The organism is Streptomyces sp. NPDC059832, assembly GCF_042731715.1.
Lineage (GTDB): Bacteria > Actinomycetota > Actinomycetes > Streptomycetales > Streptomycetaceae > Streptomyces.
The window spans coordinates 1-57671 of sequence record NZ_JBHWIY010000031.1 but is presented as its reverse complement, the minus strand read 5'-3'; the positions used below and the strand labels follow the sequence as shown (position 1 = coordinate 57671).

At 69.3% G+C, this 57671-nt stretch carries 41 protein-coding genes and 1 pseudogene (1 of these 42 running past the window's edge); 15 read left to right on the top strand and 27 right to left on the bottom strand.

What is annotated here, in order from left to right:
* The 3 genes from ACFV8T_RS35875 to ACFV8T_RS35865 form a co-directional block, all read right to left on the bottom strand.
* Window positions 1-484 carry the beginning of an ABC transporter permease gene (locus tag ACFV8T_RS35875; RefSeq protein ID WP_385335749.1) on the bottom strand. Its footprint begins 491 nt before the window's first position, so the window shows 484 of its 975 coding nt (coding positions 1-484); the start codon lies at window positions 482-484; its stop codon lies beyond the left edge, outside the window.
* The gene (locus ACFV8T_RS35870; RefSeq protein ID WP_266414747.1) at window positions 477-1400 is read right to left on the bottom strand and encodes an ABC transporter permease; all 924 of its coding nucleotides are present in this window, start codon (window positions 1398-1400) and stop codon (window positions 477-479) included. Before ACFV8T_RS35870 ends, ACFV8T_RS35875 begins: the two co-directional genes overlap by 8 nt.
* 120 nt (window positions 1401-1520) lie before the next feature.
* The gene (locus ACFV8T_RS35865) at window positions 1521-3152 is read right to left on the bottom strand and encodes an ABC transporter substrate-binding protein (RefSeq protein WP_385335747.1); all 1632 of its coding nucleotides are present in this window, start codon (window positions 3150-3152) and stop codon (window positions 1521-1523) included.
* A gap of 471 nt (window positions 3153-3623) precedes the next feature.
* Between ACFV8T_RS35865 and ACFV8T_RS35860 the strand changes: the two genes are divergently transcribed.
* The 5 genes from ACFV8T_RS35860 (at window position 3624) to ACFV8T_RS35840 (ending at window position 9725) form a co-directional block, all read left to right on the top strand.
* Entirely contained in the window at window positions 3624-4652 is a 1029-nt protein-coding gene (locus tag ACFV8T_RS35860) for an ABC transporter permease (RefSeq protein WP_385335745.1), read from the top strand.
* 74 nt (window positions 4653-4726) lie between these two features.
* On the top strand, window positions 4727-6508 hold the full coding sequence (locus ACFV8T_RS35855) for an ABC transporter substrate-binding protein (RefSeq protein ID WP_385335743.1): 1782 nt from the start codon (window positions 4727-4729) through the stop codon (window positions 6506-6508).
* A gap of 87 nt (window positions 6509-6595) precedes the next feature.
* Window positions 6596-7576, top strand: a complete 981-nt coding sequence (locus ACFV8T_RS35850; protein WP_351201826.1) for an ABC transporter permease — start codon at window positions 6596-6598, stop codon at window positions 7574-7576.
* Between the two features lie 71 nt (window positions 7577-7647).
* Window positions 7648-8613, top strand: coding sequence for an ABC transporter ATP-binding protein (locus ACFV8T_RS35845; RefSeq protein WP_266425444.1), 966 nt, complete (start codon window positions 7648-7650; stop codon window positions 8611-8613).
* 26 nt (window positions 8614-8639) lie between these two features.
* Window positions 8640-9725, top strand: coding sequence for an ABC transporter ATP-binding protein (locus ACFV8T_RS35840; RefSeq protein WP_385335741.1), 1086 nt, complete (start codon window positions 8640-8642; stop codon window positions 9723-9725).
* Between the two features lie 192 nt (window positions 9726-9917).
* On the opposite strand, the gene ACFV8T_RS35835 is transcribed toward ACFV8T_RS35840, so the two are convergent.
* The 10 genes from ACFV8T_RS35835 to ACFV8T_RS35790 all read right to left on the bottom strand — a co-directional run bounded on the left by ACFV8T_RS35835 (window position 9918) and on the right by ACFV8T_RS35790 (window position 23174).
* Window positions 9918-11069, bottom strand: a complete 1152-nt coding sequence (locus tag ACFV8T_RS35835) for an ABC transporter ATP-binding protein (RefSeq protein ID WP_385335739.1) — start codon at window positions 11067-11069, stop codon at window positions 9918-9920.
* Entirely contained in the window at window positions 11062-12120 is a 1059-nt protein-coding gene (locus ACFV8T_RS35830) for an ABC transporter ATP-binding protein (protein WP_266414759.1), read from the bottom strand. Before ACFV8T_RS35830 ends, ACFV8T_RS35835 begins: the two co-directional genes overlap by 8 nt.
* Before the next feature lie 14 nt (window positions 12121-12134).
* Window positions 12135-13085 carry an ABC transporter permease gene (locus ACFV8T_RS35825; protein WP_385335736.1) on the bottom strand — a complete coding sequence of 317 codons (951 nt, stop codon included), beginning with the start codon at window positions 13083-13085 and terminating at the stop codon, window positions 12135-12137.
* Entirely contained in the window at window positions 13078-14004 is a 927-nt protein-coding gene (locus tag ACFV8T_RS35820; protein WP_385335734.1) for an ABC transporter permease, read from the bottom strand. The genes ACFV8T_RS35825 and ACFV8T_RS35820 overlap by 8 nt, the downstream gene beginning before the upstream one ends.
* Before the next feature lie 149 nt (window positions 14005-14153).
* Window positions 14154-15797 (bottom strand): ABC transporter substrate-binding protein, encoded by a 1644-nt coding sequence (locus ACFV8T_RS35815; RefSeq protein WP_385335732.1) that lies wholly within the window; start codon window positions 15795-15797, stop codon window positions 14154-14156.
* Between the two features lie 534 nt (window positions 15798-16331).
* On the bottom strand, window positions 16332-18203 hold the full coding sequence (gene typA, locus ACFV8T_RS35810; RefSeq protein ID WP_266414767.1) for a translational GTPase TypA: 1872 nt from the start codon (window positions 18201-18203) through the stop codon (window positions 16332-16334).
* A 307-nt stretch (window positions 18204-18510) separates the two neighbouring features.
* Window positions 18511-19035: a hypothetical protein gene (locus ACFV8T_RS35805; RefSeq protein ID WP_385335730.1), complete on the bottom strand. Its 525-nt coding sequence runs from the start codon at window positions 19033-19035 to the stop codon at window positions 18511-18513.
* 281 nt (window positions 19036-19316) lie between these two features.
* The gene (locus ACFV8T_RS35800) at window positions 19317-21743 is read right to left on the bottom strand and encodes an ABC transporter substrate-binding protein (protein WP_385335728.1); all 2427 of its coding nucleotides are present in this window, start codon (window positions 21741-21743) and stop codon (window positions 19317-19319) included.
* A 241-nt stretch (window positions 21744-21984) separates the two neighbouring features.
* Window positions 21985-22539 (bottom strand): isochorismatase family protein, encoded by a 555-nt coding sequence (locus ACFV8T_RS35795; RefSeq protein WP_385335726.1) that lies wholly within the window; start codon window positions 22537-22539, stop codon window positions 21985-21987.
* Between the two features lie 167 nt (window positions 22540-22706).
* Window positions 22707-23174 (bottom strand): MarR family winged helix-turn-helix transcriptional regulator, encoded by a 468-nt coding sequence (locus ACFV8T_RS35790; protein WP_385335724.1) that lies wholly within the window; start codon window positions 23172-23174, stop codon window positions 22707-22709.
* A 171-nt stretch (window positions 23175-23345) separates the two neighbouring features.
* Here ACFV8T_RS35790 and ACFV8T_RS35785 point away from each other — a divergent pair, with 171 nt between their 5' ends.
* Window positions 23346-24401 carry a LacI family DNA-binding transcriptional regulator gene (locus ACFV8T_RS35785; RefSeq protein ID WP_385335722.1) on the top strand — a complete coding sequence of 352 codons (1056 nt, stop codon included), beginning with the start codon at window positions 23346-23348 and terminating at the stop codon, window positions 24399-24401.
* Window positions 24402-24491: 90 nt separating this feature from the next.
* On the opposite strand, the gene ACFV8T_RS35780 is transcribed toward ACFV8T_RS35785, so the two are convergent.
* Window positions 24492-25481, bottom strand: a complete 990-nt coding sequence (locus tag ACFV8T_RS35780; RefSeq protein ID WP_385335720.1) for an acetylxylan esterase — start codon at window positions 25479-25481, stop codon at window positions 24492-24494.
* Window positions 25482-25735: 254 nt separating this feature from the next.
* Between ACFV8T_RS35780 and ACFV8T_RS35775 the strand changes: the two genes are divergently transcribed.
* From ACFV8T_RS35775 to ACFV8T_RS35755, 5 genes are all read left to right on the top strand, one after another.
* Entirely contained in the window at window positions 25736-26986 is a 1251-nt protein-coding gene (locus ACFV8T_RS35775) for a sugar ABC transporter substrate-binding protein (RefSeq protein ID WP_385335718.1), read from the top strand.
* A 5-nt stretch (window positions 26987-26991) separates the two neighbouring features.
* A complete protein-coding gene (locus ACFV8T_RS35770; protein WP_385335716.1) occupies window positions 26992-27984 on the top strand; it encodes a carbohydrate ABC transporter permease in 993 nt (330 codons plus the stop codon).
* Window positions 27981-28889, top strand: coding sequence for a carbohydrate ABC transporter permease (locus ACFV8T_RS35765; protein ID WP_385335714.1), 909 nt, complete (start codon window positions 27981-27983; stop codon window positions 28887-28889). Before ACFV8T_RS35770 ends, ACFV8T_RS35765 begins: the two co-directional genes overlap by 4 nt.
* Before the next feature lie 88 nt (window positions 28890-28977).
* The gene (locus ACFV8T_RS35760; RefSeq protein ID WP_266414784.1) at window positions 28978-30180 is read left to right on the top strand and encodes a glycoside hydrolase family 1 protein; all 1203 of its coding nucleotides are present in this window, start codon (window positions 28978-28980) and stop codon (window positions 30178-30180) included.
* Between the two features lie 283 nt (window positions 30181-30463).
* Entirely contained in the window at window positions 30464-31936 is a 1473-nt protein-coding gene (locus ACFV8T_RS35755; RefSeq protein WP_385335712.1) for a glucoamylase family protein, read from the top strand.
* A 75-nt stretch (window positions 31937-32011) separates the two neighbouring features.
* On the opposite strand, the gene ACFV8T_RS35750 is transcribed toward ACFV8T_RS35755, so the two are convergent.
* Complete coding sequence (locus ACFV8T_RS35750) at window positions 32012-33046, bottom strand: hypothetical protein (RefSeq protein ID WP_385335710.1); 1035 nt, start codon at window positions 33044-33046, stop codon at window positions 32012-32014.
* 161 nt (window positions 33047-33207) lie between these two features.
* On the opposite strand from ACFV8T_RS35750, the gene ACFV8T_RS35745 reads away from it, so the two are divergent.
* On the top strand, window positions 33208-35316 hold the full coding sequence (locus ACFV8T_RS35745) for a TPM domain-containing protein (RefSeq protein WP_385335803.1): 2109 nt from the start codon (window positions 33208-33210) through the stop codon (window positions 35314-35316).
* 76 nt (window positions 35317-35392) lie between these two features.
* Entirely contained in the window at window positions 35393-36106 is a 714-nt protein-coding gene (locus ACFV8T_RS35740; RefSeq protein WP_385335708.1) for a PspA/IM30 family protein, read from the top strand.
* Window positions 36107-36140: 34 nt separating this feature from the next.
* Here the strand turns inward: ACFV8T_RS35740 and ACFV8T_RS35735 are convergent, their stop codons facing one another.
* The 6 genes from ACFV8T_RS35735 to ACFV8T_RS35710 all read right to left on the bottom strand — a co-directional run bounded on the left by ACFV8T_RS35735 (window position 36141) and on the right by ACFV8T_RS35710 (window position 43938).
* Complete coding sequence (locus tag ACFV8T_RS35735) at window positions 36141-38669, bottom strand: SpoIIE family protein phosphatase (RefSeq protein WP_385335801.1); 2529 nt, start codon at window positions 38667-38669, stop codon at window positions 36141-36143.
* A gap of 193 nt (window positions 38670-38862) precedes the next feature.
* Window positions 38863-39291, bottom strand: a complete 429-nt coding sequence (locus ACFV8T_RS35730; protein WP_385335706.1) for an ATP-binding protein — start codon at window positions 39289-39291, stop codon at window positions 38863-38865.
* 524 nt (window positions 39292-39815) lie between these two features.
* Window positions 39816-40220: an NUDIX domain-containing protein gene (locus ACFV8T_RS35725; RefSeq protein WP_385335799.1), complete on the bottom strand. Its 405-nt coding sequence runs from the start codon at window positions 40218-40220 to the stop codon at window positions 39816-39818.
* 196 nt (window positions 40221-40416) lie between these two features.
* Window positions 40417-40617, bottom strand: a complete 201-nt coding sequence (locus ACFV8T_RS35720) for an SPOR domain-containing protein (protein ID WP_385335704.1) — start codon at window positions 40615-40617, stop codon at window positions 40417-40419.
* A 646-nt stretch (window positions 40618-41263) separates the two neighbouring features.
* Window positions 41264-42016 (bottom strand): GntR family transcriptional regulator, encoded by a 753-nt coding sequence (locus ACFV8T_RS35715; RefSeq protein WP_385335702.1) that lies wholly within the window; start codon window positions 42014-42016, stop codon window positions 41264-41266.
* Between the two features lie 338 nt (window positions 42017-42354).
* The gene (locus ACFV8T_RS35710) at window positions 42355-43938 is read right to left on the bottom strand and encodes a S8 family peptidase (protein WP_385335700.1); all 1584 of its coding nucleotides are present in this window, start codon (window positions 43936-43938) and stop codon (window positions 42355-42357) included.
* Window positions 43939-44168: 230 nt separating this feature from the next.
* Between ACFV8T_RS35710 and ACFV8T_RS35705 the strand changes: the two genes are divergently transcribed.
* A complete protein-coding gene (locus ACFV8T_RS35705) occupies window positions 44169-45266 on the top strand; it encodes a threonine synthase (RefSeq protein ID WP_385335698.1) in 1098 nt (365 codons plus the stop codon).
* 104 nt (window positions 45267-45370) lie between these two features.
* Window positions 45371-48043: a glycosyl hydrolase family 65 protein gene (locus ACFV8T_RS35700; RefSeq protein ID WP_385335696.1), complete on the top strand. Its 2673-nt coding sequence runs from the start codon at window positions 45371-45373 to the stop codon at window positions 48041-48043.
* A gap of 106 nt (window positions 48044-48149) precedes the next feature.
* On the opposite strand, the gene ACFV8T_RS35695 is transcribed toward ACFV8T_RS35700, so the two are convergent.
* From ACFV8T_RS35695 to ACFV8T_RS35670, 6 genes and pseudogenes are all read right to left on the bottom strand, one after another.
* Entirely contained in the window at window positions 48150-48650 is a 501-nt protein-coding gene (locus tag ACFV8T_RS35695) for a levansucrase (RefSeq protein WP_385335694.1), read from the bottom strand.
* Between the two features lie 96 nt (window positions 48651-48746).
* Window positions 48747-49595 carry a peptidoglycan recognition protein gene (locus tag ACFV8T_RS35690; protein ID WP_385335693.1) on the bottom strand — a complete coding sequence of 283 codons (849 nt, stop codon included), beginning with the start codon at window positions 49593-49595 and terminating at the stop codon, window positions 48747-48749.
* 239 nt (window positions 49596-49834) lie between these two features.
* Window positions 49835-50440 carry a hypothetical protein gene (locus tag ACFV8T_RS35685; protein ID WP_385335691.1) on the bottom strand — a complete coding sequence of 202 codons (606 nt, stop codon included), beginning with the start codon at window positions 50438-50440 and terminating at the stop codon, window positions 49835-49837.
* Between the two features lie 152 nt (window positions 50441-50592).
* Window positions 50593-50778, bottom strand: a pseudogene (locus ACFV8T_RS35680) (DNA mismatch repair protein MutT); the annotation flags it as partial.
* 937 nt (window positions 50779-51715) lie between these two features.
* Window positions 51716-57052 carry a caspase family protein gene (locus tag ACFV8T_RS35675; RefSeq protein WP_385335689.1) on the bottom strand — a complete coding sequence of 1779 codons (5337 nt, stop codon included), beginning with the start codon at window positions 57050-57052 and terminating at the stop codon, window positions 51716-51718.
* A complete protein-coding gene (locus tag ACFV8T_RS35670; RefSeq protein WP_385335687.1) occupies window positions 57049-57411 on the bottom strand; it encodes a hypothetical protein in 363 nt (120 codons plus the stop codon). Before ACFV8T_RS35670 ends, ACFV8T_RS35675 begins: the two co-directional genes overlap by 4 nt.
* Between the last annotated feature and the right edge of the window lie 260 nt (window positions 57412-57671).

Sequence of the window (57671 nt, the reverse complement as noted above, 5' to 3'; positions counted from 1 at the left end):
TGATGCGGGAGAGGATCGAGTCCCACCAGCCGCCGAAGAACCCGGCGAGTCCGCCGAGCACGCCACCGAGCAGGGTGACGCCGAGGGTGGCGCAGACGCCGACGGTCACCGAGTTCCTGGCTCCGTAGACGGTACGGGTGTAGACGTCGCAGCCCTGTCCGTCGAAGCCGAAGGGGTGTCCGGGCTGGGAGCCCTCCTGGGCCTTGCCCAGGTTGCAGTCGAGGGGGTCCTGGTCGGCGATCAGCGACGGCCAGATCGAGATGATCACCAGGAAGAGGATGATCAGGGCGGAGATGATGAAGACCGGGTTGCGGCGCAGGTCCCGCCAGGCGTCGGACCACAGACTGCGCGGCTTCTCGGCGGGGCCGGTGCCCTCGGGGCCGCCCGGTGTCCTTTCGAGGGTGGTGCCCTCCTCCAGGGCGAGATCCATCACGCCTCCTGCTCCGGCCGACGAGATCGCCTCGTCCGGTGTCTGCTCAGGCATAGCGGATCCTCGGGTCGAGAACGGCGTACAGCAGGTCGACGATCAGGTTCGCCGCCAGGAAGACGAGGACGAGGATGGTGACGAAGCCGACGACGGTCTGGGAGTTCTGGCGCAGGATGCCCTGGTAGAGCTGGTAGCCGACGCCGTGGATGTTGAAGATCCGCTCCGTGACGATCGCCCCGCCCATCAGGGCGCCCACGTCCGTACCGATGAAGGTGACGACCGGGATCAGTGAGTTGCGCAGCAGGTGCCGGATGACGACGCGGCGCCTGGGCAGGCCCTTGGCGACGGCGGTGCGGACGTAGTCGGCGCGGGCGTTCTCGGCGATCGAGGTCCGGGTGAGCCGGGTGACGTACGCCAGGGAGACCGAGGCGAGGACGAGCCCGGGTACCAGCAGCTCGTTGAAGGGGGCCTCCGGTGAGACGGAGGGTTTGATGAGGCCCCACTCGACTCCGAGGAGGAGCTGGAGCAGGAGGCCGGTGACGAAGGTCGGGATGGAGATGACGACCAGGGTCAGGATGAGCACGGTGGTGTCGACGGGGCGGCCGCGGCGCAGACCGGTGACGACACCGAGGCTGATGCCGATGACGACCTCGAAGACGATCGCGACGACGGTGAGCCGGATCGTGATGGGGAAGGCGGTGGCCATCAGCTCGGTGACCTTCTGCCCGTTGAACGCGGTGCCGAAGTCGCCGGTGAAGACATTGCCCATGTAGGTGAGGTATTGCTGCCAGACGGGCTTGTCGAGGCCGAATTCCGAGCGGAGTTGGGCTGCGGTCGCCGGGTCGCACTGGCGTTCGCCGCAGAGACCCGCGATGGGGTCGCCCATCACATTCACCATGAGGAAGATCAACAGCGTGGTGCCGAAGAAGACCGGGATCATCTGCAGCAGCCGCCGGATCACATAACGTCCCATGAAGGGCTCCGGGGGTCGCGGGGGTCAGAGGCTCGGGGCTGGGGAGTGACGCGTCGGGGGACGGGGAAGCCGGGTGGCCGGTGCGCTCCTGCCTTGCACCGGCCACCCGGCCTCAGTGGGTCACTTGACCTTGATCTGCTCGTACACCGGGACGCTGAACTGGTTCAGCGACACGTCGGTGATCCGGTCCGAGTAGCCGGCGCTGCCGTTCTGGTACCAGAGCGGGATGACGGGCATCTGCGCGACCAGGACCTTCTCCGCGTCCTGGAAGGTCGAGACGGCCTTGGCCTTGTCTGACTCGGCGTTGGCCTTGTCGACGAGCCCGTCGAACTGCTTGTTGCTCCACTTGCCGTCGTTGGACGAGGCGTCGGTGTAGTACACGGGCTGGAGGAAGTTCTGGATGAGCGGGTAGTCCATCTGCCAGCCGGCCCGCCAGGCGCCGGTCAGCTTCTGCTGGGAGACCTGGCTGCGGAAGTCGGCGAAGGTGCCGACCGGGGCGCCGACGCACGCCTTGTTGTTGCCCATCGCCTTGTTGATGCTGTTGCAGACGGCGTCGACCCACTCCTTGTGGGAGCCGGTGTCGCCGTTGTACGAGATCTTGAGCTGGCCGCCGGGGATGCCGCCGCCCTCCTGGATCAGCTTCTTGGCATTCGCCGCGTTGTACTCGCAGGGCGCGCCGCACAGCCCCTTCTTGAAGCCGCCCTCCGCGCCGAGGACCGGGGAGGTCCAGTCGGAGGCGGGGGTGCGGGTCTTCTGGAAGATCTGGTCGGTGATCTGCTGGCGGTTGATCGCCATCGACAGGCCCTGGCGGACCTTGATGCCGCCGGGGGTGTCCCACTTCTTGTCGTAGAAGGGGAAGGCGAGGGTCTGGATGATGCCGGCCGGGGTGTTGATGTACCGGTCGCCGAGGTCCGCCTTGACGTTCTTCAGCTGCGAGGCGGGCACGTCGTCGACGAGGTCGAGGTTGCCGGCCGTCAGGTCCGTGTAGGCGGTGTTGTTGTCGGTGTAGACCTTGAGGTCGATGCCGCCGTTCTGCGCCTTGTCGTCCCCGGGGTACTTGTCCCACTTGCGCAGGTTCATCGACGAGCCCTTGGTGTACTTGTCGACGGTGTACGGCCCGTTGCCGATCGGCTTGGACACCCAGGCGGCGTGGTCGGTGAAGAAGGCCTTGGGCAGCGGGGCGAAGGCCGGGTAGCCGAGGGTGTCCGGCCAGAGGGAGAACTTCTGCGACAGCTTGACCTTGAACGTCTTGTCGTCGACGACCTTGAGGCCGGAGAGCGTGGCGGCCCTGGCGCTGCCGGTATCGGGGTGGACCTTGCTGTAGCCGTCGATGTAGCCGAAGAAGTAGGCGTTCTTCTGATTGTTCTTCAGCTGGGCCCCGTAGTTCCAGGCGTCCACGAACGACTTCGCGGTGATCTTCTCGCCGTTGCTGAAGGTCCAGCCGTCCTTCACGGTGACCGTGAAGTTCTGGTTGTCCTTGGACTCGATCTTCTCGGCGAGCATGTTGGTGGCCGCGCCGGTCCTCGGGTCGTACCTCTTGAGCCCCCGGAAGATCATGTCGAGGACCTTGCCGCCCTGCACCTCATTGGTGTTCGCGGGTTCGAGCGGGTTCTGCGGGTCACCCCAGGAAGAGCTCACGATCCCGTTCGCTCCACCGCCACCACCGCTGCTGCCCCCGCCGCCGCATGCCGTCGCCGCCAGGGCGACGACCACCGCACATGCGGCCCACTTGGCCTGTGTGGCTCCGCGCATGGAGTGCCTCCTCGTAGTGCTCCGTCTCACTTAAGGTCAAATATCACCGCACAAGGGATGTAACGCACATTTACTCCACCCATTCGGGCGCGCCCGAGCCGATTCGAGTGGCACTTCACGGCCGGAGAAGTTCCGGGCGTGGACCCGACAGGCACCGGAGCGATAACGGCCGCGCATCGAATACGCATCGACCGCGAGCCGACCCGATCGGATGTACGTATTCCGAGACACTGGCGCCCGTATATCGGACTCATTGCCGGACTTCACCCATTAAGTCGCGAACACTCCTTCGAAAAAGCCAAACGGAAGCAAAGCCACGCCCTTACAAAGGTCATGTGTTGGTCAAATTTCCAAAGAGCGCGCCAAGGGCGTCGGACATTCATTGACCCTGCATGAATTGCGTTGAAAAAGTCCGGGTAGCCCGTAGGTGTTGCCCTGCGGAGTCCTTCGACCCTCCGGGCCAGGAGCACCATGACGATTCCAACGCCGCAAGCCGCCACCCCCGTTGAGGTGGAGGACGCGAAGCCGCAGTCCCCAGCGGGCCCGTCCGCGTCCAAGGGCGACAACGGCCGCTCACCGGGCAAGATGGCCTGGCTGCGCTTCAAGCGCGACCGTACGGGCGTGATTTCGGCCTATGTGGTCATATTCTTCTTCGCGATCGGCATCTGCGCGCCGCTGATCGCGAAGCTGTACGGCAAGGACCCGTACACGACGTACGGGCAGAACGAATCCGGCCTGCTGGACGACTTCGGTTCGCCCATGCTGCCCAACGGCGGTATCAGCGGCGACTTCTGGTTCGGCGTCGAGCCGTCACTCGGCCGGGACGTCTTCACCTTCCTGCTCTACGGCATCCGCAACTCCCTGCTCATCGCCGCGGCAACCACCCTGCTGGTGACGGTGATCGGCATCGCCGTCGGCATCACCGCGGGCTATCTGGGCGGCAAGACCGACTACCTCGTGGGCCGGGTCATCGACATCCTGCTGGCCTTCCCCTCCACGCTCTTCTTCATCGCCTTCTGGCCGGTGATGCTCTCGATCCTGGTCGCTCCGGACGAGAACACCCCGATCTGGCTGACCGTCGTCAGCCTCATCTCGGTCATGACCGCCTTCGGCTGGGCCTCCATCGCACGACTGCTGCGCGGCGAGGTACTCGCCCTGCGCGAACGCGAGTTCGTCGAGGCGGCGAAGGTGACCGGTGCCTCCCCGGCGCGGATCATCTTCAAGGAACTGCTGCCCAACCTCTGGACGCCGATCCTCATCCAGGCCACGCTCGCGCTGCCCGCCTACGTCACGGCGGAAGCGGGCCTCGCCTTCCTCGGCGTCGGTCTCACCGACCCGACACCCGACTGGGGCGTGATGATCCAGCGCGGATCAGAGGTCTACCAGAGCGACATCACGTTCATGCTCTTCCCCGGCGCCGCGATGGTGATCTTCGTCATCGCCTTCAACCTGCTGGGCGACTCGGTGCGTGACGCACTGGACCCGAAGACCAAGCGCTGAACCGCACTTCCTCCGGCCGGGCGACGGGGCCCACCGGATCGAACGTTTCTCTCCATCGACCAGAGCAGGAAGCCATGTCCCTTTCCCGCAGAAACTTCGTCATCGCCACGTCGGTCGCCGCCGGCGGTTCGATGGTCCTCTCCGCGTGCAGCAGCGGCAGCTCGACCAAGAAGGGCGGCGGCGCCGGACACGGCGGTGCCGACAAGTACACCGGCTCGGTCGTCGTCGGCACGAAGGCCGACTCCACCGGTCCGGCCGCCGAGGTCCCGGGCGCGAAGAAGGGCGGCACGATCCGCGGCATCGCCCCGGACGACTTCTCGCACCTGGACCCGCAGCGCATCTACTTCTCGTGGAACTCCGCGATAGGTGACCTCTTCATCCGCAGCCTGACCGGTTACAAGATCGCGTCGGACGGCTCGATGAAGCTGGTCGGCGACCTCGCCACCGACGCGGGCACCATGTCCGACGGCGGCAAGACCTGGACCTTCACCCTGAAGGACGGTCTGAAGTGGGAGGACGGCAAGGAGCTCACCATCGATGACGTGCGCCACGGCATCGAGCGCGGCTTCGCCAGCTTCACCACCGAGGGCGCCGGCTACGCCCAGACCGCGCTGACCGGCACGGCCGACTTCCGCTCGAAGTACAAGGGCCCGTTCGGCGGCAAGCACCTCGACTCGGTCGTGACCGACGCCAAGGCGAAGACGATCACCTTCAAGCTGGCCGAGGCCCGCCCGGACCTCAACTTCACCCTGGCGATGACCTCCTACGGCGCCGTCCCGGTCAAGGGCGACACCAAGGAGAAGTACGACAAGGACCCGGTCTCGTGCGGTCCGTACCGCATCAAGGCCCATGCCATCGACAAGTCGATGACGCTGGTGCGCAACCCGCACTGGGACCCCAACACGGACTCGATCCGCAACGCGTACCCGGACAGCTTCGTCTACGAGTTCGGCCCCGAGTCGCTCCAGGCCGCCGACCGTCTGATCGCCGACGACGGCGACGACAAGTACGCGGTCATGGCGTACAGCGGTGTCCCGGCCGAGCGCATCCAGAAGGTCCTCACCGACCCCGAGCTGAAGAAGCGGACCTTCAACGGCCTGCTGACCGGCATCTACTACTACGCGATCAACACCAAGCGGATCACCGACCTGAAGGTCCGTCAGGCCATCATCCACGCCTGGCCGCTGGAGCAGATCCGCAAGATCTACGGTGGTCCCTCGGCCGGTGACTACGCGACGTCCATCCTGAGCCCCGACATCGTCGGCTACGCCAAGGACGACGTCTACGGCAAGCTGAAGAAGCCGCAGGGCGACCCGGAGGCGGCGAAGAAGCTGCTGAAGGAGGCCGGCAAGGAGGGCCAGAAGGTCGTCTACGCCTTCCCCGCGGGCAACAACTACAACAAGACCAAGGTCGTCATCGAGAACGCCCTCAAGGCGGCCGGTTTCACCCCGGTCATCAAGCCGCTGGACTCCACCAGCTACTACGACCAGATCCAGCAGATCGACAACCAGTTCGACGTGATGTGGTTCGGCTGGTCCCCGGACTGGCCGACCGGATACACGCTGATGCAGCCGCTGTTCGACGGCGGCACCATCGCCAACGGCGCCAACAACATCTCGCAGCTGAACGTCGACTGGGTCAACGAGGCGATCAAGAAGAACGTCACCATCGCCGACCCGACGGAGGCCGGCAAGGCCTGGGCCGCGCTGGACAAGCGGATCATGACGGAGGAGGCGCCGATCATCCCCGAGACGTTCCAGCGCCGTTTCTACCTCTACGGCGAGAAGGTCGGCGGCGCCATGTTCCACCCGCTGTGGTCCTCGGCCGTCTTCTACAAGCTGTTCGTGAAGGCCTGACGCCCACACTCCTGAGGCGGGGCGCCCGTGCGGCGCCCCGCCCGCTCCACTCCCCCTCGTCGGCGTCTGCCAGGGAAATCCATCGCCATGTTCCGCTTCCTCATCCGCCGGGCAATCGGCGCACTGGTCATCCTGCTGATCATCAGTGCCATCACTTTCGTCCTCTTCTACGTCGCGCCCCGCGACCCAGCGCGTGTGGCCTGCGGCAAGGTGTGCACACCCGAGACGCTGGCGCTGGTCAAACGCAACCTCGGCATATCCGACCCGCTGCCCGTGCAGTACTGGCACTGGCTGCAGGCCGTGTTCGTCGGCCGGGACTACAGCTCCTTCGGACACTGCCCCGCGCCGTGCCTGGGCTACTCCTTCCACAACCGTGAGCCGGTCCTCGGCACCATCCTGGACCGCTTCCCGACCACGCTCTCCCTCTCCCTCGGCAGCGCGGTCGTCTTCGTGATCTTCGGTGTGGGCACCGGCATGCTCGCCGCGGTCAAGCAGGGCAAGGCGCTGGACAAGGTCGCGTCCTCGGCGTCGCTGATCGGCTCCTCGATGCAGATCTACATCGTCGGCGTGGTCGCCATGTACTACCTCGCGGACCAGTGGCACATCCTGAGCCGCCCCAAGGACGTTCCCTTCACCGAGAGCCCGTCCGCCTGGTTCTCCGGGCTGCTGCTGCCCTGGCTGGTGCTGGCGCTGATCTTCACCGCCAACTACACCCGTATGGCGCGCTCCCAGCTCGTCGAGACGCTGAGCGAGGACTACGTGCGCACCGCACGCGCCAAGGGCCTCTCCCGGCGCACGGTGTTCTTCAGATTCGCCTGGCGCGGGGCCATGGGCCCGATCGTCACCATCTTCGGCCTCGACCTCGGTGTGCTGTTCGGCGGCGCGATCATCACCGAGAAGACCTTCGGTCTGCACGGCATCGGCGCGCTCTCCGTCAAGGCGGTCGGCGACAACGACCTGCCCCTGCTGCTCGGAGTCGTCCTGGTCGCGGCAGGAGCGATCGTCGTCTTCAACATCATCGTCGACGCCGTCTACGCCCTCATCGATCCACGCGTCCGCCTCGCCTAGGGAGAGATCCAGTGAGCACCCCCTTCCTCTCCGTACGCGATCTGCGCGTGCACTTCTCCACCGAAGACGGCATGGTCAAGGCCGTCGACGGGCTGTCCTTCGACGTCGAGAAGGGCAAGACGCTCGGCATCGTCGGCGAGTCCGGTTCCGGCAAGTCCGTCACCAACCTGACCATCCTCGGCCTGCACCACCCCGACCACACCGAGATCGAGGGCGAGATCCTCCTCGACGGACAGGATCTGCTGGCCGCGTCGGAGCGGGAGCTGGAGCGGCTGCGCGGCAACAAGATGGCGATGATCTTCCAGGACGCCCTGGCCTCGCTGTCGCCGTACCACACCATCGGCAAGCAGATCGGCGAGACATACCGCAAGCACACCGGCGCCTCCAAGCGGGAGTCCAGGGCGCGGGCCGTCGAGATGCTCACCAAGGTGGGCATCCCGCAGCCGGATCTGCGGGTGGACGACTATCCGCACCAGTTCTCCGGCGGTATGCGCCAGCGCGCGATGATCGCCATGGCACTGGTCTGCGACCCCGAGCTGCTGATCGCGGACGAGCCGACCACCGCGCTGGACGTCACCGTGCAGGCCCAGATCATGGACCTGCTCAAGGAGCTCCAGCAGGAGACCGGCACCTCGATCATCTTCATCACCCACGACCTCGGCGTCATCGCCGACATCGCGGACGACGTGCTGGTGATGTACGGCGGGCGCTGCGTGGAGCGCGGTACGAAGAAGGAAGTGCTGAGGAAGCCCCAGCACCCGTACACCTGGGGCCTGCTGGGTTCGATGCCGAGCCTCGAAGGGCCGGTCGACGTACCGCTGTCGCCGATTCCCGGCTCCCCGCCGAGCCTTCTCAACCCGCCGACCGGCTGCCGCTTCCACCCCCGGTGCACGTTCACCGAGCAGGTCGGCGGCAAGCGCTGCGCGACGGACCAGCCGCCGCTGGAGCTCACCGCCGGGCGCGGCGCCGCCTGCCATCTCACCACGGAGCAGCGCGCCGAGTTCTTCGCAGACTTCGCCGGCACCCGGCCCAACTGACGTACAAGAGACGGGACTTCCCCACCATGAGCAGCAAAGATCCCCTCCTGGACGTCTCCGGACTCACCAAGCACTTCCCGATCAAGGGCGGCTTCCCGATCCGGCGGACGGTCGGCGCGGTGCAGGCCGTCGACGGGCTGGACTTCAGCGTCGCCGAGGGCGAGAGCCTGGGCCTGGTCGGCGAGTCCGGCTGCGGCAAGTCGACCACGGGCCGGCTGATCACCCGGCTCCTGGAGCCGACGGCCGGCACGATCTCGTACCGCGGGCAGGACATCACCCACGCCTCGCGCAAGCAGCTGGCGCCGGTCCGCTCCGAGATCCAGATGATCTTCCAGGACCCGTACGCCTCGCTGAACCCGCGGCAGACCGTCGGCAAGATCATCACCGCGCCGATGGAGATCAACGACATCAACCCCGCCGGCGGCCGTGAGGCGCGGGTGCGGGAGCTGCTGGAGACCGTCGGGCTCAACCCGGAGCACTACAACCGCTTCCCGCACGAGTTCTCCGGCGGTCAGCGCCAGCGCATCGGGGTGGCCCGCGCGCTCGCCCTGGAGCCGAAGCTGATCGTGGCCGACGAGCCGGTCTCGGCGCTGGACGTGTCGATCCAGGCCCAGGTGGTGAACCTGCTGCAGAAGCTGCAGAAGGAACTCGGCATCGCGTTCCTGTTCATCGCCCACGACCTGGCCATCGTGCGCCACTTCTCGCAGCGCGTCGCGGTCATGTACCTCGGCAGGATCGTGGAGATCGCCGACCGCGAGGACCTGTACGGCAACCCGCGTCACCCGTACACCCGGGCGCTGCTCTCGGCCGTGCCCGAGGCGACCGCCGACGAGACGCCGGCCCGCGAGCGCATCCTGCTCACCGGCGACGTCCCCTCCCCGGTCAACCCGCCGTCGGGCTGCCGCTTCCGTACCCGTTGCTGGAAGGCGACGGACAAGTGCGCGAGCGAGGCCCCGCCGCTGGTACGGGTGGAGGGCAGCCGGGAAGGCCATCTGACGGCCTGCCACTACCCCGAGGACGCGCAGTCCGTCGCGGCCGTCCCGAAGGCCCGTACGGCCCCGTCCGGGCCGAAGCTCGACAAGACCACCGAAGACCCCACGGCCGGGGCCTGACACCCCAGCCCCGGCCCCCGGGGCGCCTCGCGGACAGGGACCCGATCGGTTCCCGGACGCGGGGCTCCCCGGTCCCGAGGAACCGAGCACGTGAGCCCATTGACCCGAGCCACCTGCGAGCCCGGTTCCGGGAAAAGGAAGAAGCGCCCGGAACCGATCGGTTCCGGGCGCTTCCGCGTCGTTCGGGCCGTACTACGAAGCCGCGCCGACGATGTCCTTCTCCTCGGCGAAGTGGCAGGCCGACTCGTGTGCCGCGGGGGTGTCCGAGCCCTTGAAGCGCTCGGGGACGGCCAGCAGCGGCAGCTCCGTGGAGCACTTGTCCTGGGCCTTCCAGCACCGCGTACGGAAGCGGCAGCCCGACGGCGGGTTCGCCGGCGACGGGACGTCACCGGTGAGGATGATCCGCTCGCCGCGCTCACGGGCCTCGGGGTCCGGGACCGGGACCGCCGACAGCAGCGCCTGGGTGTAGGGGTGCGTCGGGTGGTCGTAGATCTCCGTGTCCGTACCGATCTCGGCCATCTTGCCGAGGTACATCACGCCGACCCGGTCGGAGATGTGCCGGACGATCGACAGGTCGTGCGCGATGAAGACGTAGGAGAGGTTGAACTCGTCCTGGAGCTTCTCCATCAGGTTGATGACCTGCGCCTGCACCGACACGTCGAGCGCGGAGACCGGCTCGTCGCAGATGATGATCTCCGGGTTGAGCGCGAGGCCGCGGGCGATGCCGATGCGCTGGCGCTGACCGCCGGAGAACTGGTGCGGATAGCGGTTGATGTACTCCGGGTTGAGGCCGACGACGTCCAGCAGCTCCTGGACCTTGGCCCGCCGGTCGCCCTTCGGGGCCACCTCGGGGTGGATGTCGAAGGGCTCGCCGATGATGTCGCCGACGGTCATGCGCGGGTTCAGCGAGGTGTAGGGGTCCTGGAACACCATCTGGATGTTCCGGCGGACCGCCTTCAGCGCGCGGCCGGACAGCCGGGTGATGTCCTGGCCCTTGTAGAAGACCTCGCCGGACGTGGCCGTCTCCAGCGCCATCAGCAGCCGCGCGACCGTGGACTTGCCACAGCCGGACTCGCCGACGATGCCGAGCGTCTCGCCCTGGTAGAGGTCGAAGGAGACCCCGTCCACGGCCTTGACCGCGCCGACCTGGCGCTTGAACAGGATGCCCTGGCTCAGCGGGAAGTGCTTGACCAGATTGCGCACCTGGAGGATCGGTTCACCGCGCTCCACCGGGGCCTCGATCGCGGCGACCGCGGACGACTCGTCCGTGGCGTCGACGGTCACGACCTCGGTGACGTTCGGGGTGGCGTCCATGGAACCGTCCGTCTTGTCGAGCTCAGCCATGGATCGTCTCCTTCCAGAAGTGGCACGCGCTGCCGCGGCCGGGCAGCTCGCTGCCGTCCTGCTCGGACACCGGGACCAGAGCCGGAATGTCCGTGCGGCAGATGTCCTCGGCCTTGGGGCACCTCGGGTTGAAGGCGCAGCCGGACGGAATCTTGAGCAGGTTGGGCGGCAGACCCTTGATCGCGTAGAGCTCCTGACCCTTCTGGTCGAGGCGCGGGATCGAGTCGAGCAGACCGCGGGTGTACGGGTGCGCGGGCCGCTTGTACAGCTCGTGCACCGGCGCCGTCTCGACGATCCGGCCCGCGTACATGACCGCGATCTTGTCCGCGACGTCGGCGACGACGCCGAGGTCGTGGGTGATCAGGATCAGACCCATGTTGAACTCGGTCTGGAGCTCCTTGAGCAGGTCCATGACCTGGGCCTGGACCGTCACGTCGAGCGCGGTGGTCGGCTCGTCCGCGATGATCAGGTCCGGCTCCAGCGCCAGTGCCATGGCGATCATGATGCGCTGGCGCATACCGCCGGAGAACTGGTGCGGATAGTCGCCGACCCGCTGCTTGGCGGCGGGGATCTTGACCCGCTCCATCAGCTCGATGGCCTTGAGCTTGGCCTGCTTCTTGGAGAGTCCCTGGTGGACACGGAACATCTCGCCGAGCTGGTAGCCGACCGAGAGCACGGGGTTGAGCGAGGAGAGCGCGTCCTGGAAGATCATCGCGATCTTCTGGCCACGGATCTTCCGCCGCTCCTCGTAGCTCATGGTGAGCATGTCCTGGCCGCGGTACAGGATCTGGCCCTGCGGGATCTTGCCGGGCGGCATGTCGAGAATGCCCATGATCGCCTGAGCGGTCACGGACTTGCCGGAACCGGACTCGCCGAGCACGGCCAGGGTCTCGCCCGAGTCCACGCTGTAGTTCACACCGTTGACGGCCTTGGCGACACCGTCACGCGTGTGGAACTCCACGTGCAGGTCGCGCACTTCGAGGAGCGGTGCGTCGTCCGACCCCCCGGCGCGGGGCGCCGGGATGTCTGCTGTCTTGTCCTTGATGGTCACGTCGTACGCCCTCCTCAGCGCAGCTTCGGGTCGAGGGCGTCGCGTACCGCGTCGCCGAGCATGATGAACGCGAAGACCGTGAGGCTGAGCATTCCTGCCGGGAACAGCAGCGCATGCGGGTTGTCCCGGATGTCCTGGCTGCCCTGGGCGATGTCGATGCCCCACGAGATCGTCGGTTCCCCGAGCCCGAGTCCGAGGAACGAGAGCGTCGCCTCGGCCGAGATGTACCCACCGAGCGCGATGGTGGCCACGACGATGGTCGGGGCGAGCGCGTTCGGCAGGACGTGCCGGAAGAGGATCCGCGGGGTGCCGGCGCCGAGCGCGCGCGCCGCCGTCACGTAGTCCGCCTGCTTGGCGGTGATCACGGAAGCCCGCATCACACGGCAGATCGAGGTCCAGCCGAGGAAGGCCAGGGCCAGGATCACCACGTACACCTTCCGGTCGGTGAAGGAGTTCAGGACGACCATCGCACCGAGCAGGAAGGGGATACCGAAGAAGATGTCGGTGACCCGGGAGATGACCGAGTCCAGCCAGCCCCCGAAGTATCCGGCCAGCATGCCCAGCAGCCCGCCGACCAGGGTGACCGCGGCGGTGACGCCGACGCCGACCATGATCGAGGCGCGGGTGCCGTAGACGACACGCGCGTAGATCGAGCGGCCCTGGCCGTCGTAACCGAACCAGTCGGCCTGGAAGAAGTGCCCCAGCTCCGGCTTGGTCAGGAAGTGGTTGGTCAGATCGCCGTCGCGCGGGTCGGCGCCGGTGAACAGCCCCGGGAAGGCGGCTATGACCAGCAGGATCAGCAGCAGGATCGAGGAGATCCAGAACATCGGGCGGTGGCGCAGGTCGAACCAGGCGTCACCCCAGAGGCTGCGCGGCTTGCCCTGCTCCTTGTGGCCGTCGGCGGCCGAGGGAGCGGCGGTGGCGTCCACCACCGCTTCGGTCTGGGTCTGGGTCACGTCAGGCATACCGGATCCTCGGGTCCAGGACCGCGTACAGCAGGTCGACGAGCAGGTTGATCACAAGGATGACGAGGACGAAGACCGTGACGACGCCGACGATCGTCGAACCCTCGCGCTGCTGCAGCGCCTTGAAGAGCAGGTTTCCGACACCCTGGACATTGAAGATGCCCTCGGTCACGACCGCGCCGCCGATGAAGCCGCCGACGTCCGTACCGAGGAAGGTGACGACCGGGATCAGCGAGTTGCGCAGCAGGTGGACACCGATGATGCGGCGTCGCGGCAGGCCCTTGGCCATGGCGGTGCGCATGTAGTCGGCGCGCAGGTTCTCCGCGAAGGTCGTGCGCGTCAGCCGTGCCACGTACGCCATGGAGAGCATGGCGAGCACGAAGCCGGGTAGGAACAACTGCGCGTAGTCCGTGGAGTCCTGGACGTTCGGGGCCACCCAGCCGAGCTGGTCCGCGAGGACGAAGCGGGCGAGGTAACCGAGCACGAACACCGGGATCGAGATGACGATCAGGGTGAAGATCAGCACGCCGGTGTCGGCGGCCTTGCCGGCCCTCAGGCCCGCCCAGGCGCCGAGCCCGATGCCGACGATGATCTCGATGAGCATCGCCACACCGGTCAGCCGCAGGGTCACCGGGAAGGACTCGGACATCTCGTCGATGACTTCGCGACCACCGAAGGTCTTGCCGAAGTCGCCCTGGAAGAGATTGCCCATGTAGTCGATGTACTGCTTCCACAGGGGCTGGTCGAGCCCGAACTCATGGCGGAGCGACGCGACCTGTGCGGGGTCTGCCGCCTTGTCTCCCCACATCGCCCGGATTGGGTCACCGGGAAGGATGTGGACCATGAGGAAAATAATCAGAGTGGTCCCGATGAATACCGGGATCATCTGGAGCAGTCGCCTTGCGACGTAACGCCCCATCATGCCTCCATGCCGTGAGGGGTCGGCGATGGCCTTCTCAGAGTGGTCTCCGCCGCGGGGTGTGGGGGGAGAGCCCCGGGGCATCGCCTACGGGCCGGTTCCGCCGCTCCCGAAGAGGAGCGGCGAAACCGGCCTTCGGATCCCGATGCTTACTTCTTGGCCTTGACCTGGACGTCGGTGAAGATCGGGTCACCGTCCTGGCCGTAGACGATCTTGCCGAACACGTTCGTCGACTGACCGGAGTTGACCTTGTAGAACCACAGCGGAATGGCGGGCATGTCGTTCTTCAGGAGCTGCTCGGCGTCCTGGTACATCTTGACGGTCTCGTCGAGCGTCTTGGCCTTGTCGGCCTTCGCCGCGAGAGCGTCGAACTCCTTGTTGGAGTAGCCCGAGGTGTTGCCCGCTGCGGTGGTGCCGTACAGGTCGCGCATGAAGTTCGAGTTGACCGGGTAGTCGAGCACCCAGCCACCGCGGTACATGGACTTGACCTGCTTGTTGTCACGCGCGTTCAGGTCGGCCTGGAAGTCCGGCTTGGAGTCACCGGTGCACTCGACGCCGGTGGCCTTGCGGATGCTGTTGCAGACCGCGTCGACCCACGGCTTGTGCGACTGGTCGGCGTTGAACTGGATCGAGATCTTCTTGCCCGGGACGCCGCCACCGTCCTCGATGAGCTTCTTCGCCTTGGCCGGGTCGTACTTCACGACGTCACCGAGGGCGCCGGGCTTGTAGCCGATCACGCCGCGGGCGACGAACGAGTCGGCCGGGGTACGGGTGCCGTGCAGCACGGTCTTGGTGATCGTGTCACGGTCGATGGCCATCGACAGACCCTGGATGACCCTGGGGTCGATGTTCTTGAACTGCTTGGTGTAGAACGCCGGGACGATCGACTGCACCGCGGAGTACTCGGCGTCGATGGCACGGTCGCCGAGGTCCTGCTTGTAGCTCGTGAGCGACGTCGTCGGGATCTGCTCGATCCAGTCGAGGTTGTTCGAGCGCAGGTCCGAGTAGGCGGCGTCGGCGGTGGTGTAGTTCTTGAAGTCGATGCCACCGTTCTTGGCCTTGTTCGGGCCCTGGTAACCGTCGAACTTCCGAACCTTGATCAGCTTCTTGTGGTCCCACGAGACGAACTTGTAGGGACCGTTGCCGATCGGCTTCTGGCCGGCGGCGGCCGGGTCCTTGAAGAAGGACTCGGGCAGCGGCGCCCAGACGTCGTAACCCAGCTTGTACGCGAAGTACGAGACCGGGCCGGTCAGGCTGATCGTGAAGGTGTTGTCGTCGACGATCTTCAGACCGGACATCTTGTCGGCCTTCGGCGCACCCTTGGCCGGGTGGACGTCCTCGTAGCCCTTGATGTCCTGGAACCAGCTGGAGTTGGTCTGGTTGTTCTTGACGTTGGCCGACCAGTTCCAGGAGTCCACGAAGGACTTGGAGGTGACCGTGGTGCCGTCGTGGAACTTCCAGCCCGGCTTGAGCTTGACGGTCCACACGGACGAGTCCGCGTTGGGCGTCACGGACTCGGCGTTCACGTACGTCAGCTTGCCGGTGCCGGGCTCGTAGTCGACCAGGCCGGAGAAGATGGTGCGCAGGACACGGCTGCCCTGGCTCTCCTTGGCGTTCGCCGGCTGGAGCGGGTTCTGCGGCTCGCCGAGCTGGGCGGTCAGGATCCCGTTCGGGTCCGCCTTGCCCGAGTTCATGTCCTTGCCGCTGTCGCTGTCGTTACCACCACAAGCGGTCGCGGCCAGGGCGATGATGGCCGCTCCCGCGACCCACTTGGCGCTCTTGGCACCACGCATGGGTTTCCTCCTCATGAGTCCACTTTTGACTACAAGAAGGGCACTGGAGTGATACACCGACACCCCTGACGGTGATCGTTTCAGTGCCCCTAGTGTGCTCGTGAGTCGGCACTCCCCACAGTGCGTGACCCATTGACCCGAGCTCAATGGAGCCAACTATTAAGTACGACCGGGCTGTAAACCACACTTAAGGGGTCTCGTTTTGACAACATCGAGAAACCCCGATTGCCCGAAATCCGGACAAAGTGATCCCAGACAGACACGCTCGAAACGGACCGTTAACGCAGCTTTCGGAGAGCGACGATCGATATGCGGACGGATCGCCGATGAAATCCACTGGACAGGGGCCAGATCGGCCTGCTTGACAGCGCACCGCCGATTCTGCGTGATTGCTGATGCAACACCGAATGCAACACCACGCGCCCGGACGGCCCCGCGGTCCATCGCACGACGGGGCCCGGCCTCCCGTCAACTGACGGAAGGCCGGGCCCCGTTGTGTCGTTCATCCGGGCACGCGCGGCGCCCGGTGCCGGATCAGCGCTTGGCGCGCGACGCGGCGCGGCCGCGCTCCTTCTGGTCGAGGACGACCTTGCGGATACGGACCGTCTCCGGGGTCACCTCGATGCACTCGTCCTCGCGGCAGAACTCCAGGGACTGCTCCAGGGAGAGCTTGCGGGCCGGCACCACGTTCTCCGTGGTGTCGGCGGAAGCCGCACGCATGTTGGTGAGCTTCTTCTCCTTGGTGATGTTCACGTCCATGTCGTCGGCGCGGGAGTTCTCGCCGACGATCATGCCCTCGTAGACCTCGGTGCCGGCCTCGGTGAAGATGACACCGCGCTCCTGGAGGTTGACCATGGCGAACGGCGTCACGGAACCCGAACGGTCCGCGACCAGCGAGCCGTTGTGACGGGTGCGGAGCTCGCCGAACCACGGCTCGTGGCCCTCGAAGATGGAGTGCGCGATGCCCGTGCCGCGGGTCTGCGTCAGGAACTCCGTACGGAAGCCGATGAGGCCGCGGGACGGGACGATCCACTCCATGCGGACCCAGCCCGAACCGTGGTTCGTCATCGTCTCCATGCGGCCCTTGCGGGTCGCCATCAGCTGGGTGATCGCGCCGAGGTGCTCCTCGGGGGAGTCGATCGTCATGCGCTCGATCGGCTCGTGCGTCTTGCCGTCGACCTGCTTGGTGACGACCTCCGGCTTGCCGACCGTGAGCTCGAAGCCCTCACGGCGCATCTGCTCGACGAGGATGGCCAGCGCGAGCTCACCGCGGCCCTGGACCTCCCAGGCGTCGGGGCGCTCGGTGTCCAGGACGCGGAGCGAGACGTTACCGATCAGCTCGCGGTCGAGGCGGTCCTTCACCTGGCGGGCGGTGACCTTGTGGCCCTTGCCGCCCTTGCCGACCAGCGGCGAGGTGTTCGTACCGATGGTCATCGAGATGGCCGGCTCGTCGACCGTGATCAGCGGCAGCGCGATCGGGTTCTCGGGGTCGGCCAGGGTCTCGCCGATCATGATGTCCGGGATACCGGCGATGGCGCAGATGTCACCGGGGCCCGCCTTCTCGGCGGCCTTGCGGGTGAGCGCCTCGGTCATCAGCAGCTCGGTGATGCGGACGTTGGACATCGTGCCGTCGCGCTTGATCCAGGTGACGGTCTGGCCCTTGCGCAGCTCGCCCTGCTCGACGCGGCAGAGCGCGATACGGCCGAGGAAGTTGTCGGCGTCCAGGTTGGTGACGTGGGCCTGGAGCGGGGCCTCCTCGTCGTACTCCGGGGCCGGGACGTGCGCCAGGATCGTGGAGAAGAACGGCTCCAGGTTGTCGCTGTCGGCCGGGACGGTGCCGTCCTCCGGCTTGGTCAGCGAGGCGACGCCGTCACGGGCACAGGCGTAGACGATCGGGAACTCGATCTGGTCCTCGTCCGCGTCCAGGTCCAGGAACAGGTCGTACGTCTCGTCGACGACCTCGGCGATCCGGGAGTCGGGACGGTCGGTCTTGTTGATGCAGAGGATGACCGGCATCTTCGCGGAGAGCGCCTTGCGCAGCACGAAGCGGGTCTGCGGGAGCGGGCCCTCGGAGGCATCGACCAGGAGCACGACCGCGTCCACCATCGACAGACCGCGCTCGACCTCACCGCCGAAGTCGGCGTGGCCGGGGGTGTCGATGATGTTGATCGTGATCGGGTCCCCGCCGTCCTTGGGGTGATACTTCACCGCCGTGTTCTTGGCGAGGATCGTGATGCCCTTCTCACGCTCCAGGTCGTTCGAGTCCATCATGCGTTCGTCGAGGTTCTCGGCGGCGTGCGCGGCGAAGGCGCCCGCCTGCCTGAGCATGGCGTCGACCAGCGTGGTCTTGCCGTGGTCGACGTGGGCGACGATGGCTACGTTACGGATGTCGTGGCGCGTGGGCATGGGTGGCTTGCGCTTCTCTCGGATCGTGGGATCAGGCGTCTAAGTCGGTCTCAAGTCCTCGTACGCCCGCCGGGCGGACGCGCCACGGCTAGTCCAATGGTACGGGGCTGGCGCCGCCGCGGCTTCCCGGGCGAGTTTTACCGGCCGCAGGACAGGCGCGCGGCCTCGCGGGCAGCCGCCGACGCGTGCTTGCCCGGCGGCTCTTCGCAGCGCAGGATCCCGGCGACCGGAGTGGTGGCGGTCACCACGTGCCCGACGGCCGGCTGCCGCTTCCCGCGCCCGCAGGAGTACCGGAAATCGGTCTCGATCAGCTGGAACGAGCTGTACGACACATAGTGGCCGACGGGGCCGCTGAACTCGCCGGCACCGCTGTCGAGGGGCGCGTACTCCCCCGGCTCGTCCAGTCCGACGCGTCCGGCTCCCCCTCGTCCGCCAGGCCGACGTGGACGGCGAGCGCGCCGAGCACGTCGGCCGGGCCCGGCACCGGCCCCTCCGTCTTCAGGGAGGCCAGGTCGGTGCGCAGCCGGATCATCGGCCGGGAGGATCTGACGGTTCCCGTGGTGGTGACGTGCTGGGGCTCCGTGACGCCGTTGAGTACGGGGAGGCGCTGGGTGTCGAACCAGGTGCAGGTGCCGCCCCGGCAGGTCTGCGCCGCCGTGGCGAGGGCGCTGTCCGCGCCGGTCCGCCCGGCCTTCGTGGCGGCCGCCGGCGGCTTCCCGCCGCTGTCCTCGGTGCCGCTTCCGCCGCCGGGCACCGAGGTGCAGCCGCTCGTGCCGGCGAGGAGTGCCGTGACGAGTACGGCTGCGGTGGCGAAAGCCCGTGTCCGCTTCATGTTTCCGCCCCCGTGGTCGATTCTTCCGGCGGATTTCACCGGTGGTCGGGACCACGGTCCCCCGGGCGGCAGAGGCGGACACGGGACTTGAGCGACTTCGGAGGTGGGGCTCCGAAGCGGAGTCTCCGAGGTCCGGAGCCAGGGCTCCGGAGCGGGGGTCTCAGAGGTGGGGGGATCGAGCGGCCTCCCGGGTCAACGGGTTGAAGCGACCTTGCCCGCCGGGCACACCGGCGGGCAAGGGATTTGAGCCAGTTCTGAGCTTCTGGCCCTGTTCTGACCTGCTACTTCTTCTTTTTGGCCGGGGCTCCGGCGGCCTGCGGCTTCTTGAAACCGATGTCCTGGTAGTGAGGTGCCCCGAAGCCGAAGGCGCCGACGTTCACCAGTTTCCGGCTCGCTGCCACGAGCTGCGGACGCTGGTAGAGCGGAATCGACCCCGCGGCGGCCCAGATCCGGGCGTCGGCCTGCTTCATCAGATCCCGGGCGGTGCCCTCGTCCAGCTCGGAGACCGCCTGGTCGAAGAGCTGGTCGATGTGGTCCGTGCCGACGCGGGTGTAGTTCTGCTCGACCAGCAGCGAGCCGTCGGTGGCGGGCACCGGCTTCGCGAAGATCGGGCGGTCGTCGGTGGCGGGGTAGGCGGTCGCGGGCCAGGAGTACAGGGCCAGGTCGTAGTCGCCGGAAGCGACGTGGTCCTGGAAGTAGCTCTCGTCGGAGACCTTGGTGATCTCCGTACGGATGCCGACCGATTCGAGCATCGCCGAGATCTTGTCCCCGACGCTGCGCAGCGGCTCCGACCCGGGACCGGACGGCAGGACGAAGCGCAGGGTCAGCGGCTTGCCGTCCTTGCCGAGCGGACCGTGGCGCGTGTCGGCCGCCCGTGCGGGGGCCGCGGTGCCCGCGGGGGCGTACGCACCGGCGGCGCCGCCCGGCCGCTTGTCCTGGGCGGTGACCCTGGCGGGGATGTCCTCGGAGGTGCCGGACTCGGAGAGGTGTCCGGCCTGGCGCAGCAGGACGGAGCTGTGGAACGCCGCGGCGGGGGCGGGGGCGAGTACGTGGGTAACGCCGCCCGTCGGGTCGCCGTCGCCGGGCTTGTCGTCGTCGCCGACGATGTACAGGCCGTCGTCGTCGGCGGCGTGCTCGCGCCGGTCCGCGCCGTCACCGGTCTTGCCGTCCGTGTTGCCCGCCTTCCCGGCGGCCGGGGCCGTCCCCTTCTTCTCCGGGTCCTTCCCGCTCTTCTTCTCCGCGTCCTTCCCGGCGGCCGGGGCCGTCCCCTTCTTCTCCGCGTCCTTCCCGCCCTCCTTTCCGGCCTCGCTGCCCGCCTTGGTGCCGTCCGACTTGCTGACCGCGCCCTCCGGCGTCCAGCCCGCGTCGGCCAGCAGCGCCTGCGCCTCCTCGGTGTCCTGGCCGCCGAGCGCGTCGCTGCTGTCCTTGTACGCGGGCTGCCCGGCCAGGGCCAGGTGGCTGCCGAGCGGCTGCGCGGGCAGGCCGAGCGGCTTGAGCACGGTGTCGACGAGCTCCTGGCGGTTCAGGGCGCGGGCGACCGCCCGGCGCACCCGGTCGTCGGCGAGCGGTCCGGACTCGCCGTTCAGCGCGAGCTGGGTGTAGGCGGGCTCCAGCGACTTGCGCACCACGTAGGCGCTCAGCCCGCCCTGCTCGGTGGCGTACGCCTCGGCGGCGGCCCGGCTCTTCGCCCTGGCCGCCTGCGCGGCGGCCGCTTCCTCGGCGTTCGAGCCGTGTGCCACGGCCCAGGAGCGCAGGGCGGCGGCCGGACCGGTCGCGGCGCCGGGTCCATGGGTGAGCTGCTGCCCGTTCGCGCCCTTGTCGCGGGCCGCCTGCACGATCCGGTGCGCCGCCGCGGCGTCGACGTCGGCCACGTCGACCTTGCCCGCGGCCAGGGCCTCGGTCCGGTCCTTCGGCGCGACGGCCCTGAAGACCAGCGCGTCGAGCTTGACCGGGTTGCCCCACCAGCGCGGGTTGCGGACCAGGGTGACCTCGCCCGCCCGCTTGTCCACCCCGCGCAGCCGGAACGGCCCCGAGGTCGCCTTGAGGGTGGTCCGGGACCCGTCGTTGAAGGCGTCCGGGGAGCCGGTCACCTCCTTCGGGTACAGCGGGGAGAACAGTGAGCGCCAGTCCGCGTACGGCTTGGCGAAGGTGACCCGTACCTCCAGGTCGTCGGCACCGCGCTCGATCTTCTCGATGCGGTCGTAGCCGGCGTTGCGGGCGGTCCAGAACGCCGAGTCCTTGCCGCTCAGCGCCCGCCACTGGGCGACGAAGTCGGGCGCCCCGATCTCCCGGCCGTCGCTCCACACCGCCTGCTGGTTGAGCCGGTAGAGCACCACCTGCCTGGGCTCGCGCTCGACCACCTTCGCGGACTCCAGATAGTCCGGGTTCAGCTGCGGCCTGCCGTTGGCGTCCAGCGGGAAGAGCGTCGGCAGCAGGGCGCCGGTGATCCGGGTGGTGGAGCTGTCGGCGTCCGCCTGGAAGGCGTTGAGGGTGGCGGGCACGGCGTCGATCGCCCAGTCGACCGTGCCGCCCGCGGCGACCAGGTTCCGGCCGGTGACCGCGATGTCCTGAGGGGCGATCCCGGCGGACGTGGAGCCGTCGCCGGAGCTGCAGCCCGCCAGCACGGGGAGCGTCAGCACACCCGTCGTGAGGAGCGCGAGGGAGCGGCGCTTTCGGGCCGTCTCCCGCGGGACGCCGACGTGGGACATGGCTGATACCTCCGGGGCCGGCCCGACCCACCCGTCAGAGGGTGTGCCAGATTGTGCGTTTTTGGTGGCATTTGCAGTTGATCACACTGGTTTCGTCCATCCACTGAAGACGCCCTCGCGCGAGCGGCGGCGCAGACACGGCGCGACGGCCCCGAACCTCACCCGTGCGGCGCAGCGGCCCCGGCTGCCGCGCCGCACGGATGAGGACGACCGGCCAGGAGGATCGGGCCGGCCGGGAGGATCAGCCGAGCAGCGCGACGATCGCCTCCGTCGTGTCCGTCTCGCCCAGGCGCGGGAAGATCCTTTCGACGCTGTTGCGGTGGGCGTCGGCGTCCATGTCGGTGATCGCGTCCGTGACGACCGTGACGTTGTAGCCGTGCTCGTATGCCGAGCGGGCCGTGGACTCCACGCCGATGCTGGTCGCGACGCCGGTGAGGACCACCTGGGTGACGCCGGCGCGACGCAGCCGGAGGTCGAGGCCGGTGCCGTGGAAGGCACCCCAGGTGCGCTTGGTCACCACGATGTCGCCCTCGCGCGGGCCGAGCTCGGGCACGATGTCGGCCCAGTCGGCGGGCAGCTGCCCACCGGCACCCGCCGGCGCCTCGTTGCGGCCGGGGGCGCCGTCGACCACATGGACCAGGACGACCGGGAGGCCCTTGGCGCGGAAGGCGTCGGCGAGGGTGACGGAGTTGGCGACGACGTCGGCGGTGGGGTGGGCGGTGTCCAGGGAGACGATGCCCTTCTGGAGATCGATGACGACCAGGGCGGTCTTCGGGTCGAGGATGGTGGCGGTCATGGTGGTGCTCCTGTGTGGCGTGGGCGAACGGTTCGGATGTGGGTACGTACGGGTACGCGTGCGGGGCGATGCGGGTACGGGCGCGCGGGGTGCGGTGGGGTGACGGCCGGTGCCGGTCCGGCGGACGGCCGCCCGTCACATCCCGGTCCGGCGGCGGAGCGGTGCCGTCACTTCCCGGTCAGCCGGTCCATCAGCTCGATGGCCTCGGCCATGGTGCGGCGATCGGCGCCGTCGAGCTCGGCCGCGATGGCCGAGGCGAGCCAGTCGTGCTTGGCGGCCCGGACCTCGGCGAGCGTCGCGGTCCCGGACTCCGTGAGCGACATCACCGACTTCCGGCCGTCGGCCGGATCGGGCGCCCGCTCGACGAGCCCCTGGCTCTCCAGCGCGCCGAGGGTCAGCCGCATGGACTGCGGACGCACATACTCCGCACGGGCCAGCGCGGCCGTGGTGGCCGGGCCCTCACGGTCCAGCCTGGCGAGCACCGAGCGCTGCGTCGGCGTGAGCAGACCGCCCGACGACGTGCTGCGCAGCCGCCGCAGCAACCGGCCGACCACGGCGGCGAGCTGCGTCGCCAGCTGCTCGGCGGACGGCTCGGCGCGACGGCCGGCGGGTGTGGTTCCAGTCGGTTCCGGCATGCCCTCAAGGTAAAAGATGTGCAGGACACCTTGCAAGGTTGCCTGTCTTTCTTCGGGGCGGTCTTGCCCGTCACGCGGCCCGCGATCTAGGGTGAATGCGCTTTCAGAAGAGGGTCGGTACATGCAACAGCAGGTGCTTCGGTACGGAAGAAGAAGCGGACGGTCGGTCGAGTGAGCGCCCCAACGGTGTACGACGTCGCCGAGCGGTCGGGCGTCTCCATTGCCACGGTTTCGCGGGTCTACCGCACCCCCGATTCGGTACGCGCCCAGACCCGCGAGCGGGTCCTCGAAGCCGCCCGCCAGCTCGGTTACGTACCCAGCGGGAACGCCCGCGGCCTGGCCAGCCGGACCACCGGCGTGCTCGGGCTCTGCTTCCCCGACTACGCCGATCCCGACGCCGAGGCCGACGCGGAGGCGGACAGCGACGCCGACGACGCGGTGATGCTCTACTCCGACCAGATCATCCGCGGCATGGAGCGGGCGGCGCGGCGGCACGGTTACGCGCTGCTGATCGCCGCCTCGCTGGAGGGCGGGCCCGAGAGCCTCGTCGCGAAGGTCGCGGGCCGGGTCGACGGTTTCGCGGTGCTGGCACAGACCGTGCCGACCGAGGACCTCGAAGTGATATCGCGCCGGCTTCCGGTGGTGATGCTCGCCGGCCCCCGCGAGATCGACCATCTCGACCACATCGTCGTCGCGAACGCGGACGGCGAGCGCGAACTGGCCCGCCATCTGATCGAGGACCACGGGCTGCGCAGGCTCGCCTTCGTCGGCGGCGAGGTCGAGTCGCCGGACGCCGAGGCGCGGTTCCTGGGCTTCCGGCAGGCCTGCCGCGACGCCGGGCTCCCGGTGCCGGACGCGCCCGATCTGCGGGCCGAGATGATGACGCAGGCCGAGGGCGCGCGGGCCGCGGAGGCACTGCTCGACCGGCCCGGCGAGCGGCCGGAGGGGGTGCTCTTCGCCAACGACCAGATGGCGGTGGGCGCGCTGCGCGCCCTGGAGCGGCGCGGGGTGCGGGTGCCCGAGGACATCGCGGTGACCGGCTTCGACGGGATTCCGCTGAGCCGGATCGTCCGGCCGCCGCTGACGACCGTGCGCCAGCCGATCCGTCAGCTCGGCGAGCAGGCGGTGGAGCTGCTGGTGCAGCGGCTGGGCAACAGCGGCAGCGAGCCGGTGTCGCTCATGCTCCCGGTGTCCCTGATCCGCCGCGCCAGCTGCGGCTGCGGCTGACGGGAACGGGCGCCCCGCCCCGATCCGGACGAAAGGCCCCGGGGCCGGCCTCGGGGCCGCCGGACACCCGGCACCCCCGTACGTCCCGCGTCACCGCCCCCGTCGCGCCGCGAAGAATCGCTGCCGGGCCGCCCGGAGCTCCGCCACCTCCGCCGCCGTGCCCTCGTACTCGAAGTGGCCCGCGCTCAGCACCAGCAGCTCGTGCTCACCGGCCAGCGCGTTGTGCACGGCGAACTGTCCCGGCGGCGGCACCGAGGGGTCGAAGAGCGCCGCGGCCACCAGCGTGGGCGTCCGCAGCCGCGTCGCGGCCGTGGCCGCGTCGAAGTACGGCAGCACCTCGGTGACCTCGGGGTGGTCCCGGCGGTGGCCCCGCACCGACTCCCCGCTGCCGATGCACGGCAGGCCGAGCCGCAGCGGATGGTTGCCGAAGGTGGGCACCGTCAGCTGCGCGGCCCCGAAGCGGTCGTCCCAGGGCAGCGCCAGCGCGCCGAGCCCACCGCCGAAGCTCTCCCCGAGATACCCGAGCCCCGGGCCGCCCTCCTCCGGCGCCAGTTCCGGCACCAGCTCGCACAGCGCCGACGCCGCGCACCACAGGTCCGCCACGCAGTCGCCGATGACATAGGTGTCGCGCGACTCGATGCCGTGCAGCACATGCGCGGCGGACACGTCCGGGATGCCCGGGTGCAGTCCGCGCGAGCCCATGCCCCGTACGCAGGGCAGGATCGCCGCGGCCCGGGGCAGCGGCAGCGGCACGTCGGGGCCCGGCTCGTCCCGACCGCCGTAGCCGTGCCCGATGACGAATCCGTACTCCGCCGACCCCTCGGCGGGCAGCGCCAGCCAGCCGCCGAGCCGCACCCCGCCCACCGAGGTGAAGGTCACGCCGTGGATCCGTACCCCGTCGCGCTCCTCCTCCAGCGGCCCGAGCTCCGGCTCCGTGGCGACCTTGCGGGCCTCCTCGTACCGGGCCTGCCAGAAGGCGTCGAAATCGTCCGGAGCGGCGGGGGCGGGGACGCCCAGCAGGTCCTGGAGCGTGTATCCGTAAGCCGGATCGAAGGGGAAATCGTGTTCGAGTGAAGCCATGGACACGACCGTATCCGCCCCGTCCGCGACGGTACAGGCCTGTTGATCAACGTGGAGCCGGCAGCGAAATCGGTCACATCATCCCCAATTTCGCAAACGACACACTTACCGTGCCAAGTTGAACATTCAGATGTCCAGCACGTTGCACGAGTGTGACCTAGCACCCTCTTGCGGATTCCTGAATCTCTGCCGCAGAGTGATGTATGCGCTTACAGGCAGCGCATACATCCGGATTGCTCAAGGAGGAGCCCTCCATGTCCCGCACCGCCAGAAACGCCTCGATCGGTATCGCAGTCACGGCTGCGCTCACTCTCGGTCTCACCGCGTGCGGCAGCTCCGGTGGCGACGATGTCGCCGCGGACAAGAAGCAGACGCTCACCGTCTGGGCCATGGGGGCCGAGGGCGAGAAGCTCGCGGATGTGGCCAAGGTGTACGAGAAGGCCAACCCGAACATCACCGTCAAGGTGACCCCGGTCGGCTGGGACGTCGCCCACCAGAAGCTGGTCTCCGCGGCCGCCGCCGGCACCCTGCCGGACGTGGCGCAGATGGGCGGCAGCTACATGGGCGAGTTCGCCGAGCTCGGTGTGCTGGAGCCGGTCGACACCAAGACCTTCGACGAGAAGGACTACTTCCAGTCCGGCTGGAAGCAGGGCGAGGTCGACGGCCAGGCGTACGGCGTGCCGTGGTACGTCGACACCCGCGTCCTGTACTACCGCACCGACCTGGCAGAGAAGGCCGGCATCACCAAGGCTCCGACCAACTGGAAGGAGATGCAGGACCTCGCCACGGCCTACCAGAAGAAGGCCGGAACCAAGTGGGGTCTGTCCATCCAGCCCAGCGGCCTGGACACGGTGCAGAACTTCTACTCCTTCCTGTACTCGGCCGGCGGCGAGATCGTCAACGACAAGGGCGAGGCCGTCATCGACAGCCCCGAGGCCGTCAAGGCGCTCAAGGAGTACGGCTCGTACTTCGACAAGGGGCTCTCCAACAAGTCCGTGCAGCCCGGCTACGACGTGGTCAAGGACTTCGGCAACGGCCGCGTCCCGATGTTCTTCGGCGGCCCGTGGCACGTCACCCTGCTGAACGAGGGCCAGCCGCAGCTCAAGGGCAAGTGGGCGGTGGCCAACGTGCCCGCCGACAAGTCCTCCGTCTCCATGGCCGGCGGCTCCTCCCTGGTGATCTCCAAGGACAGCGAGCACAAGGCCGCCGCCACCGAGTTCATCAAGTACCTGACGGACACCAAGGGCCAGGCCGACTGGTACAAGCGCACCAAGGACCTGCCGGCCAACACCTCCGCCTGGACCTCCGGCGCCCTCGCCGACGACGCCGACCTCCAGGTGTTCAAGAAGCAGATGGACACCGCCAAGGCCTCGCCGTCGCTGTCCAACTGGACGGAGATCACCGACAAGGTCGACCAGGCCATCGCCAAGGTCACCCAGGGCAAGGCGTCCGCCGAGGACGCGCTCAAGACCGCCCAGTCCCAAATCGAAGGCCTCGTGAAGTAGGAGTCATGCGCACCATGACCTCAAAGGCCGCTCAGACGGCCAAGGTGCAGGCCGGGCCGGGGACCTCCGGGTCCCCGGCCACCGGGCCCGCGGGTCGCCGGGGTGGCAAGAAGGCCTCGATGGGCGTGCAGAACGTGGCCGGCTGGCTGTTCTCCACTCCCTTCCTCGTCCTCTTCCTCGTCTTCATGGCGTTCCCGATCATCGCGACGCTGGTGATGAGCTTCACCGACTTCGGGCTGCGCAATGTCACGCACCCGCTGGACGCGAACTTCATCGGCTTCGAGAACTACGTCAATCTGTTCAGCGACGACAAGTTCCTCAAGTCGCTGTTCAACACCGCGTACTTCGTGGTGATCGGCGTCCCGCTGACGATCTTCCTCGGGCTGCTCGTCGCCGTACTGCTGAACAACGGCATCGACCGGGCCCGGACCTTCTTCCGCGTCGGCTTCTACACCCCGGTGGTCACGACCATCGTCGCGGTCGCCGTGGTCTGGCGGTTCGTGCTCGACCCGAGCGACGGGCTCGTCGCGGGGCTCTTCTCCGAAGTGGGCCTCACCTCGCCCGACTTCCTGGGCTCCGAGACGCTCGCCATGCCGTCGATGATCGCGATGGCGGTCTGGCGCAACCTCGGCACGGTCATGGTGCTCTTCATCGCCGGTCTGCAGGCCATCCCCACCGAGGTGCGGGAGGCCGCGCGGCTGGACGGTGCCGGTGTCTGGCAGGAGTTCAAGGGCATCACCGTGCCCCTGCTGCGGCCGACGCTGCTCTACGCCACGGTGATCACGACCATCGGTTACCTCAATGTCTTCGAGGAGCCGTTCGTGATGACCCAGGGCGGTCCCTCGGACTCCACGCTCACCGTCTCGCTGAACATGTACCGCGAGGGCTTCAACTTCTTCCACATGGGCTATGCGAGTGCCATGGCGTATGTCCTCTTCGTAGTGATCATGGGCATCACGGTGCTGCAGCTCCGACTGCTGAAGGACAACACCAAATGAGCGCCACCAGTGCACCGGGCGCCGTCTCGACGGCGCCGTCGAAGAAGCCCGTGGACATGCCGCCGTCCGGGGCGAAGAAGGCCCGCAACCCGAAGCGCGTCCTCGTCTACGTCCTGCTGTCGGTCGGCCTGCTGATCATGTCGGCGCCGTTCCTGTGGATGGCTCTCTCGGCCTTCAAGACGCAGGCGGAGCTGACGGCCAGCCCGCCCGTGTGGCTCCCGACCGAGTGGACCCTGCAGAACTTCCGGGACCTGCTCGACAAGCTCGATCTGCCGCTGTACTTCATGAACTCGGTGATCGTGGCGGTGCTGGTCACCGTCTCGAACCTGGTGTTCTGCTCGATGCTCGGGTACGCCCTGGCCAAGCTGAACTTCGCCGGGCGCAACAAGATCTTCGGCCTGGTTCTCGGCGCCCTGATGGTGCCCGGCAACCTGATGCTGCTGCCGCTGTTCGTGCTGATGAGCAAGCTGCATCTGATCGACACGTACGCCGGCCTGGTGCTGCCGTTCGCCGCCGGAGCCTTCGGGGTCTTCCTGATGCGGCAGTTCATGCAGTCGATCCCGGACGAGCTGCTGGAAGCGGCCCGGATGGACGGCGCCGGTGAGTGGTACATCTTCTGGCGCATCGTGATGCCGCTGGTGAAGCCCGCTCTGGCGACACTGTCGATCTTCACGTTCCTGGGCTCCTGGAACAACTTCGTCTGGCCGCTCATCGCGACCAACGACCCCGACAAGTACACCCTGCCGGTCGCGCTGGCCACCTTCGCCACCGACCCCAACAAGGCGGGGGGCTCCAACGGCATGCTGATGGCCGGTTCCCTGCTGGTCGTCCTGCCCGTCGTGGTCCTGTTCATCGCGCTCCAGCGGCACTTCACCCAGGGCATCGCCACGGCGGGCATGAAGTAGCCCGCCCCGGCGGCCCCACCGAAACGTACGAGGCCACGGCCCCACACCCGTCGGCCACACCCCTTCATCACCAGAAAGACGGTTTGCGATGACGCACACCCAGGTCCCGTTCCCCGAAGGCTTCCTGTGGGGCGCCTCCACGGCCGCCCACCAGATCGAGGGCAACAACGTCAATTGCGACTGGTGGGTCAAGGAGCACGCCGCGGGCACCCACATCCAGGAGCCCAGCCTGGACGCCTGCGACAGCTACCACCGCTGGCACGAGGACATGGACACGCTGGCCGGTCTGGGCTTCACCGACTACCGGTTCTCCATCGAGTGGGCGCGCATCGAGCCGGTCGAGGGCCGGTTCTCCCGGGCCGAGATCGCCCACTACCGCCGCATGGTCGAGGGCGCCATCGAGCGCGGCCTGCGTCCCATGATCACCCTGCACCACTTCACCGTGCCGCAGTGGTTCGAGGCGCGCGGCGGTTGGACCGCCGAGGGCGCGACCGAGCTCTTCGCGCGCTACGTCGCGGCCTGCGCGCCGGTGATCGCCGAGGGCGTCAGCCACGTCTGCACCATCAACGAGCCGAACATGATCGCCGTGATGGCCGGCCAGGCCAAGCGGGGCGACAACAGCTTCCCGCCCGCCGGCCTGCCGACCCCCGACGACGAGACCACCGAGGCCGTCATCGCCGCGCACCACGCGGCCGTCAAGGAGGTCCGGGCGATCGACCCGGCCATCCAGGTCGGCTGGACCATCGCCAACCAGGTCTACCAGGCGCTGCCCGGCGCCGAGGAGGTCACCGCGGCCTACCGTCACCCCCGCGAGGACGTCTTCATCGAGGCCGCCCGCGGCGACGACTGGATCGGTGTCCAGTCCTACACCCGGACCAAGATCGGCACCGACGGCCCGATACCGACGGCCGACGGCGTCGAGCGCACCCTCACGCAGTGGGAGTACTACCCCTCCGCGGTCGGCCACGCGCTGCGCCACACCGCCGAGGTCCTGGGCAACGGCATCCCGCTGATCGTGACCGAGAACGGCATCGCGACCGACGACGACAGCCGCCGGGTCGACTACTACACCGGCGCCCTGAACGAGGTCGCGTCCGCGATCCAGGACGGTCTGAACATCCAGGGCTACCTGGCCTGGAGCGCGCTCGACAACTACGAGTGGGGCTCCTACAAGCCCACCTTCGGCCTGATCGGCTGGGACCCGGAGACCTTCGAGCGCCTGCCCAAGCCGTCCGCCGTCTGGCTGGGCGAGATGGGCCGCACGCGCGCCCTGCCGCGCATCGCCGACTGACCTCGGCCCCCGAGCCGACCGACCTCGGCTCCCCCCGACCGGGAGCGACCTGACCGCTCCCGCCCGTACGGGAACCGGCGACACCTGACGGACGCCGGTTCCCGTACAGCAGGGTCCCCCGGACCCTGTGCCCGCGTACGGCGCCGCTCGTGTCCTGCCCTGCTCACGAGCGGCGGCGCACGCGGATGCCGTACGCAGCACGGCGCCCCGCGCCCGCAATCACGACCGACGAACGAAATCCGCCCACCGCCCGCAGTCGGTGGCTCTTCTTCGAGGGGTTCTGATGGACCGTCGTACGTTTCTCACCGCAGCGGGGACAGGGGCCGCCGCCCTGTCGCTCGGAGCCGTGGCCGCGCCCCCGGCGGGCGCCGCCCAGCCCGTGCGCGGCTCGCACGCCCCGTTGCTCCTGCGCTGGTTCCGCGACACGTATCGCTCGATCGAGGCCATGACGACCGACTTCGGTCTGGCCGTCGACAAGATCGATGTCAGCAGGCCCGGCGCCCCCGTCCAGTCGCGTCAGACCTCCCCCACCAACATCGGGTGCGGCCTCTGGTCGACCGTGGCCGCCGCCGGGCTCGGGGTGATCGACGACGACACCATGCGCCGCCGGCTGGAGCGCACCGTGCGGGCCGTCGAGACGCTGGAGCGGCACCACGGCTTCTGGCTCAACTGGTACGACGCGCACGACGGTTCGGTCCTCACCGAGTGGCCCGGCACCGGCGACCCGGTCCGCCCGTTCCTGTCCTCCGTCGACAACGCCTGGCTGATCACCGGTCTGCGCATCGCCGCCGACGCCTCGCCCGCGCTGCGCCCCCGCGTCGCCCGCATCCTGGCGACCGCCGACTGGTCCTACTACTACACGCCGTACGACCCGGCCGACCCGGTCGCCGGCCCCGGCCAGCTGCGCGGCGGGTTCTGGCCCGACACCGAGGAGCCCACCGGCCACCACTACGGCGCGCTCAACACGGAGCCCCGCATGGCCAGTTACCTGGGCATCGCGGACGGCTCGCTGCCCGCCGACCACTACTGGCACCTGCTGCGCACGATGCTCCCCGAGCACGAGCAGGAGCAGCACCCGCAGGGCAGCTACGTCGCCATGGACGGCGTACGCGTCTGGCAGGGGCACTACACCCACCGCGGCCGGAAGATCGTGCCCACCTGGGGCGGGTCGATGTTCGAGGCCCTGATGGTGCCGCTGTTCGTGCCGGAGGCGGAGTGGTCGCCGAGCGCCTGGGGCCTCACGCACCGCCGGTACGTCCGCAGCCAGATCGAGCACGGCATGGAAGAGGCGGGGTACGGGTACTGGGGCTTCTCCCCCGCCAACATCCCCGAGGGCGGCTACCAGGAGTACGGTGTCGACGCGATCGGCATGCAGGTCGACGGCTACGCCTCCAACACCGACCGTACGTACACGAAGGACGGCGAACCGCTGCCGCCCGCGTCGGCGTTCACCAACGGTGTGGTCACCCCGCACGCCTCCTTCCTCGCCCTGCCCTACGCCCCGGACGAGGTGATCGCCAACCTGCGCGCGCTCGACCGCGACTTCGGCGCGTACCACGCCGGATACGGCTTCCGGGACTCCGTCAATGTCGGCACCGGGCGAGTCAGCGACTACCTGCTCGCGCTCGACCAGGGCATGATCGCCGCGGCACTGGCCCAGGCGATCCGCCCCGGCCTGCTGCAGAGGCCGTTCCGGACCGGCGGGTTCCAGTCGCAGGTGCGGCCGCTGCTCGCCAAGGAGCGGTTCTCCATCTGAATCCCCTGAGACGTGGTGGCGTACCGGTCCGGGGCGGAGCGCTCGGGGCCCGGCCCCGGCCCGGTACGCCGCCGCTCAGTTCCAGCCCTCGCGGTACGCCGCCCAGTCGCCGTCCCGCGCGGCGAAGTCGACGTAGAGCGCGACCCCGAACCGGTCGCGGGCGCGGTCCGTGCGTCCCAGTCCCAGTCGGGTGCCCCGGACCGCGGCCGCGACCGTCTCGGCCGACTCGTGGTGTCCCAGGTCGTTCTCGTGGAAGAACGGCAGTCCCATCAGCAGATCGGTGCCCTCCGGCGTCACTTCGAGCGCGAGTGCCGTCTGCTGGGCGACATAGCCGCCGAACATCCCCTCCAGGGGCATCCAGGTGTCGTACGACATGACGGCGATCTGGTCGACCCGGCGCGCGACCTGTCCGAAGAACTTCTGCGACCACCATTTCTGCCGGCCGCTGAGCGCGCCGATCACGCTGTGCGCCGCCGGCAGCGGGTCGATCTGGTGGGCGGCGACCGACAGTTGCGCCTTGCGAGCCCCGGTGAGCGCACCGAGGTCGTCGAGGAGCGAGAGGTAGTGGCGGTCGCCGGAGTGCAGCGGCTCCAGGTCGAAATGGACGCCGTCGAACCCGGCGTCCAGAATCTGCCGGGCCGACGCGACCACGGCGGCGCGGGACGCGGCCCGCTCCAGGCGCAGCCCCTCGGGCCCCTCGGTGGCGAGTACGTCGCCGAGCCAGGCCTGGACCCGGATGCCGGGCAGGGTGCGGTGCACGGCGTCGAGCAGCCACCGGGCCCTCGGGTAGCTCGTGGCGGGCAGGGTGCCGTCGTGTTCCAGCGGTCCGGCGTGGACGTACAGGTCCTTGATCCCCGTCCCCTCGATCCGGGCGGCGAACGCGGCGAGGTCGGCGTCGTCCTTGCGCCCGTCGACCCAGGCGTGGCCGAGCCAGATGGCGTCGCGGCCACGGGTGCGGGTGCCGTCGCCCGGGTCGCCGGAGTAGTTGAGCCGCAGGGCGACGCCCGCGGTGAGGACCGGCGCCACGATCACCAGGACCGCTCCCAGTGCGATCCTTCTCGGCCAGGTCCACCGGAACCGGGCCGCCCTCTTCCGTATGTCCCCGGCCATGCGCCTGATCCCCGTGAGCACGTCCGTCTCCCCCTGTATGCCGGTGTGCCGTCGCCGTACGAACGGCATCATGACGCACTTCCCGGGGACCGATGGCGGGCCCGGTCGCCGGGTCGCGGGTGACAGAGGGTGGACATAGCCTCACAAATGTGATGCCGCTCGTGAGTCGTACCCGGATATCCATACCGGGGCGGGCCCTTCTCGCCGTGCTGATGACGGTGTGCTGGCTGGCCCTTCCCGCAGCGCTCCCCGCTCGCGCCGACGGTCCCGTCACGCTGTCCCGGGACGGGCAGATCACCGACAAGGTGGGGGCGCTCGGGGACCGCAGGGACCAGGTGCGGGCCGCACTCGACCGGCTGTACGCGGACCGCCGCGTCCAGCTCTTCGTCGTGTACGTGCGGGACTTCTCCGGCCGGTCCGCGCAGAGCTGGGCCGATCTGACGGCCGACCGGAACGGCCTCGGCAGCGATGACGTCCTGCTCGCCGTCGCCACCCATGACCGGCAGTACGCGTACACCGTCGACCAGGGCTCACGCCTCACCGACGCACAGCTGAAGGACGTGGCGCGCACGGCGATCGAGCCCGCGCTCAAGGAGAACGACTGGGCCGGCGCGGCGATCGGCGCGGCGAACGGGTACTCCGCCGTACTGGCCGGCAAGGCCGTGCCCACTCCGGCCGTCACACCCGGGATCGCCGATCCCGGATCCGGTGGCTCCGGCGGGACGAGCGCCGTGGACCTGATTCTTCCGGTGGTCGTCGTCGGCGCGGCGGCAGCGGTGGCCGGCTACGCGTACACCCGGCGCAAACGGCGCACCACGACCCGCACCACGCCCGGCGCGAAGGGCTGGGGCCCCGCCTCCGCCGGACCGGGCGGTCCGCCGCCGACGCCGTTGCCGGAGCTCGACGCCCGCGCGAAGGAGGCGCTGGTGGAGACCGACGACGCGGTCCGCACCAGCGAGGAGGAACTGGGTTTCGCCACCGCCCAGTTCGGCGAGGAGGCCGCGGCCCCCTTCACGGAGGCCGTCGGCCATGCGAAGGGCGAGCTGACGGCCGCGTTCCGGCTGCGTCAGCAGCTGGACGACGCCTTTCCCGAGGACGACGCGACCAGACGCCGGATGCTGGAGGAGATCATCGGCCGCTGCGCGGACGCGGGCTCCCGCCTCGACGCGGTGTCCGAGGACTTCGACCGGCTGCGCGCCCTGGAACGCGACGCCCCACAGGCCCTGGCCACGGCCGAGGCGGCGTTCCGGGCTCTCGCCGGGCGCGTCTCCGCGGCCGAGGCCGCCCTGGCCACGATGCGCAGCCGGTACGCGCAATCCGCGTCCGCGTCCGTCGCCGGTGACATCGAGCAGGCCAAGGACCGGCTCCTGTTCGCCACGTCGAGCCTCAACCGGGCCCGGCAGTCGGTGGACGCCACGGACCATTCCGCGGCGGCGGTGTACATCCGGGCCGCCGAGGGCGCCGTCGACCAGGCGACCACCCTCGTCGACGCGGTGGACCGGCGGACCCGGGAACTCGCCGAGGCGGCGGACAAGCTGCCCGGCGCCCTCACCGAGACGGAGACCGACCTGGCCGACGCGGGCGGGCTGCTCGAAGGCGCCGGGGGCGGTGCGCCGACGGCGGACCTGCGGGGCCGGATCGCCCGCGCCCGGTCGGTGCTCGCCGATGTGCGGGAGGAGCTGCGGGCCGGTCCGTACGACCCTATCGACGCGCTGCGCCGGGTGGAGGAGGCGGACGCGGCGCTCGACGCGGCGCTGGCCGGCGTCCGCGAGCAGGAACAGGGCGACCGGCGGGCGCTCTCCCTCCTGGACGGGGCGACGCTCACCGCGCGCTCGGCAATCGCCGCCGCGGCCGACTACATCACCACGAACCGGGGAGCGGTGGGCAGCCAGGCCCGGACCCGCCTGGCGGAGGCGCAGCGGCGGCTGGACCGGTCCCGCGAGCTGGCCGGGTCGAAGGATCCGCAGGGGGCGCTGGCCGAGGCGCAGCAGGCGGACTCGCTGGCCGGGCAGGCCCGGAGCCTGGCCGAGCAGGACGTGCGGTCGTACGGGAGCGGTCCGGGCGGCACCCGGGCGGGGGGCGGCGGGGTCGGTGGCGCGGTGCTCGGCGGGATCATCCTCGGCGGGCTCCTGGGCGGCGGAGGGGGCGGACGCGGCGGCGGGGGTCACGGAGGAGGGTTCGGCGGCGGGGGCCGTACCGGGGGCGGCGGGCCCGGCAGCTTCGGCGGCGGGGGCACGCGCGGCCGGCGCGGTGGCGGCGGCCGTTTCTGAGCCGGCGGCACGGATGCCGGCCCGAGGACACATACGGAATCCACCCGGAGAACCGCACTCGCACAAGGAGAGGTCCATGACCAAGCAGACCATTCTCGGCCGCGTCACCCAGCTCGCGAAGGCCAACATCAACGCGCTGCTCGATCAGGCCGAGGATCCGCAGAAGATGCTGGACCAGCTGATCCGCGACTACACGGCCAACATCTCGGAGGCCGAGCAGGCAATCGCCGCGACCATCGGCAATCTGCGGCTGATGGAACAGGACCACCAGGAGGACGTGGAAGCGGCGAAGGAGTGGGGCGGCAAGGCGCTCGCCGCCAGTCGCAAGGCCGACGAGCTGCGGGCGGCCGGGGCGGGCGCGGAGGCGGACAAGTTCGACAACCTGGCCAAGGTCGCGCTCGGCCGTCAGCTCCAGTCGGAGAAGGAGGCGAGGACCGCGGAGCCGACCATCACTTCGCAGACCGAGGTGGTGGACAAGCTCAAGTCCGGCCTGGACCGGATGAAGACCAAGCTGACGGAGCTGAAGTCCAAGCGGGACGAGCTCGTCGCACGCGCCAAGTCCGCCCAGGCGCAGAACCGGATGATGGACTCCGTCAAGAACATCGATGTGCTCGACCCGACCAGCGAGCTCAGCCGTTTCGAGGACAAGGTGCGGCGCGAGGAGGCGAGGGCGCTGGGCAAGCAGGAGCTCGCCGCGTCGTCCCTGGACGCCCAGTTCGAGCAGCTGGACAGTCTGGGCGACAGCGCCGAGATCGATGCCCGGCTGGCCGCGCTGAAGACGGCCTCATGACCGCTGCCGGACAGGCCCTGGCCCGGTGGCCCGCTCAGTACATGCTCAGCAGCTGCTCGATCGAGAGTTCGGCGGCCGGCTCCCCGTCGGGCAGGGCCAGCTCGAACCAGACGGTCTTGCCGCGCGGTGTCCGCCTCGACCCCCAGGCCACGCTCAGCAGCCCGACCAGCTGGAGTCCGCGTCCGCCCTCGTCGGTGTCGCGGGCCCGCCGCCGCCGGGGCTGGACGAGTCCGGCGTCCCACACCTCGCACACCAGGGTGCGGTCGCGCAGCAGCCTGAGCCGGATCTCGCCCTCCCCGTACCGCAGGGCGTTGGTGACCAGCTCGCTGACCAGCAGTTCGGTGGTGTCCACCAGGTCGTCCAGGCCCCAGGCGAGCAGTCGGCCCCGGGCCAGTTCGCGGGCGCGGCCGACGGAGCGCGGCTCGCGGGGCAGCCGCCAGTCGCCGACCGCGTCGGCCGGCAGTCCCTGGATACGGGCCATCAGCAGGGCGATGTCGTCCTCGCCGTGCCGGGTGTCGAGCGTGGTCAGTACGTGGTCGCAGAGGTCCTCGATCGGCCGCTGCGGATCGACGAGCGCTCCGCGCAGGGCGTCGAGGCCCTCGTCGAGCGGGTGGTCGCGGGACTCGACGAGCCCGTCGGTGTAGAGGGCGAGGAGGGAACCCTCCTTCAGTTCGACCTCGACCTCCTCGAAGGGTTCGCCGCCGACGCCGAGCGGCATGCCGGGCGGGACGTCGAGCAGCAGGGCGGCCTCGCCCGGTTCGACCACGGCGGGCGGGAGGTGGCCCGCGTTGGCGAAGGTGCACCGCCGGGTGACCGGGTCGTAGACCGCGTACACACAGGTCGCCAGATAGACCTCGGAGAGATCCGCCTCGCGGGACTTGTGGGCGGCCCGTGAGGGCCATTGGGGGCCGCCTGACGCGTTGCCGCCACCGGGGGTGCCGAGTCCGCGGGCGACCTCGTCGAGCGCGGAGAGCACCTCGGCGGGTTCCAGGTCCAGGAGGGCCAGGGTCCGTACGGCGGTGCGCAGTTCACCCATGGCCACGGCGGCCCGCAGCCCGCGGCCCATCACGTCGCCGACGACCAGGGCGGTGCGGTGGCCGGGGAGTTCGATCACGTCGAACCAGTCGCCGCCCACCTCGGTGGCCGTGTTGCCGGGAAGGTAGCGGCAGGCGATGTCGAGGCCCGCGGCCACCGGGTCACCCGGCGGCAGGAGGCTGCGCTGGAGAATCAGCGCGCGCTCGTGCTCGCGGCGGTAGAGGCGGGCGTTGTCGATGCAGACCGCGGCGCGGGCGGCGAGCTCGGTGGCCAGTGCGCGGTCCCGCTCGCCGAAGGGTTCGCTGCCCTTCGTACGGGAGAACTGCACCAGGCCGACCACCGTGTCGTGGGCGACCATCGGTACCGCGAGGGTGGACTGGACGAAGCCGCGGTCGTCGCCGGGCACGTCCTCGACGTGACCGGTGCGCAGGGCGATGGCGCACGGCGAGTTGAACGAGAAGCGGTGCACGGAGCCGAGCTCGGGCGAGCCGGTGTCCCCGGCGGTGTCGGGCAGGGCGTCCGACACCGCGCTGGCCAGGGCGACACGGCGCAGTTCGGCGGAGCCGCCGACGGATACCTGACGGAGCGAATCCCAGCTTCCGGGTGGCGCGTCGTCGCCGGTGAGCAGTCCCTGGTAGAGGTCGACGGAGGCGAGGTCGCAGAAGCCGGGCACGGCGACATCGAGGAGTTCGCGGGCGGTGGTCTCCAGGTCGAGGGAGTTGCCGATACGGGCACTGGCCTCGTTGAGCAGCGCGAGGTTGCGGCGGGCGCTGGCGGCCTCGCGGGCGGCGATGTGCCTCCGGGTGACATCGGTGGCCAGTCCGGCGACGCCGATGGGGCGGCCGGAGCCGCTGTGCACGCGGTAGAGGTTCATGGACCAGTGGCGGCTGCCGGGTTCGCCGGGCGCGGTCCCGATGATCTGGAGATCGGTGACGGATGTCCCGGTCGCGAGGACGCGCTCGATGGTGGCGGTGAGCCGGTCGGCCTCGGGGCCGGAGAGGTAGTCCTCGACCGTGCGGCCGCGGTGGTCCTCGGCCCGGCCGCCGAAGACGGTGGCGAAGCGCTGGTTGGCGCGGATCACCGCGAGGTCGGTACCGAACAGCACGAAGCCGAAGGGAGATTGGCCGAATATGGCCTGTGACGCGGCAAGGTCCGTCTCGATGTGGCGCAGCGCCCGGACGTCCACGACGATGCAGAGCGCGGCCCGTTCCCCGCTCGCCGTCCCGCTCGGCATCACATAGATCTCGGCGAGCCCGCGCATGCCGTCCTCGCCCGGTATCCGGAAGGGGACGAGGCCCGTCCACTCCTTGCCGTCGAGGATCTCGCCGACTCTGCGACGGCCGTCGGTGCGCAGTTCGGCGGGCATGAACGCCTCGACCGGATCCAGGCCCACCGCTCTGTCCGCGGCAATGCCGAAGAGGCCGGCGGCCCGGCGGCTCCACTGCTCGATCAGGCCATCGGGGCCGATCGAGAAGGAGGCGACCCTGATGTAGTCGTAGATCGAGCCAGGCGGGCTGCTCTGCCACACGATCTCGCCCGCTGTCCCAGGTATTTCGCTCACGCGACCGTCCCCTCCAGCTCACACACCGGACCGGTCCTGCCCGCAGTATTCAGCACTCCGGCCCCAACCGACACGGCGTTCACGATCACAGCACGGTCTCAGTCCCTTTCAGCCAGCTTCTGGCCGACCCCTGGTGATCGCTGTCCGTCCCACCCCACTCCTAACCAGGCAGGGCCAGCTCGAACCACACGGTCTTGCCGGTCTTTCCCCGACGGGTCCCCCAGCGGCGGGCGGAACACGCCACCAGCTGCAGCCCCCTGCCCCCTTCGTCCTCCGGTCCAGCCATACGTTCGGTGGGCGGATCCGGAAGCGGATCGGAGACCTCCACGAGCAGTCCCGGGTGTGCGGCGGGGCTGTCACCGTTGAGATGAGGGCGCACCAGCCGTACGCCGATGGGGCCCGATGTATACCGCATCGAGTTGGTCACCAACTCGCTGACCAGCAGAACTGTCACATCCCCGACGGCCGCGTCGAGCCCCCAGGCACCCAACGCCTCATGGACGGCATGCCGTGCCGATCGCACGGCGCCCGGCACAGCCGGAAAGGTCCACTCGGCGCAGTCGCCCGCACTGTCGATCACCCCGATCACTTCCCAAGACCCGCAGCGGGGAACACCCTGTTTACAAGGGTTATTCAGCACATACCCGATATTTGGGGTGAATTATCGCCAGGAACGACACGTGGGGCGTACGGGTGTACGGCCGCGCACACGAACAGATGCGCACAGAGAGAAGGGCGCACAAGGCGATCGGCACGCGCCGCCGTCATGGCGTTCGCCCCGGTCGACCGCCTGCCCAGCGCGCCCCGCACGTACCGGCACCGGACCCGGCCCGGACATGGGTTCTGCTGCTGGTACCCGCGATGTCGTCGGCCATGCAGCGGGAACCCGGCGATGATGGCCGCGGAGCGGCGACGGCGACTGCGGCGGCCTCCGGAGCGCAGCCCGGCCTCTCCCGCCTTCCCGAACTGCCGGGCCGGGCGAGCGGATCGGGCCTCCGCATCGCCTTCACCGGGACCGGCGCACCTTCAACCACGCCGGTTCCGGGGCCCGTTGCGGGATGTGGTTCCGGTCCCGCCGGGCGACGGGACGGGGGCGACCCGGACGAGGGCGGCTCAGGCCAGCGCGCCGGCGGCCTTGAGGTCGTCGAAGAGCAGTTGGTCGACCGGCGGGACGAGCGATCGGTCGGCGTAGGAGAACCAGGCCATCTCCTCGATCTCGCTGCTGGCGGCCAGCGTCCCGTGATACTCACCGGCGTAGCAGCTCATGCGCACGACCACGCCGTCCGGATGGCCGTGCGCCTGCGCTTCGTACGTACCCATGTGGGACACCGTCCCCGGGAGGATGGCCACGGTCAGCTCCTCCTCGACCTCACGCAGCAGGGTCTGCAGGTCGGTCTCCCGGCCCTCCCGCTTGCCACCGGGGATGTAGAAGACGTCCTTCCCCCGTGGTCGTGCGCAGAGGATCCTGCCGTTCTCCACCCGCACCCATGCCACCGTGTCGATCAGGACCGACATCATTCCGCCTTCGTTCATGTGCAACCCGGTCGGACAGGACCTTAGCGGGGCGGAAGCCGCCCGCCGGAACGCCCTCGCAACCGCAGGACCGGCGGGCGACCGGCGCGGGCGACGGAGCACGGGCGACCGGCTCGACGAACGCAGACCCGGTCGCGCGCCGGAGCGCGGCCACCGCTTCGCCGCGCCCCCCGCGGTCGCTCTACGGTCGGGCGCTCTGTCCGGCCTGCTCCACCCAGTAGAGCTGCTTGTGTCCGTGTTCATCGAGCTTGTCGGCGATCTTCTGGGCCTCGCCCTGCGTGGCGTATCTGCCGACGCGATAGCGATTGCCGTTGTCGTCCTGCCTTATGACCAGCCACGGGAGATCAGCACCGCTGTCGCTCATCGCGTCCCTCCCCAGCATCGCGCCCCTCCCTCGAACGTCGTGCACGTCACTAAAGATCCCCAGGAAACCGCAGTACGCATATGCCCGAGCGTACGCCTGACCTTCACGCAACGGATACGTAATTACACAAAGAGATACCGATCCTGCCGACAGAGGGGCGCACCCGGCTGGATGCGCCCCCTGTGCCAGTACCGTCCGCCGCTGCTGCCCCGCCTCCGGCATCGCGATGACCGAGGAGCCGATCACGAGGTCGGCGAGCCAGGCGATCCCGCCGAGTGCGGCACCCGCGACCCGTGGCCGGCGACCGGTGCCGGAAGGAGTGCGGAGCGTACCTGAGGGAGCGGCCCTCCCGGCTCTCGTCGGCGACGAGCTTCGCGCAACTTCGGCCGGGGCCGGGGCGTCGGCCCCGGCCGGGGCCTCTGCGGCCGGGGTATCCGTGACCTCCGGACCCTGTGCGGCCGGTGGCTCCGGGGCCCGGCCGTCCTCGGAGTGGCCGTGTCCGTCATCACCGACTTCCCGTCCGTCGCCCGGTGTGCGGGTACGGATCGGACGGCAGGAGCGGTACATGACAATCCATTGCGGCCGGTGATCGCCCTTCGGTTACGGGAACCGGCCGGGCGTCAATGTGCCGTCACCGGCGCCGGACGGCGCCTGCGCGTACCGGTCACCTGACCGGAAGGTGATAGGCGATCCGGAAGCGATCGGCGGGCACCACCACGTCCGCCGTCTCGACCGCGCGACCCGACGCGTAGTACGTCCGCTCGATCACCATCACCACATGGCCCGGCACTCCGCCGAGCGCCAGGAGCTCCTCCGCCAGCCCCGGGCGCGCACCGACCTGCTCGGCCACGTTGTCCACGACGACATCGATCGCGGCCATCCGCTCGACCACCCCACAGCCGCCCAACGGGCCCTCCTCCGGCAGCATCACCGGCGTGCGCCCCGTCACGGCGAGCGGCTCCCAGGAGGTGGAGAGCATCATCGGCTCCCCCGCCTCACGGAAGGTGTATGCCGTCCGCATCACCCGGTCGCCGGGCTCGATGCCCAGGCGCTCGGCGATCTCGGCGCTCGCCCCCTCCTGTTCGCTGCGGGACTCCCACGTCCCGTGCACCCCCTCCGCCGTCTGTTCCTGACGGAACGGACTGGCGCCGGCCGCGGACCGGTAGCCGGAGCGGGCGATCCGCCGCGGGACGGGGCGCTCACGCACATACGTGCCGGAACCGGAGCGCCCCTCCACCAGGCCCTCGGCCATCAGCACCTTCCGCGCCTCCAGCGCGACGGTGTCCGAGACTCCGTACTCCTCGCGGATACGGGCCTGCGAAGGCAGGCGCGTATGTGGCGGCAGCGCACCATTGACGATCTTCTCTCTCAGATCGCTTGCAACGCGCAAATACGCGGGCTGCTCACCGAAAGTCACAGGCCACTCCCAACAGGTTGACAGTCTGCAACAGCCTGACAACCGTCGGTTGTGAACCGCAAGCACAGGCCAAAGATTCACCCGAAGTGATGATTCGTCTTGCTCTCATACATATCCAGCTGCCGGGCACCAGAGGGATCTCGGCTCTTCTCCCGCCTCATCCCCTCCTCCGGTTCACCGCAACCGCATTCGGCCCCACGCAGGAGCGGGGCGACCGCCGAAGCAGCCGCCCCACCTGTCCGACGCGTCACGGACGCATCGTCATCGAACTGTCGTCGCCAGGACCGTCGCCGCCGGAGCTGTCGCCGCCGGGCCCGTCGTCGCCGGCACCGTCGTCATCAGAACTGCAGGCCCCAGGAGTTGATCCTCCCGGTGTCCCCCGCCGCGTTGTCGGCGACCCGCAGCTTCCAGGTGCCGTTGGCCACCTCCGACGAGGCGTTCACCGAGTAGGTGGTGTTCACGTCGTCGGCGCTGCCACCGGCCCCGTAAGCCTTCAGGTTGTAGACCGAACCGTCGGGCGCGACCAGGTCGATCTTCAGGTCGCCGCTGTAGGTGTGCGTGATGTTCACGGGCACGCTCAGTGTGGCCGGCGCGTTGCCGGTGACACCGGTGACGGTGATCGGCGACTCGACGGTGGAGTTGTCGCCGATGGCGTAGCTCGTCGTGCTCTCGAACTTCTTGCCGCCCGGCGGGGTGGTGGAGCCGCCGCCGACGTTCAGCAGCCGGTTCGGCGAGCCCGTGCCCGGGTTGGTCACCACTCCGGTGCCGGCCGCGGCGACCAGTCCGGCGGAGACCTGTGCCGGGCTGTCGCTCGGGTGGTCGGCCAGATAGAGGGCCGCGGCGCCGGCCACGTGCGGGGTCGCCATCGACGTACCGGAGATGGTGCTGGTGGCGCTGTCGCCGGTGTTCCAGGCCGAGGTGATCGACGAACCCGGGCCGAAGATGTCCAGCACGCTGCCGTAGTTGGAGAAGCTGGAGCGGGCGTCGGTGCTGGTGGTGGAGCCGACCGTGATGGCCTCGGTGACCCGCGCGGGGGACTTCGTGGAGGCGTCGGTGGACTCGTTGCCCGCGGCGACGGCGTAGGTGATGCCGGACGCGATGGACTTGCGCACGGCGGCGTCGAGCACCGAGTCCGCCCCGCCGCCCAGGCTCATGTTGGCCACGGCGGGCTTGACGGCGTTCGCCGTCACCCAGTCGATGCCCGCGACGACCTGCGCGGTCGTGCCGGAGCCGCTGTTGTCGAGGACCCGGACGGCGACGATCTTCGCCTTCTTGGCCACGCCGTACGCCGAACCGGCGACGGTGCCCGCCACATGGGTGCCGTGGCCGTAGCCGTCCTGCGCGGTGTTGTCGTTGTCGATGGCGTCGTAGCCGTACGAGGCCCGGCCACCGAAGTCGCTGTGGGTGATCCGCACACCGGTGTCGATGACGTACGCGGTGACACCCTCACCACCCTTGTCGGGGTAGGTGTAACTCTGGTTCAGCGGCAGGGACTTCTGGTCGATCCGGTCGAGTCCCCAGGAGGGCGGCGAGGGCTGGGTGCCGGTGACCCTGAAGGTCCGGTTCTGCACCACGGACTCGACGGCCGGGTCGGCGGCGAACTTCTTCGCCTGGCCCTCCGAGAGCTCCACCGCGTAGCCGTTGACGGCGGCACGGTAGGTCTTCTCGATCTCGGCGCCGTACTTCTCGGCGAGCGCCCTGCCCTTCGCGGAACCCGCGTCGGCCGATTCGTCGAGCGTGACGATGTAGCTGCCGCTGATGGTGCCCGGGGCACCCGCGTTCTGGATCCGGCCCTCCGCCGCCGGCCCGGACGCCGAGGCGGGGAACGCCGCCGCGCCAAAGAGCGCGAGGGCCGCACCGGCCATGACGCTCGCCGCGGCGATTCTTCGGCGTGCGTGGGGGGTGTGCCGCGTCACTGACATGTGGGGGGGTCCTCCTCGATTGCGGTGCTCTGGTGGGGGGTTCACGTGCGGTCGGGACGGAACAGAGACTGCTCAGCATGGGCATGACAATCAACTGCTGCGAGTTCCACGCTGCCCACGGCCCCGCCGACAGCGAAAGATTGACCGATTCTTGGAAATCGCACAAGGGTGCGTTGGGCTCCGCAATACCTTCGCCACGGGGCTGCCACACACCTGACATGCTGACGGGCATGCCCGCATACATCTGCCCGCAGGACGGCACCCGCGCCGGGACCACCGCTCTCACCTGGTGCTGCCCGGTCTGCCGCGGCCCCTGGGACCTCGAATTCGAAGCCGCCGGCACGCTCTCGCTCAACTCCCTGGCCGGGCGCGTCAATTCACTGTGGCGTTACGAGGAGGTGCTGCCTCTCTCCTCGCCCGCGACCACGCTCGGCGAGGGCCGCACCCCGCTCGTCCCGCTCACCGGCACGGTCTCGGCCAAGCTCGACTTCCTGATGCCGACGCTCTCCTTCAAGGACCGCGGCGCGGTGATGCTCGCCGAGCTGGCCCGCCGGCTGTCGCCCGAGCGCGTCGTCGCGGACAGCAGCGGCAACGCCGGCACGGCCGTCGCCGCGTACTGCGCCCGTGCCTCGCTCCCCTGCACGGTGTACGTCCCCGAGGGCACGTCCCCGAAGAAGACCGAGCAGATCCGGGCCCACGGCGCCCGCCTGGAGATCGTCCCCGGCGACCGCGAGGCCACCGCGGCCGCCGCCCGTACCGCCGCCGACGCCCCCGGCACCTTCTATGCCTCGCACGTCTTCAACCCGTACTTCCTGCACGGCACGAAGACGTATGTGTACGAGATGTGGGAGGACCTCGGCGGCCGGCTCCCGGACGCCATCGCCGTACCGGTCGGCAACGGCACCCTTCTCCTCGGCGCGGCCCTGGCCACCGCCGAACTGCACGCCCAGGGGCTGATCGACCGGCGACCGGCGCTGATCGCCGTACAGGCCGAGGCCGTCTCCCCCCTGGCCGCCGCCTTCCGCGCCGACGCCGACAAACTGCCCGACGCCCCGGCCGGCCCCGCCGCACCCACCCTCGCCGAGGGCATCGCCATCCCCCGCCCGCCGCGCGCCCGCGCCATCCTGGCCGCGGTCCGGGAATCGGGCGGCACCTTCCTCACGGTGACCGAGGATCAGATCCGTGCCGCACAGCTGGATCTGGCCGCCCGCGGGTTCTACGTGGAGACGACGGGCGTCGCCTGCTGGGCCGCGGTCGGCGGCTGGACGGACCGGAGCGTCGTCGTCCCCCTGTGCGGCGCGGGTCTCAAGACCGGTCTCGCGACCTGACGGAGCGGACCACCGGCGCCCGCTGTCACGTCGGCCGCCCCGTCAGCCGTTCACCCCGCGTGCCGCGCACCGCCACGCGGCACGCGGTTCCCTACCTTCGTACGGTGAGCCTCTCGCGCAGCTGTCTCCTCACGTCCCTCGCGCCTCTCGCGCCCCTGGTCGCGGGCGCCCTGATCGCGTCTCCGAGCCCCGTCTCGTACGCGACGGCGCCTCCTTCCGCCCCTTCCGCTCCTTCCGCCCCTTCCGCTCCTTCCGCTCCTTCCGCGGGGACCACCGCCTGCGGCCAGGACACCGATCCCTCCTGGGCCCTGACATCCACCCGGTTCGGCGAGGCAGCCGGCTACGCCCCCTACACCGGCAACGGCTACCTGGGGCACCGGGTGCCCGCCGCGGGCGCCGGGTACGCCGCCTCGGGCGAGAAGACCGGCTGGCCGCTGTTCACCCCGCGCTACGACGGCGCGTTCGTCTCCGGCCTGTTCGGGCGCGACAAGGATCTCGCCGCCGGCCGCGAGGTGGTCGCCGCACTGCCGAGCTGGACCGACCTCGACGTACGCGTCGGCGACGAGACCTACGGCTCCGACACGCCCCCCGGCCGGATCTCGCGCTACCGTCAGACGCTCTTCCTGCGCTGCGGACTGGTGCGCACGTCGCTGCGGTGGACCACGGCCGACGGGCGCGCGACCGACCTGACGTACGAGGTGCTCGCCGACCGGTCCGATGTGCACACCGGCGCCGTACGTCTGCGCATGACACCGCACTGGAACGGCACCGCGACCGTCACCGGCCGCCTCGACCCGAGGGGCGCGCGCCGGCTCGATCTCGACGCCGACGGAACGTTCCGCACCCGGGGCACCGGCACCATGGGCGCGATCGTCCAGGCCGTGCGCTCCGGAGCGCCGGGGGCCGGAGCGCCGGTCGCGGCGCGGAGCACGCACCGGGTGCGGGACGGGCGTACGTACACCTTCGAGAAGTACGTCGGCATCGACACCGCGCTCACCTCCCCCGCCCCCCGCGACGCCGCCCGCGACGCCGCCCGGCGCGCGGCCCGGCGCGGCTGGTCCGGGGTGCTCACCGCGAACACGGCTGCCTGGCGGCGGGCATGGGCGGCCGACATCTCCGTACCGGACAGCCCCGAACTGCAGAAGTGGCTTCGGGCGGCACAGTACGGACTGCTGGCCTCCACCCGGGCCGGTTCGCGCGACAGCATCGCACCGGCCGGTCTGACCAGCGACAACTACGCCGGAATGGTGTTCTGGGACGCCGAGATCTGGATGTATCCGGGACTGCTCGCCACCCGCCCCGAGCTGGCCCGCCCGGTCGTCGAGTACCGCTACCGCACCCGCGACGCCGCCCGCGCCAACGCCCGGAAGCTGGGGTTCCAGGGCCTGTTCTACCCGTGGACGAGCGCGAGCGGCGGCGATCTGTGGTCCGAGTGCCAGAGCTGGAACCCCCCGCACTGCGTCACCCAGAACCATCTCCAGGGCGATATCTCGCTGGCCGTCTGGCAGTACTACCTGGCGACCGGGGACCGCGACTGGCTGGCCGGGCGCGGCTGGCCGCTGCTCGAAGGGATCGCCGACTTCTGGGCCTCGCGGGCCACCGCCGACGCCGACGGCGGCTACTCGGTGAAGGACGTCGCGGGCCCCGACGAGTACAGCAACGGTGTCAACGACGGAGTCTTCACCAACGCGGTCGCGGTCACCGCCCTGCGCAACGCCACCCGTGCGGCGCGACTGCTCGGACACCCCGCACCGGCCGAGTGGACGCGGGTCGCGGACGGCCTGCGCATCCCGTACGACCCGGCGCGGAAGCTCTTCCTCCAGTACGCGGGCTACAACGGCTCGACGATCAAGCAGGCCGACACGGTGCTGCTGATCTACCCGCTGGAGTGGCCGATGGAGCCGGGCGCCGCCGCGTCCACCCTCGACTACTACGCGGAGCGCACCGACCCGGACGGCCCGGCCATGACCGACTCGGTCCATGCGATCGACGCGGCCACGATCGGGGAGCCCGGCTGCGCGACGTACACCTATCTCCAGCGTGCCGTCCGCCCGTTCATGCGCGGCCCGTACGCCCTCTTCAGCGAGGCCCGGGGCGCGAAGGCGGGCGCCCAGGACCCGCTTTCGGGCTCCCCCGCCGAGGACTTCCTCACCGGGAAGGGCGGGTTCCTCCAGGTCTTCACGCACGGTCTGACGGGCCTGCGGCTGCGGGAGGACGGGGTACGTCTCGATCCGATGCTGCCGCCGCAACTGGGCAGCGGCGTCACACTGACGGGCCTGCACTACCGGGGCCGTACGTACGACCTGGCGATCGGCCCCCGGACGACCACGGTCCGGCTGACCTCCGGCGCCCCCTTCACCATCCACTCCCCCGCAGGCCCCCGCCTGCTCACCCGCACGCTCGCTCTCCCCACCCGCCGCCCCGACCTCGCAGCGACGACCGACGCGGCCCGCTGTCGCCCGGCGACGGCGACATCGGAAGCCCCCGGCCTGTACGCTGCCGCCGCGGTGGACGGCAGCCAGGCCACCGCCTGGTCCCCGGACGGCGCGACGGGCGCACTGACGGTGGACCTGGAGCGTACGGGCGTGGTGACCGCGGCCGAACCGGAGTGGACGGACACGCGCCCCTCCTCGTACCACCTGGACACATCACCCGACGGCACGTACTGGCAGCCGTACCGTGCGGGGGCGGTGGCCCGCCTGGTACGGCTGACGGTCGAGTCCGAGGACGCGCAGAAGCCCGCGGGTGTGAGGGAGTTGAGGATCACACAGCCGTAGCCGGAGGGGCGTACGGGACATCGGCCGCGGGCGCGGGCACGCAACCTGCTGCCGAAGCCGTAGTGGCGGCCGAGCAGTTCCCCTGACCGGCCGCGGCCCCGGCGCCTCAGCCCTGCGGCTGGAAGTAGCGGGCGCCCTTCTCGATCAGATGCGAGGCATAGGCCCGTCCCAGGGCCGGCTTCCCTCGGTACATGCCCACGTAGCCCTGCGCACTGTCGACCACCACCGGGCGCGCGAAGCAGGCGAACTGATTGCGCTGCTTCTCCTCCGCCCACGCCATCGCGGCCGGATCGATCCGATCACTGACGAGAACGGGGAAGGCCGCGACACCGGTCTGCATCCCGACGGGCAGACCGCCCTTGTTCTTCTTGGCGTACGCGAGCACCTGCGTGGTGAATGTGTCGATGACGGGCACGGTGACCTCGGGCACGGCGGCGGCCACGGTGAACAGATGCAGATTGGTGGCCGCCCACCGCATCCGGAAGTCGGCCCGCCGCCCGACGAGGACCGGGACTCCGGACCAGTCCTCCCAGCGCGGGGCGCAGGCATCGGCCGCCAGTCGGCTCTCGACCGTGGCCAGGTAGTTCCGTATCGACTCTTCGCTCATGGCCGCGATTGTCCACGGACCGGCCCGGTTCGTGGAATACGGGGCGACGGACATCCTGCGCACCGGCCCCGGGCGCGCGCCGCCTCCGGCGGACCGTCAGCGACTGTCGCGGTGGCCGTTCCCCGGGCTCGTGGTGAGAGGGGCACCCGAGGGGGTTCGCGGGGGCCTGCCCTGGAGGCCCGCGGCCAGCTTCCGGATCGCGGGGAGCCTCGCGAGCAGCGCATCCCCGGGACAGTTGGTGGCGAAGCCGTCGCGGTGGCCGGAGATGGCGTCGAACTCGGCCGAAGTACCCTTGGCGTAGCGGCTCTTGCCGTTCGTGGAGGTGAGCCGCACCTTGCCGGCGGCGTCGATGCCGCTCAGGCCGAGCTTCCATGCGGCGAGGGCCGCGATGGCGTGCTCCATGGCTGCCGGTACCGATGCCCCCGTTCCGAACGTACCGATCGCCGCGATGCCCGCTGTGCCCTGGTTGAACCCGAGGGTGTGGGAGCCGACGACGGGCCGGTCGGCGCCGCCGGCGCGGCCTTCGTAGATGGTGCCGCACTTGTCGACGAGGAAGTTGTAGCCGAGGTCGCCCCAACTCCGGTCACGGATCTGGCCCGTATACAGATTGCGCAGGGTACGGGGGACGTTCGCGCAGTCGTAGCCGTTGGGGGTGTCGGTGTGATGGATGAAGACCGCCCTGACGCCTTCCGCGTAGTGGGCCCGGGGGTCACGTTTGGTCTCGTCGGCCCGCCACTGCGCACGGGGCACTATGGCGGGCCGGGGCACCGTGCGGGGCAGGACCATCGACGTGGCCCCGAGGGCCGGGAACGGCCGCCCGATGTCGGCGACCGGCTGGGCGGTCGCTCCGGGCCGCCACACGGACGGTGCCCCTTCCGGAGCTGTGTCCGGGACGGCTCGGACCGCCGTCACTCCGGCAGGTGCCGCCAGCAGGGGAAGCGCCATGGGAACCGTGGCCCACAGCGCTATTCGGTACAGACGCACAGGAAAACCTTCTTCGTCTTTCGCCGGGATGCCGGCGGGAGCGCGTATGCCCATAGCTTTGCGGCGACAGGTTTCCGGCGCGCGCCGGGTTAGTGCAGACAGGCGAGCACGACGGCGCATCACCCAACTGCCGCACGGAGCACGACGACAGCACGCGGCGGAACGTGAGGCATAGAGCTCCCACCTGCGAAAACGTGGCTCTACGGGCGCTCACCGGCTTCGGACATGAGCTCGTCCAGAGCCTCTCTTGCGAGCGGGACGAACCGCCGGTGCATGTTCTCCAGATGCGTGGCCGTCTCGGCAGCCCTGGCCTGATACCGCTCGTTCGCCGTGTCACTCACCGGCCCTTTGCCCAGCTCGATCAGGTACTGAATGGGCGGGCCGATGTGCTGGTCGACGGCTTCGGCATACTCCGCCGCGGCCTCAGCCACTGAAGGCGGCCCTTCGAGCTGCACCGTATGGGCCGCCCGCAGAGTCGCCCGTACCGCATCGATGGCCGCGCCGCGCCTGATGTCATAGCGCTGCTGGTCAAAGGGGTCGAAAGTCAGCCGTGAGAGTTGCCAGACAGCCCCCTGCGCTTCGTGTGCCGCGTCCATCAGGCCCTGGTAGGCGGCTTGTCTGCGCTCCCTCCGCCACTTTCGATGCTCGACGCGGAGTTCTCGAAGCTGGGTGCGGTCCTGTGCGCCCTCTTGGCGTATCTGCTGCCGTTCGAGGGCCTCATCTTTGCGCCGCTCCGTTCGTGCCGTGACGAACGCCGTCAGTCCGCTGCCCATGAGGGTGCCGACGATCGCGATCACCGTGGTCATCAAGGTGTTCCCCATGGAGCGACAGTGTGAAGTACGGCCCACCGCCTGTCTCCGATCACGGGGCAACCGATGCGGCAATGAGGCGCGGGTCCGGAATCAACAGGGCAACGGTTGCCCGCCCAGCACCGCCACCGCCACCGCCACCGCCACCGCAGTCCCTGGGCGAACTTGGCGTTCTCGCTGCGCTGGAGGAGGACTACACGGTTGGTGGCCTTGTCGTGGACGATGACCGCAGCGACCAGCAGGGTCATCGATTCGAGCGCCGGCTTGAGGGCTTGGGAGCGGTTGCCGGTCCGCTGGGCCACGGGATTCTCTTCGCCGGTCGGGTTGTTGGGCATGTTGGGCGAGGGCCTCGCGGGCGCGGCGGGCGAGATCGGCGGCGCCGGGGACGCGGCGGCGCTGGTGGACCGCGAGCGTGGAGCGGATCGAGGTGGGCCTTCAATCGGCCCACCTCGTGACGGTCCGGGAGTGGGCTTCCCTTCAAGAGGTGGCCACGGGATCACCGGAGGCGGTGCAGCAGGGCGGGCTCGTCAGGCTCCGACCCCAACCCGGCACGGGAAAAACCAGGGGCCCGACTCCGAAGAGCCGGACCCCATCTGACCTGTATGTTCGCCAGGCCTCCAACGTGGTGTTGTGTCACCCGCTCACACGTTGAAGCGGAATGTCTGCGAGCCGATCCTGACCTGCGGCGGAACGCCATCCAGGGCTCTGACCAGGGGTTTCTCCGTTGGCATGCGTTGGCCTCCGACGGCCGCTTACGGTTGTCCTGCGGACTGTCTGCGGACAGCTCGCTCCGTCGCCGAATCAGGCACGAGTCCAGCCGGACATTGCACGAGCCGGACCTCGTCCGTCCGTGAAGCATGGATGGGGTGCTGCCTCGCTATACGTCGCTGGCCTGGAAGCGGATAGCCGGTCCGGATCCATCGCTGTCCTTCCTCTCGGGAGTCAGCAGTGCGAAGGCGACGGAGACGTGGGTGGGATCACTGATCGCGCCGAGGGCGCCCAGGCGCCCTCGCCAACGCTGGAACTGTGGGATCTCGGGCGCCCCGCTACAAGGCCGCACGGAAACCCGGCTTGGGCTACGTCCCTGGTCAGGGCCTGATGGTCCTGACGAACCGCGAAGTCTCTCGGTGACTGGCCATCTCCGCCCATCCGCTTATGACCAGCACGAGCGCCCGGAGCCCCAAGCACACCAACCCCCTAACCCGCGACTTCACGATGCACACCGTCTATTGGGTGTCCAGTGCGCCACCGGGATGGGCACCTGGGCCTGTGTCAGTTACCGTCGCCCGTGCCGAAAACCACACCGGAGGGGCTCTCCGCCTCCCCCGAGGTCCGCGACGTGGGAATCGCCGGCATCGGCGAAACCGCCGGAGGCACCTCACCCGACGGTCTCCCGCCCAGCGCCTCCCACTGCGGGAGGTAGACCTTGAGCCGCCGCGAATGCGCCTCGTCGAGGTCCAGCGAAAGAAGCGGGCCGAGGACCGCTTCAGCGCCCTGGACGGTGAACGTCTCGGCGGTGCCGTCGGTGTGGTGCTCCAACCACTCAAGTGACCAGTCCACAACCCGACCCGTCTCGGTCGCCGAGAGATCCTCCAGCGCGAGCAGGGATCCGAGGAGCAAGTGAGACTGCCAGTCCGGAATGTGACGCTCCAGCCACGCGAACGACCATGAGATCGCCTTCGTGCGTTGCGCCAGTGTGATGTCGGTACGCGCCAGGCGGGGCTCAAGCACGAAGCTCACGTCGAGCGCGGTGGGGTCCGCCGACACCCGGGTGGTCACCAGAGATTCAACCGTTGTGGCCTGGTCGGCTGGCAGGTCCGAGCGCTCGGCGAGGACGCCCAGCATTTGCCAGGCGTCTGCCAGCTTCTGCTGGGATATCCACCGTAACCCACAGTCGACCAGCCTCCTGGTCTGGGCCTCGCTCAGGTTCGTCGGACCGAACAACGACCGCAGCGTTTGGGGCGACTGCGGTGAATGGCTATGGCTTTCCAGCCAGGCGATACCCGTGTTCACCAATTCGTCGCGGTCGGCCGCCCCGATCCGGTGGTGCTCGGCGAGCGCGGTCATGACGCGCCGCGCCGCACGGCTGTTCCTGTGATCTCTCAGCCAGCCCATCGCCTCCGAAAGCGCCCACTCCCACTCATCGTCCGTCAGATCGTTCCTGACGAGCAAGGGCTTGAGGACGAACCCCGCCTCCGCCATCGAGCGGTGACGGGTGAGCCACGTCCGGGCGAACGCGACCGTGTCACGCACCCGCTCCTCCACGAGCCCGGAGTACTCCAGCAGTCTCTCCAGAAGGAAATACGCTTTGGGCCCTGTTCCCCGGTCCCGCAGCCAGCCGATGGCCAGAAGGGCTCCGGCATCGAACTGGTCGTCATCCAAACCGGCGTGGGAAAGGAGCGATTGCAGCAGATACCGACTACGGGCATGACCCTCATGCCTCACGAGCCACTGCAGGCTGTACGCCACCACGTCGCCGAGGTGCCCGTCCGTCATCTCCGGCGCCCTGAGCAGCGACTGGATCAAGCGCGTGGCGGTGACATCCGCCCAGTGCGCCTCCAGCCAGGCAAGGGCCGAGGCAACGGCTCTACCGGTGAGTTCCCCCACCGGATCGGAATGCTGCAGCATTGGGTGGTCCAGCACGTCGATCAGCAAAGGGAGCGCCTCCGCATGCGTGGCGTTTTCCTCAAGCCACTCCACCCCGGAGACCAGCTGCCGCAACTCTTCCTCGTCCGTGCGCGCCGTGCGCTCCTGGAACAACCTCCGGAATTTCTGGGCCCCCATCCAGGTGCCGGTGTTCCGCTGCTCCAACATCTCGGAGAACCTGGTGGCACGGGCACGCTGCTCGGAGGAGAGTTCGGGCCGCCCCAGCAGCTCCGGCAGGAGGCGATGGGTCCCAGCCGCGGGACACTTCCGCTCAAGCCACCTCAGGGCCTCCCGCACGCCGGCCGCGGCCTCCTCCGCCGTGAGGTCGTCGCGCGCGAGCAGCGCACCGAGGAGGTGGCCTGCGCTCTTCTCCTCCCTGTAGCTTCCAAGCCATTGGGCCGTCAGGAAGACGGCGGACCGCACCCGGGCGGACGGGAGATCACCACGGAGAAGAAGTGGCTGCAGGACGTGATCCGCCGTGCCCAGGGAACCGTGTACGCGCAGCCAGGACATCGCCGAGACAACCGCTTGGTCCGCCTGCTCGTCGGTGAGGTCTGGCCGGGCCAGCAGGGCAGGTAGGACAAAGCTGGCGTCCGTGGACTCCCCATACCGCGACAACCAATTGTTGGCGAATGTGATGACGCGGCGGATCTCGTAGGCGGGTATGGCTTCACGCTTGAGCAGGTGCTGCAGTACGAACCCCGCTGTCTTCTCGCGTTCGTGGAGTTCCAGCCAGGACATCGCCTGTCCTACGGCCCGTCGAGCCTGCTCGTCGGTGAGGCCACGACGGGTAAGCATCTTGGACAAGGTGAAGCTGGCGGCAACCTGGGTCGCGTAGGCATCTAGCCATAGGTCGGCATATCCCGTCACGCGCTCTCGTTCCTCGGGAGCGAGGCCGTCGCACTCGAGCAATCGGCCGATCAGGAAGTCGGCATCCTTCTCCGGGGCATGGACCTCCAGCCACAGTCCTGCGGACCTGACCACGAGCTCTCGTTCCTCGGGGGCGAGGTCGTCGCGGTCGAGCAACCGGCCGATCAGGAAGTCGGCATCCCTCTCCGAGGCGTGAGTCCTCAACCACCCGACCGCGTAGGAGACAGCCTGCTGGATCTGCGGCCTGCCCGCTCTCTGCATGTCCAACACTGGCCGCAGGACCCAATGGGCTCGCCGGGTGTCCCCGTGGTGTTCCAGCCATCTGAGCGCCAGCAGGGCAGCGTAACGGAATTCCTCGCGTGGAAGGTTGGCGTAGTTCAGTAGCGCGATCAAGACCTTCGACGAGCACTCAAGGGTGATGTTGTGGCCCACCCAGATGTAGGCCCCCGCAATCGCGCGGCGCACTTCGGCCTCGGTCAGGTCTGCCCGGCCCAGGAGGGATTGGAGAACCACTCCGGTCTGCCGTGCGGCCATTGAGGCTTCGCACCACCGCATGGCCGCCGAGACAGCTTTCCTCGACTGGTGGGGCGTGAGGTCACCGCGGGCGAGCAGGGCGCTCAGGACGAAGTGGGCTCCTGGGGACTCGCTGTGGAGATTCAGCCAGCCGACCGCCTTCTCGAGGGACGGGCTCAGCTCGGCCGGGAGTTCCGTCCTGCTGAGAAGCGGACCCAGGACGTAACTGGCGTCCTGCCGCCAGCCGTACTTCTCGAGCCAGAGCAGTGCCGCCGGGACGAGCTGGGCCGCGCTGTCGGCAGGAAGACGCGACAGGCCGCTGTAAAGCAGGTGACGGGCAACGACCTGGTCGCCGTACTCCTCCAGCCAGGGACCGGCGATCTCCTGCCAGTCCCGTACAGCGGCCTGCGACCAGGGTGGCCCGTAGACAAGTGCCCCGAGGGCATAGCTGCCCGCGTCCGCGTCGCGACGCATGACGTCGCCGATGGTGGAGGAGTTGTCCGCAAACCAGCGGTCGAGCAGCTCCGACACGGAGTCCCGTGGCTGAACCGCCAGGTCGTTCATCAACCGGGCGAGGTTCGTCGCGTAGCGCCCGAGCGTCCGGGGGCCGATGAGAGAGCCGCTCAACAGCGACAAGGCCCTCTGCCGGTCCGGGCGGCGGGAACCGGGTGGGAGGATCACGGACTCCATGAGGTGGTCGCAGACGATGTCGTGGGCGGTGGCCAGCATGTCGCCCGGACCTTCGCGCTGCAGCCAGCCCAGATCGAGCAGGGTTTCCACCACCTCCTCCGCCTCCGGCGTGTCCTCGGACTCCCGAGGCAGCGCCGCCTTGGCGGTCGCGACCACCTGGGCGTACTCCTGCGGACAGGCGGCCGCTGCGGCCGCGGCGGCCACCAGCAGCTCGGAGGCCGAGACCCGGTGGAAGGCAGTCCCCCCATGGCGGGTCTCCTCGCGCCGCATGACGGCGAGATCGTCCTCCTCCAGTCGGCTCCTGAGCCAGGAGGACAGCTCGCCACTCGCCCTCAGACCGGACAGGTCCCGCAGGCTGCCGGTCGCGACTCGCCGCTCCACCTCACGGGCGACCAGCAGCGCGATGATGGGCCGGTGGCCGCAGATCTCCCACATCCGGTCCATGCCGAACCGGTCGATGGCCGTGGGCGCCATCCTGGCCAGCGCCTGCTCCGCCACCTGCCGCTGGAATTCCTCGTCCTGCCGCAGATCGACCTCGTCGAAGAGCTCGTACAGGTGGATCTCGTTCGTTTTGCGCAACCACCCAGGACGTGCCGTGGCGAGGAAGGCGACCTTGATCTCCTTGTGACGTGCCTCCGGCAGGAGCTGGTGGCGGAGTGTGGTCAGGTCGAGCCGCGGATTGTCGTCGTTCTTCCTGAAGTAGTGGTTGAGGTAGTCCAAGACCACCAGGACAGGAGTGTCCCCCGCCAACACCTGGTGGATGATCTCTGTGGTGACGTCCTCCTTCCCGCTGGGACGCAGATGCAGCACACGCCACCCCTCGTCCAGCGCCAGCCGTCCCACCTCAAGGACCGTACGGGTCTTACCGGTGCCGGCCGCACCGATCAGCAGCACACCCCGGTCGTCCGCCTCGCGAAGGCGGCGGAACAATTGGGACCGCTCGGTCTCGTGGTCCTGCCCCGGGGACACGTAGGGAAGGCATTCGGGGGTGAGGTTCCGCTCGAATCCACCGAGTCCCCTGACGAAACGCTCCTGGGCGATCACCGAGGGCAGCGGGTCAGGACCCGGTGGCGGCGGCTCAAGGACCCCGCCCGCCGACGCGGCGGCAGACTTCTCGCCGGTATAGGCCCGGTTGCGGGCGAGCGGGATCTGGTCGCCCTCGCCGCGGCAGGCGATGCGGGGCTCCGGTACCGCCTTACCGGCCTCCAGCCGACCTTTGAGCTGCTTTTTGAGGGCCCTCAGGACATCACCGGTCAGGAGGTACCTCTGTTCCTCGCCCCTGCGCCCCTTGTTGTCCAGAGGCCCCGTGATGCCCTCCTGGAGCACGGACACCAGCGCGAGGGTGAACACGCTGCCGTTCGGGAGGCAGATCGACTCCTCGGTCTCAGCGGCCGAGGTGAGAACGCAGGCACCGTCGATGGAAAAGGTCTCGTCCTCCTGCGCAGGAGCCGCACCGCCCATCCGTACGGCGAGCCCGCTGTGGCAGCAGTCGATGATGACGACCTTGTGCCGTGCCTGAGATGCCTCGACGATCGCCTTGAGCTCTTTGTACTCGATCGAGTGATAGGCATACCGATGGCTGGACTTCTTCGTGGCAAGAAGCAGGTCCTGCCCGTCCCGGGAGTAGTGACCGTGCCCGGCGAAGTAGATGAGAAGCAGGTCGGATGCCCCATCGGCGGCGGCGCAGACGGCCTCGAAAAAATCGTTCCGCGTGCTGCCGGCAGAGAGGACGTTGCAGTCCCCCCTGCCGAGCGCTTCCACCTCGGGGTCGGTCAGCTGGTCGAGCAGTGCAGGAATGTTCTTGGCGACGCCTTCTAGCTTGGGAAGCGTCTCGTAGTCGTGGACGCCTAAGAAGACTGCTCGGGACCGCGGGACCGACCGGTCGGTCATGACTGGGCGGCGTCGTCGTTCGCGTTCCCGGCCTCCAGGCGGCGCAGCAGATCCGCCAACTGCTCCGGATCGAGATGGCTGATGTCGACCGTCGTGCCCCCGAAGGTCAGCGTGCGCGCGCCCCGGGCCCGGTCGCCGGCGCGTGCGAGCCGCCAGCCGGCGTAGCCCACCGCGAAGTTCGCGATGTCGCCGGCGGATCCCAGAACGATTTCCAGAGCGTCGAGCGCGCCCATGGTGGGGCCTGGCATGGAGACGGGTGTGACGGGCAGCGTCCGCGCCTTCGGATCACGGGCCAGCCAGTCCTGAAGCTCCGTCAAAGCCGGCTTCTCGCCATCACTTTCGATACGAACGCGCATCATGACCCCCCTTGTCCTTGTGTGAACAGACGTCGATATTAGGGGACCGACCAGCCAGCACTCGACCGAAAGTGCGGGACTGCCGCACGGACAGGTGACATCACCCACGCCGCCCTCGCCTTCGACAACCCCTGGAAGTGATCACCACTGAGAAGAACTCGGTGGCCTCACTAGTAGGGCTTGGTCATGTTGGTGCGGGGTCTGGCATGTCGCGGTGACAGGTGGGGCAGGCGCCGGTCCAGGTCGCGATGAGTATCTGCAGC

Bases quoted from the DNA above. Each gene is read 5' to 3' on its own strand.
- ACFV8T_RS35870 (WP_266414747.1), bottom strand. From the start codon at position 1,400: ATGGGACGTTATGTGATCCGGCGGCTGCTGCAGATGATCCCGGTCTTC.
- ACFV8T_RS35865 (WP_385335747.1), bottom strand. From the start codon at position 3,152: ATGCGCGGAGCCACACAGGCCAAGTGGGCCGCATGTGCGGTGGTCGTC.
- ACFV8T_RS35860 (WP_385335745.1), top strand. From the start codon at position 3,624: ATGACGATTCCAACGCCGCAAGCCGCCACCCCCGTTGAGGTGGAGGAC.
- ACFV8T_RS35855 (WP_385335743.1), top strand. From the start codon at position 4,727: ATGTCCCTTTCCCGCAGAAACTTCGTCATCGCCACGTCGGTCGCCGCC.
- ACFV8T_RS35850 (WP_351201826.1), top strand. From the start codon at position 6,596: ATGTTCCGCTTCCTCATCCGCCGGGCAATCGGCGCACTGGTCATCCTG.
- ACFV8T_RS35845 (WP_266425444.1), top strand. From the start codon at position 7,648: ATGGTCAAGGCCGTCGACGGGCTGTCCTTCGACGTCGAGAAGGGCAAG.
- ACFV8T_RS35840 (WP_385335741.1), top strand. From the start codon at position 8,640: ATGAGCAGCAAAGATCCCCTCCTGGACGTCTCCGGACTCACCAAGCAC.
- ACFV8T_RS35835 (WP_385335739.1), bottom strand. From the start codon at position 11,069: ATGGCTGAGCTCGACAAGACGGACGGTTCCATGGACGCCACCCCGAAC.
- ACFV8T_RS35825 (WP_385335736.1), bottom strand. From the start codon at position 13,085: ATGCCTGACGTGACCCAGACCCAGACCGAAGCGGTGGTGGACGCCACC.
- ACFV8T_RS35820 (WP_385335734.1), bottom strand. From the start codon at position 14,004: ATGGGGCGTTACGTCGCAAGGCGACTGCTCCAGATGATCCCGGTATTC.
- ACFV8T_RS35815 (WP_385335732.1), bottom strand. From the start codon at position 15,797: ATGCGTGGTGCCAAGAGCGCCAAGTGGGTCGCGGGAGCGGCCATCATC.
- typA (WP_266414767.1), bottom strand. From the start codon at position 18,203: ATGCCCACGCGCCACGACATCCGTAACGTAGCCATCGTCGCCCACGTC.
- ACFV8T_RS35805 (WP_385335730.1), bottom strand. From the start codon at position 19,035: ATGAAGCGGACACGGGCTTTCGCCACCGCAGCCGTACTCGTCACGGCA.
- ACFV8T_RS35800 (WP_385335728.1), bottom strand. From the start codon at position 21,743: ATGTCCCACGTCGGCGTCCCGCGGGAGACGGCCCGAAAGCGCCGCTCC.
- ACFV8T_RS35795 (WP_385335726.1), bottom strand. From the start codon at position 22,539: ATGACCGCCACCATCCTCGACCCGAAGACCGCCCTGGTCGTCATCGAT.
- ACFV8T_RS35790 (WP_385335724.1), bottom strand. From the start codon at position 23,174: ATGCCGGAACCGACTGGAACCACACCCGCCGGCCGTCGCGCCGAGCCG.
- ACFV8T_RS35780 (WP_385335720.1), bottom strand. From the start codon at position 25,481: ATGGCTTCACTCGAACACGATTTCCCCTTCGATCCGGCTTACGGATAC.
- ACFV8T_RS35775 (WP_385335718.1), top strand. From the start codon at position 25,736: ATGTCCCGCACCGCCAGAAACGCCTCGATCGGTATCGCAGTCACGGCT.
- ACFV8T_RS35770 (WP_385335716.1), top strand. From the start codon at position 26,992: ATGCGCACCATGACCTCAAAGGCCGCTCAGACGGCCAAGGTGCAGGCC.
- ACFV8T_RS35765 (WP_385335714.1), top strand. From the start codon at position 27,981: ATGAGCGCCACCAGTGCACCGGGCGCCGTCTCGACGGCGCCGTCGAAG.
- ACFV8T_RS35760 (WP_266414784.1), top strand. From the start codon at position 28,978: ATGACGCACACCCAGGTCCCGTTCCCCGAAGGCTTCCTGTGGGGCGCC.
- ACFV8T_RS35755 (WP_385335712.1), top strand. From the start codon at position 30,464: ATGGACCGTCGTACGTTTCTCACCGCAGCGGGGACAGGGGCCGCCGCC.
- ACFV8T_RS35750 (WP_385335710.1), bottom strand. From the start codon at position 33,046: ATGGCCGGGGACATACGGAAGAGGGCGGCCCGGTTCCGGTGGACCTGG.
- ACFV8T_RS35740 (WP_385335708.1), top strand. From the start codon at position 35,393: ATGACCAAGCAGACCATTCTCGGCCGCGTCACCCAGCTCGCGAAGGCC.
- ACFV8T_RS35725 (WP_385335799.1), bottom strand. From the start codon at position 40,220: ATGATGTCGGTCCTGATCGACACGGTGGCATGGGTGCGGGTGGAGAAC.
- ACFV8T_RS35720 (WP_385335704.1), bottom strand. From the start codon at position 40,617: ATGCTGGGGAGGGACGCGATGAGCGACAGCGGTGCTGATCTCCCGTGG.
- ACFV8T_RS35710 (WP_385335700.1), bottom strand. From the start codon at position 43,938: ATGTCAGTGACGCGGCACACCCCCCACGCACGCCGAAGAATCGCCGCG.
- ACFV8T_RS35705 (WP_385335698.1), top strand. From the start codon at position 44,169: ATGCCCGCATACATCTGCCCGCAGGACGGCACCCGCGCCGGGACCACC.
- ACFV8T_RS35695 (WP_385335694.1), bottom strand. From the start codon at position 48,650: ATGAGCGAAGAGTCGATACGGAACTACCTGGCCACGGTCGAGAGCCGA.
- ACFV8T_RS35690 (WP_385335693.1), bottom strand. From the start codon at position 49,595: ATGGCGCTTCCCCTGCTGGCGGCACCTGCCGGAGTGACGGCGGTCCGA.
- ACFV8T_RS35685 (WP_385335691.1), bottom strand. From the start codon at position 50,440: ATGACCACGGTGATCGCGATCGTCGGCACCCTCATGGGCAGCGGACTG.
- ACFV8T_RS35675 (WP_385335689.1), bottom strand. From the start codon at position 57,052: ATGACCGACCGGTCGGTCCCGCGGTCCCGAGCAGTCTTCTTAGGCGTC.
- ACFV8T_RS35670 (WP_385335687.1), bottom strand. From the start codon at position 57,411: ATGATGCGCGTTCGTATCGAAAGTGATGGCGAGAAGCCGGCTTTGACG.